The organism is Syntrophorhabdaceae bacterium (assembly GCA_028713955.1).
GTDB lineage: Bacteria > Desulfobacterota > Syntrophorhabdia > Syntrophorhabdales > Syntrophorhabdaceae > UBA5609.
Genome location: JAQTNJ010000004.1, coordinates 1 through 41,297, shown reverse-complemented (window position 1 = coordinate 41,297; position 41,297 = coordinate 1). Strand labels below are relative to the sequence as shown.

General features: G+C 47.1%; 30 protein-coding genes, 1 other RNA gene and 2 pseudogenes. 9 read left to right on the top strand and 24 right to left on the bottom strand.

The window, feature by feature from the left end:
• Positions 1–335 precede the first annotated feature (335 nt).
• From ssrA to PHU49_00855, 15 genes are all read right to left on the bottom strand, one after another.
• Positions 336–687: a transfer-messenger RNA gene (gene ssrA / locus PHU49_00925) on the bottom strand.
• Positions 688–694: 7 nt separating this feature from the next.
• Positions 695–1,141, bottom strand: a complete 447-nt coding sequence (smpB, locus tag PHU49_00920; GenBank protein MDD5242552.1) for an SsrA-binding protein SmpB — start codon at positions 1,139–1,141, stop codon at positions 695–697.
• A 224-nt stretch (positions 1,142–1,365) separates the two neighbouring features.
• Entirely contained in the window at positions 1,366–3,495 is a 2,130-nt protein-coding gene (locus PHU49_00915; protein ID MDD5242551.1) for an ATP-binding protein, read from the bottom strand.
• A 127-nt stretch (positions 3,496–3,622) separates the two neighbouring features.
• Positions 3,623–4,333 (bottom strand): peptidoglycan editing factor PgeF, encoded by a 711-nt coding sequence (gene pgeF / locus PHU49_00910; protein ID MDD5242550.1) that lies wholly within the window; start codon positions 4,331–4,333, stop codon positions 3,623–3,625.
• A gap of 111 nt (positions 4,334–4,444) precedes the next feature.
• A complete protein-coding gene (locus PHU49_00905; protein MDD5242549.1) occupies positions 4,445–5,509 on the bottom strand; it encodes an RluA family pseudouridine synthase in 1,065 nt (354 codons plus the stop codon).
• Positions 5,502–6,896 carry an L-seryl-tRNA(Sec) selenium transferase gene (gene selA / locus PHU49_00900; protein MDD5242548.1) on the bottom strand — a complete coding sequence of 465 codons (1,395 nt, stop codon included), beginning with the start codon at positions 6,894–6,896 and terminating at the stop codon, positions 5,502–5,504. The genes PHU49_00905 and selA overlap by 8 nt, the downstream gene beginning before the upstream one ends.
• Positions 6,897–7,000: 104 nt before the next feature.
• Positions 7,001–8,164: an MFS transporter gene (locus tag PHU49_00895; GenBank protein ID MDD5242547.1), complete on the bottom strand. Its 1,164-nt coding sequence runs from the start codon at positions 8,162–8,164 to the stop codon at positions 7,001–7,003.
• An 80-nt stretch (positions 8,165–8,244) separates the two neighbouring features.
• Complete coding sequence (locus PHU49_00890; GenBank protein MDD5242546.1) at positions 8,245–8,886, bottom strand: IS4 family transposase; 642 nt, start codon at positions 8,884–8,886, stop codon at positions 8,245–8,247.
• A 26-nt stretch (positions 8,887–8,912) separates the two neighbouring features.
• Positions 8,913–9,386 carry a DUF4372 domain-containing protein gene (locus tag PHU49_00885; GenBank protein MDD5242545.1) on the bottom strand — a complete coding sequence of 158 codons (474 nt, stop codon included), beginning with the start codon at positions 9,384–9,386 and terminating at the stop codon, positions 8,913–8,915.
• Positions 9,387–9,652: 266 nt separating this feature from the next.
• A complete protein-coding gene (locus tag PHU49_00880) occupies positions 9,653–10,939 on the bottom strand; it encodes a hypothetical protein (GenBank protein MDD5242544.1) in 1,287 nt (428 codons plus the stop codon).
• A gap of 232 nt (positions 10,940–11,171) precedes the next feature.
• Positions 11,172–12,617, bottom strand: coding sequence for a UbiD family decarboxylase (locus PHU49_00875; GenBank protein MDD5242543.1), 1,446 nt, complete (start codon positions 12,615–12,617; stop codon positions 11,172–11,174).
• Positions 12,618–12,795: 178 nt separating this feature from the next.
• Positions 12,796–14,673 (bottom strand): TRAP transporter fused permease subunit, encoded by a 1,878-nt coding sequence (locus PHU49_00870; GenBank protein ID MDD5242542.1) that lies wholly within the window; start codon positions 14,671–14,673, stop codon positions 12,796–12,798.
• 37 nt (positions 14,674–14,710) lie between these two features.
• Positions 14,711–15,751 carry a TAXI family TRAP transporter solute-binding subunit gene (locus tag PHU49_00865; GenBank protein ID MDD5242541.1) on the bottom strand — a complete coding sequence of 347 codons (1,041 nt, stop codon included), beginning with the start codon at positions 15,749–15,751 and terminating at the stop codon, positions 14,711–14,713.
• Positions 15,752–15,887: 136 nt separating this feature from the next.
• Complete coding sequence (locus tag PHU49_00860) at positions 15,888–16,883, bottom strand: amidohydrolase family protein (protein MDD5242540.1); 996 nt, start codon at positions 16,881–16,883, stop codon at positions 15,888–15,890.
• Positions 16,884–16,952: 69 nt separating this feature from the next.
• A complete protein-coding gene (locus PHU49_00855) occupies positions 16,953–17,966 on the bottom strand; it encodes a class II aldolase/adducin family protein (GenBank protein MDD5242539.1) in 1,014 nt (337 codons plus the stop codon).
• 282 nt (positions 17,967–18,248) lie between these two features.
• Between PHU49_00855 and PHU49_00850 the strand changes: the two genes are divergently transcribed.
• Positions 18,249–20,168 (top strand): sigma 54-interacting transcriptional regulator, encoded by a 1,920-nt coding sequence (locus tag PHU49_00850; GenBank protein ID MDD5242538.1) that lies wholly within the window; start codon positions 18,249–18,251, stop codon positions 20,166–20,168.
• Positions 20,169–20,220: 52 nt separating this feature from the next.
• On the opposite strand, the pseudogene PHU49_00845 reads toward PHU49_00850, so the two are convergent.
• Together PHU49_00845 and PHU49_00840 are read right to left on the bottom strand one after the other, a co-directional pair.
• Positions 20,221–20,373, bottom strand: a pseudogene (locus PHU49_00845) (transposase).
• Between the two features lie 182 nt (positions 20,374–20,555).
• Positions 20,556–21,563 (bottom strand): IS1182 family transposase, encoded by a 1,008-nt coding sequence (locus PHU49_00840; GenBank protein ID MDD5242537.1) that lies wholly within the window; start codon positions 21,561–21,563, stop codon positions 20,556–20,558.
• Positions 21,564–22,031: 468 nt separating this feature from the next.
• Between PHU49_00840 and PHU49_00835 the strand changes: the two genes are divergently transcribed.
• On the top strand, positions 22,032–24,182 hold the full coding sequence (locus tag PHU49_00835; GenBank protein ID MDD5242536.1) for an acetate--CoA ligase family protein: 2,151 nt from the start codon (positions 22,032–22,034) through the stop codon (positions 24,180–24,182).
• Between the two features lie 100 nt (positions 24,183–24,282).
• Here the strand turns inward: PHU49_00835 and PHU49_00830 are convergent.
• Positions 24,283–24,838, bottom strand: a pseudogene (locus tag PHU49_00830) (integrase core domain-containing protein).
• 269 nt (positions 24,839–25,107) lie between these two features.
• Here PHU49_00830 and PHU49_00825 point away from each other — a divergent pair.
• Positions 25,108–25,299 carry a hypothetical protein gene (locus PHU49_00825; GenBank protein ID MDD5242535.1) on the top strand — a complete coding sequence of 64 codons (192 nt, stop codon included), beginning with the start codon at positions 25,108–25,110 and terminating at the stop codon, positions 25,297–25,299.
• Positions 25,300–25,305: 6 nt separating this feature from the next.
• Here PHU49_00825 and PHU49_00820 read toward each other — a convergent pair.
• From PHU49_00820 to PHU49_00810, 3 genes are all read right to left on the bottom strand, one after another.
• Positions 25,306–26,402 (bottom strand): IS3 family transposase gene (locus PHU49_00820; protein MDD5242534.1). Its coding sequence is split into 2 segments (ribosomal slippage): positions 25,306–26,144 and positions 26,144–26,402, totalling 1,098 coding nucleotides; the frame shifts between segments, so codons are not numbered across the junction.
• Positions 26,403–26,464: 62 nt separating this feature from the next.
• Positions 26,465–27,055 (bottom strand): UbiX family flavin prenyltransferase, encoded by a 591-nt coding sequence (locus PHU49_00815; protein ID MDD5242533.1) that lies wholly within the window; start codon positions 27,053–27,055, stop codon positions 26,465–26,467.
• 202 nt (positions 27,056–27,257) lie between these two features.
• Complete coding sequence (locus PHU49_00810; GenBank protein MDD5242532.1) at positions 27,258–29,189, bottom strand: sigma 54-interacting transcriptional regulator; 1,932 nt, start codon at positions 29,187–29,189, stop codon at positions 27,258–27,260.
• Positions 29,190–29,614: 425 nt separating this feature from the next.
• Between PHU49_00810 and PHU49_00805 the strand changes: the two genes are divergently transcribed.
• The 6 genes from PHU49_00805 (at position 29,615) to PHU49_00780 (ending at position 38,092) form a co-directional block, all read left to right on the top strand.
• A complete protein-coding gene (locus PHU49_00805; protein ID MDD5242531.1) occupies positions 29,615–31,132 on the top strand; it encodes a UbiD family decarboxylase in 1,518 nt (505 codons plus the stop codon).
• A gap of 189 nt (positions 31,133–31,321) precedes the next feature.
• Complete coding sequence (locus PHU49_00800; protein ID MDD5242530.1) at positions 31,322–33,466, top strand: acetate--CoA ligase family protein; 2,145 nt, start codon at positions 31,322–31,324, stop codon at positions 33,464–33,466.
• 42 nt (positions 33,467–33,508) lie between these two features.
• Entirely contained in the window at positions 33,509–33,796 is a 288-nt protein-coding gene (locus tag PHU49_00795) for a DUF3795 domain-containing protein (GenBank protein ID MDD5242529.1), read from the top strand.
• Positions 33,797–33,883: 87 nt separating this feature from the next.
• Positions 33,884–34,891, top strand: coding sequence for a TAXI family TRAP transporter solute-binding subunit (locus PHU49_00790; GenBank protein MDD5242528.1), 1,008 nt, complete (start codon positions 33,884–33,886; stop codon positions 34,889–34,891).
• A 19-nt stretch (positions 34,892–34,910) separates the two neighbouring features.
• A complete protein-coding gene (locus PHU49_00785) occupies positions 34,911–36,866 on the top strand; it encodes a TRAP transporter fused permease subunit (GenBank protein MDD5242527.1) in 1,956 nt (651 codons plus the stop codon).
• Positions 36,867–36,874: 8 nt separating this feature from the next.
• Positions 36,875–38,092, top strand: a complete 1,218-nt coding sequence (locus PHU49_00780; GenBank protein MDD5242526.1) for an MFS transporter — start codon at positions 36,875–36,877, stop codon at positions 38,090–38,092.
• A gap of 720 nt (positions 38,093–38,812) precedes the next feature.
• Here the strand turns inward: PHU49_00780 and PHU49_00775 are convergent.
• From PHU49_00775 to PHU49_00765, 3 genes are all read right to left on the bottom strand, one after another.
• Positions 38,813–39,469 (bottom strand): MarC family protein, encoded by a 657-nt coding sequence (locus PHU49_00775; GenBank protein ID MDD5242525.1) that lies wholly within the window; start codon positions 39,467–39,469, stop codon positions 38,813–38,815.
• A gap of 44 nt (positions 39,470–39,513) precedes the next feature.
• Positions 39,514–39,690 carry a hypothetical protein gene (locus PHU49_00770; GenBank protein MDD5242524.1) on the bottom strand — a complete coding sequence of 59 codons (177 nt, stop codon included), beginning with the start codon at positions 39,688–39,690 and terminating at the stop codon, positions 39,514–39,516.
• A 173-nt stretch (positions 39,691–39,863) separates the two neighbouring features.
• On the bottom strand, positions 39,864–41,297 hold a 1,434-nt coding region (locus tag PHU49_00765), incomplete at its 5' end, for an FAD-binding protein (protein ID MDD5242523.1).

The following is a 41,297-nucleotide window of genomic DNA, read 5'->3' as shown; positions in this document are numbered from 1 at the left end:
TTTCACCAGTACAATCCTCTGAAAAACCGTTCTTCGCAAGGTAATCCGCTATATACCGGGCGGCCTCCCTTTCTGTCTTGGACCTGTCAAGAAAGGACTTGTATTCCTCGCAGAATCGGAAGATCTCATGAATATCTTCTTTGGATTTTTGTCTCCAGCCGGATTGTTTTTGCATGTAGACCTATAAGGTTATCAGAATTGCGGGGGTGAGTCAACCGGTGGTGACAACTCAAGGCCCCCATGGGCTCCTAACTCGGCAATAGGCGCGGCGTCGCGGTATCTTGAAAAACTATTTGAATGCCCTCAACCTGTCAACGGAAAGGACCAAGAAGTTATGGTGGAGGCGGCGGGAATCGAACCCGCGTCCAAAGAAGAAGGCAATCAGAGAGACTACATGCTTAGTCAGTGTATTTATCTCGGATGACGAAGCACCCTCTGACAGGTTTTCCATCATCCCAGCCTGCAAGTTTTCGCCTACCTGTACAGGCGTTCAGGGAGACTATCCTGCTTGTATGACACCATTCCGGACTTAAAGCAGAAAGAAAGTCCGGATGATGTAGCCGCGCTAAGCGGCTAGTGCGTACTCGTGAGAGTCTGCAGTTATGTTTAGTTCCGCTTGGGTACGGGTAAGCAGTAACCCGGCATGCCTCTTTGACCCTTACATCCCTGTCGAAACCTGTCGCCCCCATATATTTCACTTCAACCTTCCCTCGCGTTCCGTTAACCTTTTTTCATCTTTTTTCCTGATACTTTCCCTCTTATCGTAGAGGGTCTTGCCTTTTGCAAGCGCGATCTCCATCTTTGCCATGTTGCGTTTATTGAAGTACAGTGACAGCGGCACCAGTGTGAAACCCCTTTCCTTCACCTTTCCTACAAGCCTGTCTATCTCCCTGCCGTGCATGAGAAGTTTCCGTGTCCGTTTCGGGTCATGGTTATAGATGTTCCCGCAGGAGTACGGGCTTATATGGGCATTGACAAGAAAGACCTCACCATCCTTGACTCGTGCATAGCTATCCTTCAGGTTTGCTTTGCCCTCACGGAGCGCCTTGACCTCAGTCCCTGTCAGCACGATACCGGCCTCAAACTTTTCCTCGATGTGGTAATCGTGGTATGCCTTCTTGTTCGCACAAATCACTTTCATGTCAACAGTATAACACAGAAATGCCTTAATTTAAAGGGCACACTTAAGGCACCGACAATACCCAATCACCAATAACCAAACATCAATCACCAATTAATACCCAATAACCAATGACCGAATACCCAAACGGGAAACAATACCGGGAAGTTCTTGTTTGGTTATTGAATTTTGGATATTGGTGATTAATTGGAGCTTGGTTATTGGTGATTGGGTATTTATATGAACTACGTTTCTATGATCGGAAGTTCTATGACGAATCTCGTCCCCCTGGGGGTATTGTCTTCTACCCGGATCTTCCCGTGGTGCTCAAGTATGATCGAATGGACTATCGCCAGGCCAAGACCCTGACCTTCCTTGTCCTTGGTAAAATAGGGGTCAAAGATCTTCTCTTTGTCCTCGTCGGGAACCCCCTTCCCGGTATCGGTGATCTCTATAATACCCGCGCTTTTCTCCTCGGAGTATCTCGTTTGAATGCTGATTGTGCCCTGACTGTTATCGATCGCCTTCACCGAATTGGTGATGAGATTGATGAGCGCCCTCTTGATCCCGTCCCTGTCTACCCTTAAAGGAGGTATCCCTTCGTTCTCATACTGAAAAGTAACATTCTGGTAGAGGTGTCTATAAAGACCGATGGTCTCCTCCACGATAGTATTCAGATCCTCCAACGTCTTTGTCTGTGAGGTGTGGGTCAGTTTGGTAAGCTCGTTCACGATCCCTTTGATATCATCCACGGACCGTATAATAACCGATGTCGTTTCATCGAGGACCTCTTTTTCTTCACCCGTGAACTGCGCCAGCAACTTTCTTCTGATCCTCTCGGCAGAAAGGATGATCGGCGTCAATGGATTTTTGATCTCATGGGTCAGTTTCCTCGCGATCTCCCTCCAGGTGGCAAGCTTTTCCGCCCGCACAATATGGGTGATATCATCAAAGGCGATGATGAATCCTTCGGCCTTCCTCGCTTCATCTTTCAAAACCGTTAACGAAGCCCTGATGTAGGTTACATCCTTCCTGAGGTTGAGCCGCACCTCTTTTGTGATGCTCCCGCTGTCTGCCCTCCTGACCTCTTTCAGAAAGGACTTCATGAGATCTCTGAAATCATCACCGAGGATATCCTTGAGCGGTGTTCCAACCCATTGATCCCTCTCGATGCCCAGTATCGCCCTTGCCGCCCTGTTAAGAAGAAGGATATTCCCCCGTGTGTCCGTAGAGATAATGCCCGTTGCAACATTGTCGAGGATGACCTCTATGTACCTTCGCTTCTCCTCTATCTCATCTTTCGTTATCTGGAGCTCTCTGGCCATGCTGTTAAAGGCCCTCACAAGGGTGCCTATCTCGTCCTTGCCCCGCTCTTCGAGGTTTATGTCAAACTTGCCTTTCGCGATGATCGATGCGCCCTCCTTCATGCGTTCAATGGGGATAGTGATCTCGGCAGCCATCTTTATCCCTACCCACATGGAAAAAAAGATCGTTATCATGGTGATCAGAAACAGCGGGATGATAAAGCTGTACTTGAGGACCTTTTTGTAGGCCCGCGATTCTTTAAATTCCTTGTAGGTTGTGGCAATCTCCTTGATCCGTTGCGTTCCGTGGACCTTGATGGTGTCGCCGACGAACAAAAGCGCGCGCATATTTCCGGAATCATCGAGGACCTTTGTGCCGGTAATGACCAGCTCCCCCTCCTCGATGGGGATGATCTCCCGTATGATATTGCCATGGATCGCCGCCTTGATCTTCTTCGACAGCCGTTCGTCAAAGTCCTCTTTGAGGTTGTCCCTGACCCTGATGATACCTCCTGATACCTTGTGGACAGACAGGTAATCGAGAAAGTACGTCCTGGCGCTCCTGTTGATATATGTGCTCAATGCCGTTTCATCGTTTAGCAGTTTCTTTTTTCTTATCTCCCCTGCCAGTGATGCGCCGATCTTTTCATACCGGTTAAAAATATCTTCATAATGGAATTGTGTGAGGTTAAGGGCATTTTCTATAGTATCTTCTATCTTTTGGCTGAACCATTTATCCATACTGATATAGAAAAAACCGGTGGCAAGGATAAAAAGTGTGAAGGACGGCACGATAGAGATAAAGAGCAGCGTTGAGGTAAGCTTCTGCTTGAGCCCGGATCCCCAGATGCCCCGCTTTTTCTCGATATAGGCCTTGATCACCGTCCTCGTAATCAGGAAGAGGAAGAGGAGGATCAGCAAAAGATTGATGTTCAGAAAAATGATGACAAGTTTGTTCTCCCCGACGGGGAGGAATTTTGTAAAGAAAGGGAGTTGTGTCTCGAGATAGACAAGAAAACCGAGGGTGAGAAATATGAGTAATGTGATAAAAAGTTCTTTTCTGTATTTCATATCAAACCCAGCTCGCAGCTTTCAGCTGACAGCTTACAGCAAGTAAATCAGTGAGCACTATGGAATACTATGGAGTATGCAGTAAAGACCTCCAGTGCCTACTGTATTTTGCTATGGTTATTATACCTTATCCCCTGAGAGAAACAAAGTTTATCTGCCTGCTGCTCCGTTCGCCACGCCTGTATGAGGCAAAGAGCCCATTGCTGCAATACGTGCAAAGGTTGACATCATATATCTTTATTACGCCTTCCTGGCGCAAAAGTTCCCTGTTTGCCTCCCTCATATCAAGGTAGGTAGTACCGCCGGCCTTACGAAAAACTCTGTCCGGGAACCCCTCTTTATTGAATATGTTATATACATCTTCTTTAACCTCGTAACAGCATGAACCGACAGCGGGACCCATAAGGACAACGAGACTTTCTCTTGCTGCGCCGAGTTCTACCATTTTTTGTACTGCCTTCAGGGTTATCTTCCTGGCAGTGCCACGCCAGCCTGCGTGGACTATGCCGGCCATCGGCAACCCAGGAGCAGCAATAATGACGGGGAGACAATCGGCAGTCTTGATAATCCCCGCAACATTTTTTTCAATGATGATGATGCCGTCGCCGTTAACGGCTTTCTCTCCGTCCCGGATTACGTGAATCGTATCGCCGTGTTCCTGATTCATTATAACAAAACGCTGTAATGCAAAGGCATCGAGAAATGTCTTTCCGTCTTTCCCATAAGGTTCAAGCGATGGAGATGCCCTGGTGAAAAAACCGTGTAAAATACCTGTCGTCTCAAGCTCCGGGATGCAGTAATATGACCAGTCGCCTTTATACGCAAGCTCAAAGTTCATGTTGATCCTTTATTGCCGGCTATCAGCAATAAAAATGCAGGTTAAGGTTAAGCATAAAAAACAGGTTAAGATTTTTTACCCTTTTTCTTAACCTTAGCCTTAACCTGATCTTCACTCCCTACTGCCTACTGTTCTTATAAATTCCACCATATCCTCCGGCACCGGCGCTTCAATCGAGACAGGTTCCTTCCTGACGGGGTGTACAAATTCAATTGTGCAGGCATGGAGGAGGGGCCTTCCTGCTAACCTTTTTGCCCTTTTTCCATACAATGCATCGCCGACTATGGGGTGCCCTGAGTACGCGAGGTGTACCCTTATCTGGTGCGTCCTGCCTGTCTTCGGGTATGCCTCGACATAGGCAAACCCGTCCAGCTTTTCCAGTACCTTGAATCCTGTAAGAGATGATCGTCCTTTCTCTTTAAGAACAGCCATCTTTTTCCGCTCCACGGGGTGCCTGCCGATGTTTCCTTCGACGTTCCATTCGTTTTCTTTGGGAATACCCTCAACGATTGCCCTGTAGACCTTCCTGACGCTCCGTTCCTTGAAAAGGCTTGAAAGCATCTCCTGAGTCTTTCTATCTTTCGCAATGATGATGACCCCTGTGGTACCCTTATCGAGCCTGTGGACGATACCGGGACGCATTGCCGAACCTGCCGGTTCGGCGTTCGGTGTTCGGCGTTCGGTGTTCGGCGTGGTCTTGCCTTGCTCGTCCCTCGTCCCTCGTCCCTCTGCCTTCGCTCCACATTCCCCGTCCCTCGTCCCTCTGCCCTCTGCCCTCTGCTCTCCGCTCTCCGCTCTCAGCTCTCCGCTCTCAGCTCTCCGCCCAAGATACGCCAGCACGGCATTCACCAGTGTCCCTTCTTTATGCCCCAGGGAAGGATGGACGACCATGTCGGAAGGCTTGTTAATGGCGAGCATGTACTCATCTTCATAAAGGATATCCAGGGGAATTGCCTGGGCCACAAGTGTCAGAGGTTCTTCCTGGGGTATCTCGCCCTCGATCTCCATAAGACGTTTGACCTTCAGTGAGGGTTTCGGGGATTTCCCGGCAATACGGATATGACCCCCCTCGATCATGTCTTTCACCTTCGTTCTTGTCAGAGAAAGTCTTTCGGAGAGAAGGACATCGAGGCGCGCGCCGTCTTCTTCGCACGTGATGTGGAATGTATTACTCATCCCTGAGGACAGTCTCGATCCCGGAGACGAGGAAAGGTTCGTCGTCTTTGAGGATGGTTCTCATATCAAGGATAAGGCGGTCTCTTTCGATCCTCCCGATAACAGGAACATTGAGGCTGCGCAGTTTGTCTTCGAAGTGCTCGACACTCATTGTCCCCGGTTGAAGCGAGACGGCAAAAGAGGGGATCACTACATCAGGGAGACTTCCGCCGCCGACTTCGGACTGTACGGCAATAACAGACACAGACAGGTCGTCGCACCTTCTCCTGATCACCGCAGCGACCCTCTGCGTCCTCCGTTTGAGTAGTCTGCTGTCCTGGAAGATCATCGAAAGGGTGGGTATTTCCTGTCGCGCAGTCTCCATGTCGAGATAGAGGAGCAACGTGCTTTCCAGCCCTGCGAGGGTGAACCTATCGGGTCTCAAGGCCCTTGTCATGGGATTCTTTCTCATCATATCGATGCACTGCTTCTCCCCGAGGATGATCCCTGCCTGGGGAGCCCCGAGAAGTTTGTCGCCGCTGAAAGAGAGGACATCAAGTCCCTTGAGAAGCTCCTGCTTTACCAACGGCTCATCGAGTCCATCCCCGTCGCCGATGGGGTAGAAAAGCCCGCTCCCCGCATCATAGTACGTGGGGATATTATGCCTTCTGCCAAGGGCCGTGAGTTCTTCCACGCTTACCTCGTGCGTAAAGCCCCTGATCCGGAAATTGCTTGTATGGACCTTCATGAGAAGGCCCGTATCCTCAGTGATGGCACGTTCATAATCTTCAATGTATGTCCTGTTGGTTGTACCTACCTCTCTCAGGATGGCTCCACTCTTTTTCATCACATCAGGGATCCTGAATGAGCCGCCTATTTCAACGAGTTCACCCCTTGAGATGATAACCTCTTTCCCATCCGCAAGTGTATTCAGTGTAAGGAACACAGCGCCGGCATTGTTATTCACGACAAGGGTGCTTTCAGCGCCGGTAAGCCGTCTCAGGACAAAGGTGCAGTGTTCGTGGCGGTCTCCCCGCGCACCCTTCTTCAGGTCATATTCGAGGTTTGTATAGTACGATGCCGCATTCACAATGGCATCGATGGCCTTTTGGGCAAGCAGGGACCTGCCGAGGTTTGTGTGGATGATAACGCCTGTTCCGTTGATGACCCGCTTCAGCCGGGGAGCGGTAATGAGCGCTACCCTCTTCTGCGCGGCGCCGACGATATCACTGACCGGTGGTACAGAAGCTGCCTTTCCTTCCTTGATATTGAGCCTTAGCTCATCAAGGCATTCCCTCAGCGCCTCTTTGGCTATGTCTTCAGAATATTCCCGGACAAGCCTTTTCCAGTCCTTATGTTTCAGGACGTCATCGACCTTCGGAATCTTTCTCAAAAGCTCGTTCGTCATAGCTCATCACCCCTTAACGTATTTGTATCATACCATACGTGCTTTATCAACTGCACTGGAGAATCGTAGATGCGTGGAAGGGTATATGCGTATATGGATGGAAGCTATTCAAGATCTTTCATATGAAAGACCAGCAGGCTGGATAGGGCCACAAATATTCCAAGGATGGTAATGCCCAGCCCGAAGCTGTGCAGGTCTCCTGCGAGACCGAGAAGGTAGGGGATCAGTCCCCCTCCGGAGACCATGCTCAAGGCCAGGATAACGCCTGTAGCCAGGCTTCGCATTTCACGGCTGAAGGTTTTTGCTATCGCTACAAGGAAAACGGGGAAAAAAGCCGTTACGCAAAATGCCTGGAGAAAAAGGACGATCCCTATGAATCCGGCAGAGGCCATCCCCATAAGAACAGTCAGGATACCTGTAATGAGCAGAACAAGGAACATGACTATTCGCAGGTTGAACCTGTCGATCAGAAAACCGCAGGAGATGGCCACACCAATGGCTCCCAGCCTTGATATGCCTAATATCGTATTTGCATAACCGAACCCTAATCCGAGCTCCTTTGCGAGGTATAACGGAGTGATAGAGTAAATGCCCAGGTTCGCTCCCGCGCCAAAAATGCAAAGTATTGCCATAAGCCAGAGGGACCGCATTTTAACAAGATCCCTGAATACTGTCTTCGGGGGATTATTAAGCTTTACCTCGCTGCACATAAATGAGAAAACAAGAGCGGAGGCCAGGAAAATGAATCCAAACACTATAAAGATACCGCGCCATGAAAAGAACCGGAGAAGAAAAAGGACAATAAAAGGGACAGCGAATATGGCTATCGATGCACCGGTATCATGAATAGCGATCACCTTGCCCCAGTTGTTCTCTGAATAATACTCGGTCATCAGCGGAATGACCGAAGGGATATAAAAACCAACGAAAAGACCGATGAAAAAAGCGGAAACATAGAGCAGCCAAAATGTACGAACGAAAGGAATCGCGAAAGAGATCAGACCCAAAAGCAACAGCGAAAAGATAATAGACTTTTTGTAGCCGAAGGTCCCTGAAAAGAACCCTGCGATAATGACCGCAATACTATACCCAATAGACAGAAATAAAAAGATGCCGCTTGCCTGGGCGTGGTTCACAATAAACTCATCCTCCACGATCGGCAAGATCGGCGAGAAGACCATCCGGATATTAAAGTTGATAAACCACAAAAACCAGAGGCACAGGAGAAACAAAAGGGCCTTACCACGCAAGTCAGTGTATTTTGTCATTCCTTCAATCTAACCCAACATCTCTTGCGATTACCACATAACTCCGAATATTTTTTCATTATTTTTACATTACTGTCCGGTTAAAATAAAGCTCCCTGCAGCGTCTCATTTCTCACGGCTGGGAGATGTTCAGGATGCACAGTCAAAATGTCAATAAGACTCTTCCGGTCAAAAAGCATTTCACGGATCATTCTGCTCAGTTGCAGCAGAGAGTACCCATATTTCGTCTGGTATTTGATGTAGGTGAGAAGCAGATAGTAGCACATGGCCACCCATATTTGCGTCAGAACGGCATTCTTACTTGTGCCAAGGAATGATTTGATCTTCAGGTTCTGCTTGATCCATTTGAAGAACAGTTCGATCTGCCACCGGGATTTGTATATCTGCGCTATTGTTGTTGCGGCAAGCCTGAAGTTGTTCGTTAAAAACGTGAGGGTCTTCTGTCTCTCCTCATCATAGAATCTGATGAGCCTCAAATCCCGGGGATATTTGTGTCTGGTAAGCGGTCCTTCCAGGGATATTCGCTCATCGCTTATGACCCTTTTGTCTTTTACCGGATGCTGTCCGGCAACAGCATAATCAATATTCGACTTTGCCCTGGTGACAAACCATATCCTCTTCATGTTCAACGAATACAGCCATGTGTAATCGATATACGCCTTATCGACGGAGACGATGCTGTCCGGCAACAAAAGGAACGGGGTCTCCCGTGCCGCTGTCACCTCATGCCGCTTACCGTCGGTAACGGTCAGAAAGGACGGAAGGGCCCCGAGTGGTCATAGAGGCAATGCATCTTTACCGCACCCTTGGTTTTCCTGAACCTTGCCCAGGGAAATACCGACAGACACAGATCGATGACGGTTGCGTCGATCGTATAGAGGGGATTCCTGAACCGGAATCTGTGTTTCGGGGTGAGGTCCCGGGATCGTATAAGAAGATGATAAAACATGTCCTCGAATATCCGGTAATCCCTTTTCGCGTTGGCATCGGAGAGTGTGCTTCTGTGTATCCCGCTTAAGCCCAGATGATAGAGGCGGTCTGACTTACCGGCAAGTCCCGTCTCGATGTCCCGCAGGCTGTCCTTATGTGTAATCTGGGAATAAAGAACAGTGATATACTGCTGCCATGCCGTAAAGGTCTTCACGTAACGGTTACCTCTATAGCGCTCTGTGGTCCTTTCAAATTGATATCTCGGACAAAGCTTTAACAACTCTGCAAATATTGTATACTCTGTTCATGGTCTGTTCCTCCTTGAAGGATTTGGGTTTCGTTGCCTTTATATCCGACAAGTACAAAGAACAGGCCATACTTTTATAAAGTTTTACCGGACACTACTGAGGTGGTATATTATATTTTTGGATGCTGACACAAAATACTTGACGTTACCGTTTTAGCATCATTGATTAGATACAACGGAAAAAGGCTCTTTTTAAAAACATATGTAGAGGTTCCATCACGATGTGATGGAACCTCTCGACTTTCAGTCATTCAGAAGAAATACCACGCTGCTACACGGCCGACATCAAGAGAGCCACTCGCTCCGCCGCTGCCTGCAGCCTGAGCCCTAGCATAAGCTGTGTTAATATGCGTATATTCTACACCAAACCTGATTGCCTGATTGACATCATACATCAGGTTTACAACGTAGTGCTGAACCGATCTTGGATAATTTGAGTTCATATACGTTGCGTCGTTCCTGATTGTACTGCTTAAGTTCCACTGGCTAGTACCGTATACAGCACTCGCATAAATACTGTCTGTAAAGTAGTAGGTCAACTCTGCCCATCCTGCTGAATTTGTCGCATTCGCTGCATCAAAGTCTGTTGCAGTGATTGAAGCTCGTCTTACGTATGCATCCCAGACATCTGAAGGATACCTTTCTGTACTTGACCCTTGTCCGATTACTATTGTGCCGGTAAAGGCGAGTGAACCAGCCTTGTTGCCTTTTTTCTCGGGAATAACCGGTATAAAGCCTTTAAATGCAAGCCCCCATGTGTTTGCATCATCATCATACCATTGTGTGCCTGCTACACCTGAACGCCTTGCAATCTTGTCTCTACCTATGAATCCGCCAAAAGCCAATGTCAATGGCCTAGGACCGATCTTGCCGTAGGTATCGGTTTTATAGACTAATTCACTTTCAACAAACGGCAGATCGTTTAATCTCTGTGTATTTGAAGCCGCAGGGATACCGGTGGGCGCCCTGGAGCCGCCTGCTAAGTTCGATTTATACTGAGAAACTATACCGTAGGATAACGACCAGTTTTTTGTAAACTTCGTTGTAAACATAATCTGTGGAACCCTGTTGGTTTTTGCCATTGCGAGCTCAGATATTCCAAGCACGTTATACGTGGTCATCCCTTTCCATTTCGTTGAAGCCTGACCGATGAGAAGGGATGTCTTTGCCCAATCAAATTTCAACCAGGCATGCCTCAACCTGAAGCCTTCATATGCACCAGACTGTCTGAAATCGCCCTCAATGAAGGCCGATGTCTTTGCTCCCCATGCGTTAGGGCCTTTAATGGCGAAATTAAGCCTTGTTTCACCGGATGCCATAAAGGAGTTGCCATACTCATCAACTACGTTCTTGTTGCCGGTGATGCTTTCCGGTGATGCATAAAGGTAATCACCGTTGACCCCTTGGCTTGCCCAGCCGCCATCAAACTTTACGAAACCACCAATGCTTATATCCCATCTACTTGCCACAGTACCTGCATAGCTAAAAACAGGCGGTGCAAGGAACAATATAAGCATAACAATTAATAATTTTCTCATTCCTACCTCCTTTTTAATATGTAGTTAAAGAATACATACTTATAAACGATTATTTCACCTCCTTTCACCTCCTGTTTTGGTTCAATAATCCACCGCATTAGGTTTAAAAACTCCCGGAATTTAAACCAATTATAAATCTATCTTATCTTCACAGCATATTTCTCATGTTCCTGAAGTGCTGCTGGCACAGCTAGTCGGTAAGCCTAGCCTCTTCTTACTCTGCCCTTCTTTGTCAAATCTGTTTCCACCTTCCGCCGAAGAGATCTTTGTACTTGTTCAAGACCTCTGTTCTTGTCTCGGCAGTTGCCATATCCACTTTTGGAAATTCATCTCTCCATTCCCATGGTCTCACCGCATATATAATAGCTCTTGATGTCGTCAGGTTCTCGGACGGTTTCCTAATCGTTGGGTCTGTTTCTGTGCTCCACGTAACTTTTATGAGATCCGTTTCATGAGGCCTTGACCTTGTACAGATTGCCCACATCACATCTTCCATGTCATAGATGTCTATATCATCATCAACGATAATCGTGTATCTTCCCTGCATAGCTCCAGCCCTTGTACCGGTAGCAACAAGGCCTGCCTGGGTAGCATGACCAGCATATCGCTGCTCTATGGCTACAATTATCAGATGCCTGGAACCGCCAACCTGAGGAACCCACACCCCTTTAACACCGGGTACATTGGCACTTAACATCTCGCTGTATAGAAGTGCGGAGCGCAACACAGACCTAAGAAATGCCTGGTCAGCCCATATTGCCTTTGCAGGCGGGCAACCGGTGAGGATTGGATTGTTTCTGTAATAGAGCACCTCCGGCTTAAGAAACGGCCGGTCTACCACACCACCCGCATAATAACCAGGCCACTCGCCGAAAGGTCCTTCGGGCATCGTCTGCCCCGGATAAAGAAAACCCTCGACAGCGACTTCGGCGCCAGCAGGAATAGGAAGTCCCGTTACCTTGCCTTTCACTACCGGCACCGGCTTGTTTCTTATGGCACCAATGTAATTAAGCTCAGAGATTTTTTCCGGGATCTCCTGTGAAGAAATGACAAAGGTTGTGGGGTCTGAGCCATATACCATAACGATAGGACAGGGTTCTCCCTTCTCGAAGTATTTTTCATAATGGAGTCTGCCGTGATGGCCCGGCGAGATAAATATACTCACCGTATTCTTGTTAAGAAGCTGTGACCGATACGTGCCCAGGTTCACAAGGCCCGTTTCGCGGTCTCTGGTAATAATATTGTCCGCTGTACCTATGTAAGGGCCTCCATCAAAATCATGCCATTTCGGAACCGGGAAGATACTCAGGTCAATTTCATCGCCGGTTTTCACATTTTCTAGGATGGGTGCATCCTTCACTTCGACCGGATCGAACTGAACTGATTTCTCATTCCACTCTGCAACTTTTTTTGTCAGCACTTCAATAGTTTGTTTGATCGAATAATCTAAAGGTAATCCGAGGGCTAGATTGAATGTCCTGATATTTTGCATCATGTTTGCCGCCATCCTGAAGCCGGGCTTGTAACCCTTGACGTTATCAAAAATAACGGCCTGTGCCTCATTGCGAGATGTTATCTGGCTCACAGGTCCAAAATCGTCCGTATCAGCACCATTGATAACGACAAGCTCGTTTATCTTGTTAACTTCTTTCATCCACTCACGCAAATCCTCAAACATTTTTTACCTCCTTGGTTTTTTAGTGAAATCCGTTGAAATGGTCATGCTCATGGCCGCAGCTTATATCGAGATATTTCATTTCTTCATCTCCCGACATTTGTCTCTTTGCTATATATAAAAATCCATTGGTTGTAACCTATTAAAGTCTCTTCCATGGTTCTATTATGGCGCCCTTTCCCTATGCCTTTACAGCCTCGATCCGACGCCTTTTTTCCACTACCCCTTGCCAGATGAAAATAATGCAGGCACCTGATAGTCCCACAATAAGGGCCAAATGGTTTTGCCAAAAGAGGTAGACAAGTAAGGTAGCAACGGAGATCCCTGAGATGACCATTTCTATTAGGCTAAGCCTCTGTAGTAAGAAGTTGTTTAATAACGCAACAGCAAGAATGTAGGTAATCACGACAACCGTAAAGGCCAAAGTCACGCTCCCTAAAGTGGTGCCCGGCACAAGCAATAGTTCCGGCCTATAGACGAAGATAAAGGGAATGCTAAGACCCACTATCCCAATCTTGACCCCCTGCCAGCCAGCACCCCAGAAATCTGCCTCTGCAACCTTGGCCGCAACGATAGTTGCCAGTGCAACCGGCGGAGTGATGGCAGAGAAAACCGCATAGTAGAGCATGAACATATGGGAAGCCTCTTTTTCGACACCTAAGTTTTCAAGAATGGGAACAGCTACGATGACGAGGATGATGTAGACAGCCATACCCGGCATGCCACAGCCCAAGATTATACCCACAATGGCAGCCCAGACAAGCGAGATGAAGAGATTGCCGAATGAAAGAGCTTCGATGATGTCGGGCAGCCTCATGGCGAGTTGTGTTACCTGAAGGGCGGAGGCGAGCATTCCGATACAGGCACAGGCAACGCCAATCCGAGCTGCCATCATGGCGCCATCCTTACAGGCACTGATGAATTTCTTCACTGTGGGTCTTGTCTTCTTTTGGATAAAGCTGACTAAGATTAAAACTATTGAGGTCCATAACACCGCATATATGGCGCTGATACCCGATATTAGAAATATTGTGAGCAAACAGATGGGCAAGAGGAAGGTTGGAGAGTATATCGCAAGGTTATGCCAATTTACCCCTTCGGACGATGGTTTCAGGCGTAGTTTCTTCCCGGTCACTTGAGCACTGAAAAGGAGTAGAAGGTAATAAAGGACGGCCGGTATAATAGCGATGTAACAGATGTGTGCGTACGCGATACCCATGACGCCTGCCATGATAAAGGCAGTTGCACCCATGACAGGTGGCATGACGGTACCCCCTGTGGCTGCGCACGCCTCGAACCCCGCAGCCTCTTCCGGTGACCTCCCATCGGCCTTCATGGAGGGTATGGTAAACGTGCCCGTGACAGCGACATTGGCCGCCGGGGTTCCGGTGATCATACCAAGCAAACCGCTGCTTACTACACAATTCAGGGCGGAGCCCCCGACAAACCGTCGCGCCACAATCTTTCCCACCTCGTTAAAAAAGATATGGGCGCCTGTTATGATGAGAAAGGAACCGAAGATGATAAAGGGAAATATCTCCTTGGCGGAGACATCAAGGAGTACATCGAAGATACCCCGGAAACCTATTACTAAATAACTAATAATCTTCGAGGAACTTAGTTCCGGTCCCTGAAGCGATCCCGGCATGTATGGGGCAACAAACATGTACACAATGCCAACTAGGCTGAGAATTGGCAGAACCCAGCCGAAGGACATCCAAGTTGTCGAGAGCACGGCTGCAATGAGAAGCCAACCCACCACCTCATCAAGGGGTATAGGGTGGCCTGCCCTGATTTCGAGATCCTCATAATTAATCCAGACATAGATGATACAGATTGCTGCGACGATGAGTGTCGGGAGTTGAAGTATGTTAGGCTTCTTTTTCCCTTTAGGTAGGGCAAGGCAGACGAGAATGAGGACCAGCCCGAGATGGATGATCTGGTGCTGCGTGGGTCCGAACATGGTGAACGCAATATAGGCAAAGTGGTATAAAACAGCCATTACCGCTATGGCTATAATAATGATATCTCGTTTCGTATATAGTTCTGCTGTCTTCATTTCTTCGTCACCTCCTCTACCAAAGAGTTGTTTTCCGTCACGGTGCACCTATCTTCACTTTCATCTCTTTGAAGAATCTGAGCGCTCCCGGATGGACCTCCGCTTCCGAATCAACCGGAAGATTGGACAACTCATCCCTGGTCGGGCTTGTTCCTGCCGGGAGGTACTGCTTAAACTTGTCAACATTCTGATACATAAGTTTTACAAATTCGTATATAGTATCTGCATCTGCCTCCACGCCAGTAAAATAGGTGCGAGCAAGCATCTGGTGTACAGTAATCTCGGTCGTTTGGTTCGGCGTGTAGGTCAGAGGTTTTATCGTAACCGCCCGAAAGGGCCAGCCTGCTGCATGGACCTTGGGGAAGAGATCCGCGGGCATGCCAAAGACATAGATTTTATCCTGTTTGGTCCAAAGGGAGGTAAATCCCGGGGCAACTCTCTTCGAGAAGGAAACAACAATGATGGCATCGACCCTCCTGTCCTGTAGGGCCTCCGCTGCCTTCGAGAAACCGAGCCATTTGATGTTGATTTTTCCGGTCATGTCCGCTGCCTTAAGAAACTCCCGGAGGCGCACTGACGCAGAGGAACCCATGTCCGGTCCACCCAGAGTTTTCCCTTCAAGGTCGTATATACTCTTGATCGATGGGTTCATTGTGGCAAAAAACATTTCTCCTGTCCCAAAGGAGCAGACTGCCCTCAAGTTCTTGTATTTCTTCGTGAACCAGGGTTTCATCCCCAAAACTGCAGCATAGTAGCCCGCATCACCTACGTTCATGATAGTCCTTCGTTTCTTCTCTAAGGAGAGTTTGTCGTAAGTCACTATGTTATCGGTACCCCCAATGCCCTCAACGGTCATAATTTTAAGCCAGGGATGGTTTAGCTTGTTGACAATCTTCTCTACAGCGCTGCCGAGGATGTAGTCGCTTGATCCGAACTTCGCAGACATCAGAGTTAACGTCACCTTTTTCTCAGGAGATGCAACCGCCGATGTTTGAACACCACAGATCATGACACATACTAGTGCTACAGCTAATGCTGCAGCAAAAACTGTTACCTCTTTGTTCCTTTCTCTCTTCATGAAAAACCTCCTTAGTATTTGGCTATTGCCCGCTCGAGACTCCGCCTTTTTTTAAAGCACTGCCAATGCATCCATCGGGCCTTCGCCCTTACTGCCGCCTGTCCCCACAATGAGCGGGGGGATAACCTGCCATCTTTCATATTGGCAAACGAAAAATTCTTCGTGCGTTCCCCTCGAAGATCAGCTTCTTCTCCGCTTCGGTGATATCGAGCCGCTCTATGCACTCAATCTGTTCCCGCACGAGCCTGAAGCCGAGTTGACTGTCAAAAGGCGTGTCAGTACCAAAGAGCACGTGCTCCGGTCCGAAAAAGGCAAGACCACACGCAGTTCCTGCCAAGCTCCCGTTGATCGCCGTATCGGCATAGAACATCTTCAGGTAGTCCACCGGCGACCTCAGGAGTCCCTTCTTGATATTCCCCGGATAGCGCATCTCAAGCATATCATATGCGTCCCTGATACGTTCCTCAAAGTAAGGGGCCATGCCTCCGAGATGGTGGGTCATGAACTTGATCCCGGGAAACTTGTCAAGCACCCCGCTAAAGGCAAGCCTCGTCATTGCTGCCGTTGTTTCAAAAGGCCAGCCGAATATCGACCAGATACCATACTTCGAGTCTTTCTCGCCAGGATAGTCTGCCTGTGTTGAACCGCGTACGGGGTGGATCAGAAGGGGTAGATCGTATGCTGCCATCTTCTCGTACATCGGGAAGAATTCGGGTGAGTCGAGGGGCTTCCCGTTAATGGACGAGAATATCTGTACCCCTCTGAACTTGAGGTTGTTGATTGCCCGGTCGATCTCTTTAAGCGTCGCTTCCATGTCATTGAGCGGCAGGGTTGCCACCGCAGCAACAAAGCGATCCGGATATTTATATATCAGCTCAGCCATCTCGTCGTTGGCACGGCGTGCAAGGTCCACTGCCTCGGCAGGACCGGCCACATCCTCGATGGGCGGAGTAACGAGGCTCAGCACCTGAACGCAGTCATATTTATCGAGCAACCTGAACCTGACCTCATAGTCAAAGGTCCCCACATTGGCCTCAAGCTGTTTTTTGACCCAGGTCTTGACGTTGGGAGAACTATAGAGTGCTTCTTTGAACTTGACTGGCAGGATATGTGCGTAACTGTCTATCTTCACTTCTCTACCCCCTTTATTTCATTGGTTGTCCTTCAAGGGATAACCATAATTCTTATACAATAGCGATTCTTACTTATCCCAGAAGATGCCGGCTTTGCGTCCTTTATCTATGTAGTACTTCCATGTCTTCTTTGTGCTGAAGGGCTGGAACGTGTTTTCTGCCGCTCTCTTGATCTCTTCCTCGGCCATGGGTATCGGTGTCCCCATAATATAGGAATCAACGAGAAGCTTCGCATTCTCTTCCATATAAAAGGCTGAGGTCACAACTGCTTCTATCGTAGCCTCACCCAGCACTGCGCCGTGTCCTCTCAGGACTATGGCCCTTTCCTTGCCGAGGGATTTTACCATCTTGTTCGCAGCTTCCGTGGTCCCGATCTTTTCTGAGTCAGGATAGACAGGAACCTTCGTGCCAAAAATGGTCCCGTGCCCACATACCGGAATAAGGTCTTTCCCGATGATACTGGGGATGATGATATAGTGCGGGTGGATGTGAATCACCGCGTTCACATCCTCGCGAGCGCGGTAAACTGCCGCGTGGATAGCCGTTTCGTCCGGGACTTCCGATTTCTCGTTGAGCTGTTTGCCATCAAGCGTAACCTCACACAGGTCAGATGGCTTCACCTCTCCCCTTGCCTGGTTATAACTATGGATAAAAAAGGTTTTTCCTCCCGGAATACGCGCACTGATATGACCCGAAAAAGCCACGAGACCTTCCATGTTGAGGATACGGACGGCGCGTGCAATCTTGTCTTTCACGAGTTCCGTCTCACTTTTCAGGTCAGGATTTACCTTGATTACGCCAGCCTCGTTTTTACCTCCCGGCCTGTATGTCAGCCAGACTCTGTCGCCTTTCCTCATATCCTTAAAGCTAATCAATTTGTCCCCCTGGAAGACCTCAGTCCGTTTAGCCCTCATTTTAGAAACAATAGTCTGCCCGCTGTCTGTTTTTATGGTAACAGCCTTACCACCACCCTCTACCTTTGTAATCTCCCCTGTGGCAACCTTAACATCAGCCATTGCAGGGGTTACTCCTGATGCCAGCACCAGAATAAGCAGCACACTTAAAATAATCCTGTGTCTCATACTGCAATTCCTCATTACGATTACCTCCCCCTTTTTTTATTTATATAAGAAGATTATTTGCAATAACCATACCAAGACTCAAATAATCTTACAATAAGAGGTGGCTAATAATATGAAATATAAAGAAATCCTACCCAATCTCAAGTTATAAAAATCAATTAGCGGGCAACCACTAGGTAAGACGATTAAGTTTCTTTTTGGGAACATATGTTACCTAAAAGAAACTTGCACTGCTATTCCCGATATGTTAAAAATGGTTAACAATAATTTTTTGGAGAACTCATGACTTTAAAAATCTGTTTTGTCTCCCCATATACAGAATTGACACGAATACTTGAAGGAATTTTTTCTGGACTACCTGACCCTCCAAGGATTACGGAGGGGGCGTATGGAGTTGCTGAAGGCATAGTCCGGATGTCCCTGCAGGATGGCTATGAGGTGTTTGTCACCACGGAAAAAAATGCGCGCTTTCTCCGAACCAGATTTAGTCTACCTTTTGTCGACATCCCGTTCACGGCATTTGACGCTGTCTATGCACTACACCAAGCTAAGAAACGTTACGGTTATCCGATTGCACTTTTCGAGTTTCATTCTAATAATCCTTACGTCACCGCATTCCAGGACATAATTGGGTGTGAGATTAGAGAATTTATTATCAATGATCAGACTGACGCTGCAAACAAGCTACTCAAGGCGAAGCGGGAAGGATGTAAGGTAGCCGTCACCGGCGGACTCACTGCAGAGACAGCCCGTAAGGTTGGTGTTCCCTGTGTTCCCCTTTTTCCTCGAATTGAAGCAATCAAACAGGCCCATGAACAGGCCAAACAGATCCTTGAGGAACGTCGCGAAAAACAGTCCGAGGCAGTTAGATTTCATTATATTACACAGTATTCAGAGGCTGGCGTTATTATGGTTGATACTGACCACCGGGTTACCGTATTCAATTCTTCTGCGGAGAAAATTTTCGGTTTTCCTGCAAAGCGTGCGCTTGGCAAACCGTTGCAAGATCTGGTTCCCTCTGGTCCTCTTGCCCGTCCAACATATGGAGACCGCGATCGCGTAGAAGAGCTCCAGGTAATCGGTAAAAACCACGTGCTGATTAGCAGAATACCAATAATTGACCGCGAGGAGTTTGTCGGGACTGTTTTCACTGTACGTCCTGTAGACAAAGAACGAAGCAGGGAATTAAAGGTAGGTCAACCACAGGCCAGTGGACTTATGGCCAAGTCTACTTTCGCAGATATCATTTCATCAAACAATTCTATAATGATTGAAGTAATTGAGAAAGCCCGCCGCATTGCCGCAACGGATGAGACCGTGCTTATCACGGGGGAAACGGGTACAGGAAAAGAGCTTTTCGCGCAAGGCATCCACAACGCAAGTTCCAGGAAAGATAACGCATTTGTCGCAGTCAACTGCGCAGCTATACCACCCTCTCTTATCGAAAGCGAACTCTTCGGCTACGCAGAAGGCGCCTTTACGGGTGCCAGGCGGGGTGGACGTCAGGGTATGTTCGAGCTCGCCAAGGGCGGAACCATATTTCTCGATGAAATAGGTGAATTGCCGAAGGACGCTCAAAGTCATTTACTCAGGGTAATTCAGGAAAAGGAAATTATGCGGGTTGGCGATAACAAAGTAATAAGGGTCGACACGCGGGTAATCGGCGCTACCAACCAGTTACTAGAGGAGGCAACAGAAAGGGGTCTGTTCAGAAGCGACCTGTATTATCGGCTCAATGTACTTCAATTGGAACTTCCGCCCCTAAAAGAACATAGCGAGGATATACCGTTTCTTATTCACGCCTTTCTTAATCAATTTGGCAACGATCCTATACGGACAGCCCAGATTGAAGATGCTCTTCAGGAATACCAGGAAATCTTCTTACATCATTCTTGGCGTGGAAACATACGTGAACTCCAAAATATAGTAAGGCGATTGCTAGCAATAGTAGAAACAAAGGACAAGACCTCCCTATCCAATCAGGTGGGCAACGTCATCAATGAAGGATTGAAGCAAGCTAACACCTCGTCTTCTGAGCTATGCCCACCACAGGACATGAATATCAAAAATTTGATCTCCCATCTTGAAGAATATTTTATCAAACAACAGTCTGAGGCCTTCAAAGGCAATAAGACCATGCTTGCAAAAAAATTGGGAATCTGTCGAACCACCCTGTGGCGGAAACAAAACAATCGACGATAGAAGTACCACACATCATTGGAAGATCTATGTAGCATGTTTTGTGAGTTGTAGTTCATGTCGCTGTGTGAGCTGTCTTCCACCTGTATAATTTCAGAAGGTTATGAGAGGCACAGACAAGCTGCCATTCCACCCTGACGTTTTCCAGCCCCTGAAGGAGAAAGCGGTGGAACCCCCGCTCCTCTTTTATCTGCCCGAAGACAGGTTCTGCCGTTTCCATTTCCGGTACAGGGAATCGGCGATCCGGTACTTTTTGAGTCCTTCTTTCAGCGTTGCATGACGTTCCATGTACTTTACTTCTGTTCCGAGGTTAAGGACCTTCTCGGTGGCTTCTCTTTTTCTTCCATGCCTGTATCTCCTTTATGATAACGACTCACTAAAAAAAACAGGTCATATCCTGACGGGAGGAATAAGCGCCTCTATGGTGTGCCGTTGCAAAAAGGAGATATTGTCTTCGCTGAAGTACCCCGCGTCGGCAGAGAGCCACTTCGGGAGACGTCCCAGATTGTGCTGCATCAGACCGGTCATGGGCTCTATCTGTTTCCTGTCATTGGTCTGTCCGGTCGCATCGGCGGCGATGATTATCTGCGATGCGGTATCCACCGCACACTGGGCGTTGTATCCCTGAACGAACTCCTTCGTGGCGGAGTCCTTCATTATTCTGCTTTCCGGATCGGTGAAGTTGATCTGGTCTTTGGGATCGGGGTCTTTGCCCTTTTCTTTCCGGACACGCTTCTCAAGGGCGGCCTTCGCCTCTTTGATCTTCTTAAGCCTTGTTTCCCTGAAGGCGAACTCTTCGGGGATCTCATCGCCTTTTTTGCCCTTGCCGTAGAGCGCGTCCTCCAGGGCATCGGCCTTATCGGCTTTCGCAAGAAGCCTTTCTATCTCCCGTTCCAGTTCCTTCTCGCGCTGCATCATGCGGCCGTAGCTCATGGCCTTGTGCTTCGATGCATTGGCCTTCATCTTTGTCCCGTCAAGACTGATGTGTCCCGCCTTTACCAGCCCGGCTTCCCGGCAGAGCAGCAGTATCTGAAGGAAAAAATCTTTCAAGGCAGGAAGGTGGGTATTCCGGAACGAAGAGATCGTGTCGTGATCCGGGTGATGTCCTGCGGCGAGGATCCGGAAGGCAATATCTTCATGTGTTCTTTTTTCTATCTTACGCGAAGAAGGGATGCCGATACAGTACGCATAGAAAAGAAGTGAAACCATCATGGCAGGGTGATAGGGAGGCTGACCCCGTTCATCACTTCCGTACGCATCCTTGATCTTTGACAGATCGAGGACCTTCACCACATCGGCGACAAAATAGACAAGGTGGTTTGCGGGAAGCCACTCCCGGAGAGATGGAGGCGGGAGGAATGTCTGGTCAAGATCATACGGCTTATAGGATTTACCCATTGGTACGCACCGGCAGGTTGATGTTCCTTATTATAATGCGAATTGAGGAGTATTGGAAAGAGGAATATTCCGACAGGCTCCTAGAGATAGAAAAATTTAAATGAAAAAAAAGTTTATTTTAGGGGACAATTGTTACCATATGGGAACATACAGCTTTTTTTACACTTATATCTATCTCAAAGATAACTGTTGATTATTATTGCTATTAACTTGCTTTTTTACATATATCATCCCAAGCGGCATGATTCTTGCTGTTAAACAATACATGAACCAGCAATGATTGACATGAAAAGAGATGCAAGGGGGTAATTAATGCATGAGAATTGTTAGTTATAACATAATTCTTCTATTAAAATTCACAAATGCTCTGTACAAATCCCCAAACATCAAGAACTTGATTAAGAAACAGTTTGATGTAAATTTAGATACATTCTCAGCAGGACAAATCATTATGACAAGGGGGAGTCTGTGAAACCGATTGAATATCCTGATCTAGAAGTATTATTTCGCCCAAAGTCGATCGCGATTGTAGGAGCCACTGAAGACCCAGGCAGGGTGGCTGGGCTTCCACTCAAATATGCGCTCGATCATGGATATCAGGGGCGGCTCTATCCAGTTAACCGTAGCAGGGATACGGTCCGCGGTCTGAAGTGCTACCCGACTGTTAAAGATATTCCCGATCCCGTAGACGTAGCCATGGTCGTTGTGCCTTCACACACCGTACCAGAAATTATAGAGGAATGTGCGGCAAAAGAGATAAAGGCAGTAGTAATAGGTGTATCTGGCTTCGCGGAACTTGACGAGAAAGGTCGTAAGCTTCAGGAACGGATAGTTGATACTGCAAAAAGAAGCGGCATGAGAATTTGCGGCCCAAATACAAACGGCATACTTAATGTACACGAGCACATATCTCTTGGTTACTCCTTCGCCCAAGAGGTGGTCATACCAGGCAGGCTCGGCTATGTGACACAATCAGGCGCATTGCTCTCCGCTTCAGTGCCTCGGTTTTCTCAGCGGGGCGTAGGAATGAGTTTTTTTGCTGGCGCAGGAAACCAAGCGGATCTTGAGGTGATGGACTATGTACGTTACTTACTCGATGACCCAAATACCGATGTTATCGCTACATATGTCGAGGGATTTAATGACCCTCGCAAATTCCCCGATGTAGCCGATATTGCCCTAGAACGGCAAAAACCTCTCGTAATGCTCAAGGTTGGCCGATCAGAGCTCGCGGCAAAAGCCGCACAGAGCCATACGGGCTCTCTTGCCAGTTCAGATATAGTGATTGACGCAATCTGCAAGCAGAAAGGTGTCACGAGAGTGGATGACTTCAATGAATTAATCGCTGTTTCATCGGTTTTTCTCAAATGCAAACCTCCAAAAGGTAACAGGGTTGGCGTCATCACAAGTTCCGGTGGTGCAATCGGGATGATTGCAGATCAGGCACAAGGCAGCGGGTTAGTCTTTGCAGACGTTAGCCAAAAAACAAAAGAACAGGCCTCACAACTTTTACCTTGGTATGGCGAATTCAAGAGCCCCTTTGACATTGCTGCAGCTGGGTCTAAAGCGACACAGGACTTCAATCTTGCTAAAGCGTCCGTTCAATTTGTACTTGAGGATGATAATACGGATATCCTTCTTGCAGTCATTACCCCTATGGATCGTAGAGGCACACACAATTATCTGCAAGCGATCGTAGAGGCATCAACGATTTCCACAAAACCAATTATCCTCTTTAACCCCATGGCAGATTTTAGAGAGGGGGAGGCGGAGATTATCAAACAGGGATCAATACCGGTCCTCAGTGATAGTGCAGAATGCGTAAAGGCGATCGACGCTTTGATAAAGTTCGGACAGGCGTTAAATTTCCGAGATACCAAGCAACAAGCTGTGCGTTCTTCGCGGGCTCAATCAATTTCAGAAGGATTGAGGAAGTCAAATAAGAAAATTTTAAGCGAACATGAGGCCAAAGAGTTGCTGGCGCAATACGAAATCCCCGTTACAAAAGAAAAGTTGGCAGTCTCTGAGGATGAGGCGGTACGAGTCGCAGCGCTTATTGGTTATCCAGTTGTACTCAAGGTAGACTCCCGAGATATTCCCCACAAGACAGAGGTAGGCGGTGTTAGACTCAACATTGCAGACGAGCCAAGTCTCCGACAAAGCTACAGCGACATTTTGTCCTCTGTCAGCAATCATGCACCAAACGCTAGCATTTCGGGAGTACTTGTGCAAGAAATGGTTTCTGAGGGACGCGAAGTGATTGTCGGAATTTCGAAAGATCCTCAGTTCGGCCCGATTATCATGTTTGGTCTGGGTGGTGTCTTCGTCGAAGTATTGAAGGATGTGGCAATCAGGAGAGTCCCATTATCTCGATTTGACGCAGAGGAGATGGTCAGGGAAATCAAGGGTAACGCATTACTAGGTGCTTTCAGGGGAAGTCCCGAGGCTGATATCGACGCCATTGTTGATGTCCTCCTGAAGATGTCACAACTTGCCGTAGATTTAGGTGATTATATAACGGAAATCGAAATCAACCCATTGATAGTGTTTGAAAAAGGAAATGGAGTAAAGGCAGTTGATGCTCTTGCAGTATTAAACGAAAACATGCGAGGCGTATAATAAGGAATATCATGGCAAATGCTTTTAATACCAATTATACTTTTGATTACTTTAAAGGAGGTCTGTATTAGTCAACACGTTTTCTGACATCCCTCATCTTTCATGCCGTCTTCTGATACCTGATCATCTTCTCCCTCGTCATGGGCAATGTATCCAGAAAGGTCTGCATGGGAGTCTTCTCGAAGCAGTACCTGCCGGAGTAGGTGCGGTTTTCGTTGTGCTCCCTCAGCCACTCATCGAGATTTTCCTGGAGCTCTTCAACACTGGTAGAACTCATTGAGCACCGTTCTTTGGAACCTCTCGCATATACCGTTGGTCTGGGGCGATTTTGTTTCGGTCTTTGTATACTCGATCCCCTCCATGGTCAGATAGAGTTCATATTTATGGTATTTTCTGTTGCCGCAGTATTCAGATCCCCTGTCGGTAAGCAAACGGAGGAGAGGAATATGGTGCTCTTCAAAAAAGGGAAGCGCCCGGTCGCTTAAAAGATCAGCGGCGGCGAGAGCGTTCTTTCTGTCATAAAGCTTGGCCATGCTTACCTTACTGTAGGTATCAATGAAGGCCTGCTGATAGATCCTTCCCACTCCCTTCAGGTTTCCGATATAGAAGGTATCCTGGGTGCCGAGATAGCCCGGATGCCCTGTTTCCATCTCTCCGTTGTCAACACCTTTTTGTTTTGTCCACTTTTCAGAGGTTTCATGATGCGGTCCTGTTGCCGTCGAAGATCTCAAAAACTATGGGCAACCCTTCTCTCGTTGCCACAATACCGATGGTGACCTGGGGACAGTCGGGACGGCTGTCCCTGCTGTATCCCCTCTCTTTGCCTAGGGATTGCCCTTTGCGTTCCCTTCAAAGTAGGTAGAGGTGATATCGTAGAAGAGAAAATCGAAGGTAAGAAGAAGAGTTTGCCGTATCGCTTCTGGAGATGTCTGCACAGATCGTCTTTGTGGGGCCGAAGGGCATCGAGGGCGCGATAAAGCCGGTCGTCATTTATCTTATCGCCGGGGATGCCGAGAAGAAGAGCCGGTCAAGTCTTTTCAGACAGCATCCGGCATTTTTTAAGTGGTTCACTGCTTCCATTCATACCGCATCCCTGATCCTTGGCAATGTACAATAGTACACCTCAGTACACCTCGTCAGGCGTTCTGTCGTTAAGCCCCTGGTGGGGCCGCCGGGTATTATACCGATCGAAGAATTTTTCAAGCTCCTTTTTCGCATGGGTAATCGATTCATATGCCTTTAAATATACCTCTTCATATTTTACTGTTTTCCATAGCCTCTCTATGAATATGTTGTCCCTCCAGCGATTGCGCCCGTCCATGCTGATACGGATGTTGTTGTGTATGAGAATATCGGTAAATGCGTCAGAGGTGAACTGGCTTCCCTGGTCGGTATTGAATATATCGGGTTTGCCATATTTCATCAATGCTTCCTCCAGCACTTCCATACAAAATGAGGTATCCAGCGTATTTGACACCCTCCACGACAACACCTTCCTGCTTGCCCAGTCCATTATAGCGACGAGGTAGCAAAATCCCTTTTCCATGGGAACATAGGTTATATCCGAGCACCAAACCTGATTGGCCTCCGTTATGTCAAGCCCACGAAGGAGATAGGGATAGACCGTATGACCAGGCTGGGGTTTTGAAAGACGGGGCTTCTTGTAGATGGCCTCGATGCCCATCTTTCTCATAAAGGTACGGACATGTATCCTGCCTATTGTGTAGCCCCTCCTTTTCGGAATGCTTTTTATTCCCCTGGAACCGAGATAAGGCTCTTCCAGGTGGATCTCGTCGATACAACGCATGATCTCCCTGTCGCTGTCGCTTACCGGGACAGGGATGTAGCAGATGCCTGACCGGGAGAGGTTCAGTATTGTGCACTGTCTTGTAATAGGCAACGTATGCTCCTTGTCGATCATTTCTTTGCGCTCGGCCCGTCTATGCGCCCGAGTGCGACTGATAAAAAATCGTTCTCCATGGCAAGCTGCCCTATTTTGGCGTGGAGTTCCTTGATATCAGGTTCTTTCTGAGATGATTTCCCTTTGTCGAATACTTCAGGGGCCTTTTCCAAAAGGACCTTCTTCCATTCGGCGATCTGGTTCGGGTGTACCTGGAAACGCTCTGATAACTTCACCAACGTCTGCTCTCCCTTGATTGCTTCCAATGCTACCTTTGCCTTGAATACTGCTCCATGGTTCCTTCGTGGTCTTTTTGTCATTTGGCTACTCCTTTCTGTTGGTTATTATAGAGCAGCATTACCACTTATGTCACCGTCTGAATTTATTGTACCAGCTCTACCTTCAATTCCTCATTTTCCGTCCCCCATCTGGTGAAAAGTTTAGCATCTATTGAAAAGAGATCAAGCGCCTTGCCAATAGTCTGATCAACGATGTCCATGATTGTTTCCGGCAGGTGGTAGAAGGCGGGGATCGGAGGCATTATAATACCTCCGATCCTTGTCACCTTTAACATGAGTTCAAGGTGACCTTCGTGGAGGGGGGTCTCTCTCACAAGCAACACGAGCCTTCTTCTTTCTTTGAGGGTTACATCTGCAGCCCTTACAACAAGGTTGCTGTTGTAGGAATTTGCTATCGCAGAGAGTGTTTTTATAGAACAGGGGGCTACTACCATACCGTCTATCGGGAAAGACCCGCTTGCTATAGAGGCACCGACATCTTCAAAATCGTATACATACGATGCCATAGACTCAAGATCGGACCGTGTATATTTTGTCTCTATCGATAGATTATTTATACCGGACTTTGTGATGACCAGGTGGGTCTCTACCTCCAATTTAGAGAGCACCTCCAACATCCTCACGCCATATTGAATACCTGAAGCCCCTGATATAGCCACAATGATCTTTTTCATGAAACTCCTCCTCTTCATTGCAAATCGTATGTTAATCTGTTAACCACGTAACAAGTTCATGGTTAATGAAATTAAAGAAATATTTTGCAAGAACAATGCCATAATTTTCTTAATGTTTTGTACAGGATGCTTGTTTTGAACGAACGATACAATAATGTGTGGCGTGATTATAGTTATCGGAAATGTTTCTGCTAACGTGGTATTACTGTTTTAATCCAAGCTTGTTCAGTTTACGCCACAGGGTTGTTCTACCTACACCTAATTGCCTGGCCAGCTCAGATTTATTATAATTCACCTGTTCATAAAGACGGGCTATTAAAGCAGACTCTGTATTTTCTAAGACGTCTTTGAGACCGATGGAAGAGGGTTGCTGCATCTCTGTATTCTTTTCAGGATATATCTTCAGTATTTCACTAAGCATATCCCTTACAATCCCTTCAATAGAGCCATCCGTTTTTGTTTCGCAAAGTACAGATATTCTTTTAACAAGATTCTGGAGTTCCCTGATGTTGCCAGGCCATGAATAATCTGTCAAAACCTGCTGGTACTTATTCAAGATTAACTTTATAATCATTCGGGTTTCTGTATTTGTGCAGGATTGATGTAAGAAAGAGTCTGACAGCGGTAATATATCTTCAGGACGCTCACGCAAAGGAGGGATCCTCAACTGCAGAACATTCAAGCGATAATAAAGGTCAGACCGGAATCGCCCATTTCTTACAGCATCTTCAAGCTGCTGGTTTGTAGCGGCAATGACTCTCACGTCTACGGGGATAACCTTGATATCTCCGACGCGCCTGACCTGTTTTTCCTGAAGTACACGAAGCAGCCTTAACTGAGCATCCTGTGGAAGTTCGCCAATTTCATCAAGAAATATGGTCCCCCCATGGGCGAGTTCAAAGAGCCCTTTTTTGCCCCCTTGTTTTGCCCCCGTAAAAGAACCCTCGGCATACCCAAAGAGCTCGCTTTCTAAAAGTGTTGGTGGAATAGCGGCGCAATTGACCCCAACAAAAGGGTGGCCCCTGAAGGGGCTCTCATTATGGATGCTTTGAGCAAATATTTCTTTTCCAGTACCTGTTTCGCCTGTGATAAGGATAGTTTCTTTTGAATTGGCAAAACGTTTTGCATGATTAATAATCCCACGTATCGTGTCGCTTATTGTAATGATATCATCAAAGGTCATTGTTGCCGCGAAGTCATTGTTATGGGTGGTTCTACGAACCTTTTCCTCAAGGGATTCTATTCTTTTTACCTCCTGCAGGGTGAATATAGCCTCAGTGAGTTCCTTGTGATCGTAAATGGGAACAGCATTTATGATGATATTTTTTTGAGAGAAGGTCTTTACCTGATCAAGTTGTGCCACGCCATTCTCGATAACCGGGGGGAGTATGTTTTCCGGTAATACGTCATACAAAGTGTTGCCGATTGCCTTCTGTGCCGGTATGCCTAATATGTGTTCTGCGGCGGGGTTGAAAACAGTTATCTTATTCTCTTTGTCAATCACAATAATACCATCGAAAGAATACTCAACAACACATCTGAAAACCACCGCTTTGTGTCTTTCGGTATGACGGGCCAGCACTACCTGCTGCGCTTGGTCGTACGAATATAAAACAGCCTCTTTTTTGGGGATTAATAACACCCTTTCACAACCCACCTGCTGCGCCATAGCGTGAACCAGCCCTCCGCCCACAATAACCTTGAACCCTTCCTTTTTTGCTTGTATCAATTTATCGCGGGCGTCGTCTTCATTTTGGAATACAAACTCCTGAATATCGCAATTGATGATCTCCTCGAAAGTCGGTAAAAGGGGGTTATGATAGAGAAACTGGAAAAGGGCAATCGGGTGACCATGTTGGGTACTTGCCTCTTTCAGTGCACATATGGTATCGAAGGCTGTGAAGGGGATAACGACAATGGGCATACTGAGTCTGGTTCTAAGGTACCGGGCATTGTTTTCTGTGGTAACAAAGACTTCAATACCCTGTTCCAAGGAAGTGTACGATACTATTTCGGCAGCAGCATTGGCTGCTTCGATGACAAGCGGTGGCTTCGGGGTCTCAATAAAGCATTGGCGAATCAAGGAGGTAAGGGCGGGATATGGCGAGATGTAACAAATTTCAGCGTTTTGCATTCTCGGTCACCTCCTCGACCCCAGGTTTAAGGTTACTATTTGGAAGGTGTTTAATGTTGTTCCATATATGGAATATAGAGTTCCATTATTGAAACAACACTATGTTTATATCATAATCCGTAGCACAAATAAAAATTTTTGTAAATAAAAGAATTCGTGTCTGTCCATCTGAACCATAGAGTACTGTTGAGGGCGGCAGGGTACGTGAGTGTTCGATAATATCTGAAACAGGATGGACAGAGCTTCAAACCATAGTCATAACATGCGGGTATTTTTGTATGTTGAAGGACGTCCACGGGGCGAGGTCATTAGATGAATTGGAAGGAGTTGATAGGGAACAACTCTATACCGCTAATGGAGTTTGGCATGCGTCTTGCTTTCTATGGGACTAAAATGTCAGTAATTAAAAAATTTAGGAGGTTTTTATGGGTGAAAAGAAACATTTAGCGGACATGCGGTCAACAATTGAGTACCTGCAAAAAGAAGGGGAGCTGCTGGTGGCCAAGGAGCCTACCGATCCGATACTGGAAATGGCCGGTATCCAGGTAGCGTTAGAAGAGGGGCCAGCAATTTTTTACGAGAAAGTTAAAGGTTACCCTCATATGCGGGCCGTAGGGAATATTTTTGCAAGAAGAGACCGGATTGCAAAGCTTTTTGGTGTGGATGACTGGAAACAGTTCAAATGGAAATGCCTCGAAGCCCTGAGGAAACCATTACCCCCGAAACTGGTGGACAAAGCACCGTGCCAGGATGTGGTTATGACCGGTAAAGACATCGATATACTCAGCTTCCTGCCTGTTTTGAAGCACACAGCAAGAGATGGCGCCAGGGTAATGGGTAGCGGCAATGTTCTGATATGTGACCAATGGGCACGTGGAGGCAAAGAATTCTCATATAAAAGGATGCATTTCAGAGGCAAGGATTGGGGTTCGATCACATCCAGTCCAGCAACACACACAGAAGCAATCGTGTTCATGGATCACCGTGGAAAAGATATACCGATGACCATCAATATCTGCAATCCTCCGGCAGCCATGATGATAGCCGCAGCCGGTGGTGTTCACAGTGTAGTTCCACTTGGAACGGATGAACTTGCAATTGCAGGGGCGATGCAGGGCTTCCCGGTGGATATCGTCAAAGCCAAAACAGTTGATGCCTATGCTGTCGCCAACGCAGAGATCGTCATTGAGGGTTACTGGACAAAAGAGACAATCTGGGAAACAGAGGAAGCGGAAAAAGACGGCAGGCAGGACGTTGTGCCATTCTTCCCGGAGTGGACCGGATATCTCGGCAAAACATGGAAGAGCCGGAAGTTCCAGATTACTGCCATCACTCATCGGAAAGACCCCATATTCTACAACCAGCTTGCGGCTTCTTATGACGGCGAATTCAATGCCTTTGATCTGAGGGAAGCAATGTTCTATGAGTTGGCCGACAGGCTTGTTCCCGGTATGGTTATTGACACGCACTGCCCCTTTGCACTGAGATTCTGGGGTGGTGTAATATACCAGGTCAAGAAGAGGAGACCGAGGGATGAGGGTTACCAGCGCAATATCCTTATTAATACCCTTGGTGCCTGTCCCGGTATACGTCTTGTTATTGCCGTTGATGAAGATGTTGATATTTACTCCATGGATGATGTCATGTGGGCAATTATGAGCCGTGCGGAGCCTGCTGTTGATTTCCTGAGAGGTGCAACCGGTTCAAGAGGTGTTGCAGCCCAACCGGGTGAAGAGGCAACGCGACTTGATATTGGAGGTTTTGGAGGAGGTTTGGGCATAGACGCCACAGTCCATTTCATGGAAAAATGGCGTTACGAAAGGGCACATTATCCTTCCGATATGGTAGATCTAAAAAAGTGGTTTTCAGACAAAGAGATAAAGGCATCCTTGGCACAGCAAGGTGACTATGCGAGGTCTATGGCAAGATTTGGTTGGGGTTAAGAGTTATTGCATAGCATACATCGTTAGAGGAATGCGGTATTATTCAATAACTGCATTCCTCTAACGGAAATGATAAACATGTTCATATGCGAATTCTGCAGGAGGCTATCTTGAAGACATAATTGTTTGGCAAAAATTTTGATTATAAAATATTAAAACGTAAAGAGGGGTATGAGGAGGCGTGCAACCATGGCAAAACAAATTGAATATCCTAATTTGGAACCGCTTTTCAGGCCAAAATCAATAGCCGTAATAGGAGCTACCGAGGATCCCCGTAGAGTTGCAGGTTTGCCGCTGAAATTTGCCATTGAGCACAATTACAAAGGGAAGCTTTTCCCTGTAAATAATAACCGTGAATCTGTCCTTGGGCTCAAGTGTTACCCTAGTATCCTCGATATTCCTGAGGAGGTCGATGCTGCTATGATAGTGGTACCGGCTGCTGTAGTCCCTGATGTGATCGAACAGTGCGCACAAAAAGGTGTTAAAGCGGCTGTAATCGGTGTTTCAGGATTCGCAGAACTTGACGAAGAGGGCAAAAAGAGACACGATCGGATAATAGAGACGACAAAGAAGAGCGGGATGAGGATTTGTGGACCCAATACAAACGGATTGCTGAATGTGCACGAAGGAATCTCCCTGGGTTACTCCTACGCCCAAGAAGTTGTTATCCCGGGGAGATTAGGCTACGTCACGCAGTCGGGCGCTTTGCTCAGCGCTACTGTCCCGCGTTTTGCTAAAAAAGGGATTGGCATGAGCTATTTTGTTGGGGCAGGAAACCAGGCAGACCTAGAAGTTTTCGATTACGTACGATATTTAATCGATGATCCCAATACGGATGTCATCGCTGTCTATGTTGAAGGTTTCAAGAACCCGCAAAAATTCATTGATGTTGCCGGCCTTGCCATAGAGAAGAGAAAACCAATAGTGATGTTAAAAGTGGGGCGCTCTGAACTGGCAGTGAGTGCCGCAAAAAGCCACACGGGGTCATTGGCAGGTTCAGACCCGATCGTTGACGCAATTTGCAAACAAAAAGGTGTTGCCAGAGTGGATGATTTTGATGAATTGATTGCAGTGTCATCGGTTTTTCTCAAATGCAAACTACCGAAAGGCAATAGGGTTGGGATAATATCGAGTTCGGGCGGGGCAATTGGTCTGGTGGCTGATCGTGCCATGGGATCAAGGATCAGCTTCACTGATGTATCTGCAAAAACAAAACAACAGGCATTAGCTGTTTTACCGTGGTATGGAGAGTTTAAAAGTCCCTTTGACATTGCAGCGGCAGGATCGAAAGCAACGCAGGATGTAGAGCTTGCCAGAAAAGCAGTGGATTTTATTCTGTTCGATGAAAATGTTGATATATTACTTGCCATAATAACGCCAATGGAAAGACGGGGAACTCAAAATTACATACAGGCAATAGTTGATGCATCAAAATCGAGCAGCAAACCGGTAATCCTTTTCGCCCCTATGGGAGGCTTACGCGAGGAGGAGGAAAAAATCTTCTATGAAGGCAATGTGCCTATGTTGACCGACAGCGCCGAATGCGTGATAGCATTAGATGCTATGCTTGAATTTGCAGAGGCAGTTAGACGACAAAAAGACGCTGAGGAATTGCCTGATATTAATAGCCATGTTGACAAAGAAAAGATAAAAAAGGAACTTTTCGACAAAAAGAACAAAACCCTCTCCGAACATGAGAGTAAACAGCTGCTGTCATACTACGGTATACCAGTCGTCGAAGAAGCAATAGCGGTCTCCCCTGATGAAGCCATTAAAATAGCGGAAAAAATAGGATACCCGGTTGTTTTAAAGATAGATTCCCCGGATATTGCACATAAAACCGAAGCAGATGCTGTTCGTCTTGGCATTACAAACAGGGATGAACTGGTACATGCATTTCATGAAGTGGAGAATAATGCAAGAAAATACGCTCCACATGCATCGATAAAAGGTGTGTCGATCCAGAAAATGATCAAGGATGCGAGGGAGGTTATTGTCGGGTTGTCCTATGACCCTCAATTCGGTTCTGTTGTTATGTTTGGTCTTGGAGGGGTGTTTGTTGAGGTTCTCAAGGACGTTTCACTACGAGTTGTACCATTGACAAGGGCTGATGCAGAAGAAATGGTCAAAGAGATTAAGGGGCACAGATTGCTTGAATCTTTTAGGAGCAAATCCGCAGCAGATATTGAGGGTATTATTGATGTGCTGTTAAAACTTTCCCTGTTGGCTGCAGATTTAGGCGATGTTATTTCCGAAATAGATATTAATCCGCTGATGGTAATGGATAAGGGAGAAGGTGTTATTTCTGCTGATGCCCTGGTTGTTTTGAAATAAGTGCTGTAGGAAAATAGGTTATCAGTAGAAACAGGGGAAAAAATGAGCACCGCGGCCTGTGGAATAAATTGTGATGTATGTAAGCTCAAAACATCTTGTGGAGGATGCGTCTCAGGTGTTGATCCAAAGGCTCAGGAAAGATCATTAGAACTTAAAGAAATGCTTGGCGCTCTTTGTCCTGCACTTGACTGTGCCATAAAGAGGGGCCAGGATTACTGTCTGAGATGTGACGACTTTCCTTCATGCAAAAGACTCTATAAATGGGAAATCCCTTACAGCAGGGTTCTTCTTGATCTTCTCAAAGATTTCAAGGAAAAAAGTGGACTATAGGGACTATAGGGAAAATACTTAGAGAAAAAAATATGTAAGAAACATAAAGTGTATGCACAACAAAAACAAAAAAGGGGGTATTGGATTATGTTACGTAAAACAAAGATTTTGTTAATCATTGTCTGTGTAATGGCTGCAGTAACGCTATCGCTCTATGCAGATGCAGCAGAAAAGATTACCCGGTTGCTCATCGGATCAACTTCAACGACTTCCAGTTTTTATTCATACAATGTAGGAGCTGCAAAGGCAATCAATAGGCTTGCCCCTGGAATCAATGCCACCGTTGTCGCTACACAAGCGTCCGTCGATAACATCGAAAGAATTCGCAAGGGGCAGCTCGACATGGGACTTACCGGTGACAACGCGGTGTATGAGGCATATAATGGTTTAAAAAGATGGCAAGGGAAGCCTAACCCTGAATTCCGCTGGATATGGGGATATATAATGCAACCCGTTACCATCATAGTCCGCAAGGACAGTGGCATTAAATCAATATATGACCTTAACGGAAAATTATTTCATGCAGGTAATACAGGGTCTTCCACTGAACAGATGGTAACAGGTGCTTTTGAAGTTCTTGGGATTAAACCGCAATATTACAAAGGCGCGTGGAGTGATTCAGGCATGGCAATCATGGATAACCGCATTGTCGGACTTGCCAAAAATGCTTCCTCTGTGGATACTCCTGATGCATTGATCCTGGAAATACAGACAAAGATACCCATAACGGTCCTTGCCTTTTCAGAAGATAATATGAAAAAGATAAAAGCAAAGTATCCCTACTATCTTGATTTGCACCTTCAACCAAATATCTACAAAGGTCAGACCTCAGAGGTGTATTGTATCGGACAAGCAACGGGGACTATCACAACGAAAGATGTGATGTCTAATGAAGTTGCGTATAAAGTGATTAAGGCAATAGTGGAAGGCATCGAGGACCAAGCGGCGGCTTTTCCAGCCGTAAAGGGGAAAAACCTTTGTGAGATGACCCTACAAACGGCCCCTATTCCGCTTCATGCAGGAAGCGTAAAATATCTCAAGGAGAAAGGGTACAAGGTTCCGGCTAAATTAATTCCACCGGAATACAAAGATTAAATAAAGTAGGATCAGACATATGGAAAAATCTAACCAGATTGATTACCTCAAAGACCAAAGTGTGGAGCATGAAAGGGTTCCAAGGAGACTGACCGGAATACCAGCGAAAATTGTTACATTCACTGCAATTGCCTTTTCATTCTTTCACCTGTATACCAGTGGTTTTGGTTTATTGCCGAACATACAGCAGAGGGCTTTTCATCTTGGGTTTGTTGTTGTTCTGGCTGTCCTTCTTTTCCCTACACGTAAAGGGAAAATAGATCAACCGGTTCGAATAATAGACTGGGCAATAATGTCTTTGGGGGTAATTTTAACACTCTACACAGTCCTGAGTTATGACAGGATAAGTATGGGTGTTGACTCGGTAATAACGTGGGACCTGATATGTGGTGCACTGTACATACTGATTATTCTGGAGGTTTCAAGAAGGTCCTTGGGATTGGTTTTTCCGATCATGACGTGTCTTTTTTTGTTATATGCTTATTTCGGGTCGTATGTCCCAGGTCAATGGGGACATAGAGGGTTCGGCGTTGCGCACCTGCTTGAGGAATTATACATGACAACAACGGGCATCTGGGGTGTTGTTGTCCATATCTCTGCTACAATAATCGCAATTTTTGTTGTCTTCGGGGCCTTTCTTATGTCAACGGGTGCAGGAGATACGGTAGTTAATCTTGCTCTCAGAACAACAGGAAGAATGCAGGGGGGACCCGCAAAGGTTGCGATAGTTGCGAGCGGTCTGTTTGGGATGGTCAATGGTAACGGGCCTGCAAATGTTGCAGCTACAGGTGTTTTTACTATACCGCTGATGAAACGGCTCGGATATAGAAAAGAATTTGCCGGTGCTGTCGAGGCCACCGCATCCTCTGGTGGACAGCTCATGCCGCCTATTATGGGTGCGAGCGCCTTTATCATGTCAGAGTTGGTTGGGATACCATATATCAAGATTGCCATAATCGGCATTATCCCGGCACTGTTATATTTTCTGGGTGTCTGGATGGGTGTTCATTTTGAGACCAAAAGAACCGGCGACATTAAAACATTTGATGAGAATCTGCCAAGTTATCGGCAGATACTGGCTTTCTCAAAAAGCCTGCCGCTTTTCATACCCATCATTATCCTTGTTTATCTCCTGATAGAAGGATATACGCCCTCGATAGCAGCATTCTGGTCAACAATCGCAACCACAACCCTCTATGCAGCTTTTCACATTCGTTCCGCAGCAGACATCAAAAAGGTATGGAGCATATGTGTTGAGGCCATGGGAGCTGCCGGAAAGGGCATTGTGGCTATTGGTGCTGTTTCTGCCGCTGCACAGATTGTCGTTGCCATTATTGATATAACCGGGTTTGGCGTAAAGCTATCTGAAATGGTAATGCGACTGGGACAACATACACTTTTGAGCGCTCTATTTTTTACTATGATTGTTACAATAATACTTGGTATGGGTTTGCCTACAGTAGCTGCGTATGTCATAGCCGCTGCGGTAACAGCTCCAATCCTCGTTGGTCTTGGTATCCCACCTTTATCCGCTCATATGTTTGTATTTTATTATACAGTTTACTCGGCGCTTACTCCGCCGGTCTGTACTTCTGTATACGTTGGGGCAGGTATTGCTGGGGCTAACTGGCTTAAAACAGCTTCTATCGCCATGCGTCTTGGTATAGGAGGCTTGGTTGTCCCTTTTGCCTTTATTTATGGCCCGGGTCTTCTCTTGGGCGGGAAATTGCATGAGATTGTTCTTAATGTTGCTACCGCAACAATCGGGATCATCTGCCTGGCGGCCGCCGGAATCGGATATTTTTATTCAAAAATGAATGTAATACAAAGGATAATACTATTTTGTGCGGGGCTGTCTCTTGTCGACCCAAATATCTATACCGATGTTGCCGGATCTCTCGTAGCCTTAGGTATATACCTCTATCAGAGATTCAGAGCAAGAAAGAGCGAACGATTCGGCTACCAGAGTCCCTGAAAAATGGGATGAACGAGCAATACAAATGGATTATTGTTCTCTTGCTCTGGCTTGGGCATGTTGCGTTTCATTTAAGTTATACCGGCATAGGGGCCTTAGCCCCATTTATTAAGTCTAATTTCAGCCTGACATCTACCCAGGTAGGGTTTCTGGCCAGTACGGTTTCTATTGGTTCAATCCTGACTCAGATTCCCACGGGTTTCCTTTCTGATGTGATAGGTTTGAAAACTATCTTTTTCGTGGGCGTGTTCTCAATCGGTCTTTCGGTTTTAGCGGCTTCTTTGTCAAATAGTTATTTTATCTTGATTATCACCCTTTTGTGTCTGGGTCTTGGTGGTGGTTTTACCCAATCACCTTCGAGTAAAGCAGTTATGTACTGGTTCCCCCTGAAAGGAAGGGCAACAGCTATGGGCGTAAAGCAAACCGGAGTGAACGCGGGAGGGATGCTGGCGTGTTTTCTCCTGCCACCGATTGCAACATATTACTCTTGGCGCTGTGCATATGTTGTATCGGGCCTTTTATGTCTGATCATCGCCGGATTCATATTCTTCTTATACAGAGAACATCCATCTTTTCATCCCGTAAAAATAGCGGATTCAAAATCTATTTTCAGAAATACCTTCAAGATATTCTCTTCTAAAGACATGATTCTCATTACGCTTATAGGAATCTTCTTCATGGTAAGCCAGCATTCCTTTATCACCCATGCAATCCTATACTTTACAAAGAAACTGAACTATACTGTTGGTTTCGCAGGAGTTATCGCTGCCCTGAGTCTTGGTTCGGGGGCAATGGCGCGAATTGGATGGGGAATATTCAGTGACTACCTGATGAAAGGGAGAAGAAAATCAATACTCATCTTCCTGAGTATCATGGGCATCGCGTCAACTGGAGCGATAGGTCTCCTTGACCCCTCATATCCAATCTGGCTTGTACTGCTCTCAATCATCTTGTTTGGCTTCTCTTGCATAGGATGGAATGCGGTATGGCTAACAACCATCGGGGAGCTTTCCGGAAAAGAACTGGTGGGAATGGCAACGGGTATATGTGTAACCGCTTCGTATACGGGTATGATGCTGGGCCCCTTGGTCTTTGGTTATATCGTTGATTCGACAGGGTCCTATACATCTGCATGGATGTTCCTGGTTATGTGCTCGGGGATTGTCCTTCTTATGAGTATATTGCTTGGTAAACAGGATGTGGAAGGAAACCCGCTGAATCCATAATGATTACACACTGGATGCCCGAGAGGGGCAGTATTTACCGTGAAGGTTATAATGTTTATAGATTATAACAATATTTCTTCTAGGAGTGATAGTGTTTCCATGTGGTCCTTGCCTACAAAATACATATAGCCCAGCCATAATCCCGCCGGTTCGTCTTGTAGTTCTGAAAGGGCTTGAAGGCTCTCTTAGCCGCCATGAACCGTCATGTGATTCGCGACTTCGGGACCTGACCCTTATGTTTTCTTATGCTCGTACTTACTGAGGACAGGGTGTCCAACCGCAGGCGCAATTCTTTTTATCAATATTAACAGTAGGAAAACAGGCACTGCAAACGTTTTCGCCGCACTCTTTCGGGAATTGTTCTTTACATTTCCTGTCCCACTCACACTGCAGATCATGAGAATACTTCTGGTCATGACAGTGCCACGGGGTGCACCCTTCTAAAAATTTGTAACACGTAGGCACACTAAGATGTCCGACATACTTCATATCCGGCTTGGTACAGCAATCAACCCAATCGGGACAGTCGGCATGGACCATTAAAGAAGGGCAAAAAGCCATTATACTTAAAGCAATAAACATCATAGCCGATCGAAGCATCTTTCGTTCACCCCTTTTTTATCAAAAATAGCCCTCGCAGTAATAATTGCCGCCCTTTCCTGATTTGTCATTCTTTCCATTCCTGCGGTGACCGATATCGTATATGTGCGAAATAGCTTTTCACTTCGCCAGGATACCGTACTGCCCGATGGCCTCAACAAGTCCGTGGAATATGAGCCCCATACCCATAGTGGAGACAAAAAACCCTACGATACGCGTCGCAGCATCTATCCCCAGCGGACCAATCCGGCCGAGAATCTTCTTTGCGTAGACCAGGAACAGGTATGTAACGAACATTGTCGCCACAATTGCTGCAAAGATGGCAAGCAAAGAGGCAACACCGGACCCTGACAGTTTGACCATTGTTGACATGCCGATGACCGTGGCCAGACCACCGGGGCCAAACATGAGGGGCATGGCAAGAGGAACGAAGGCTATATCTCCACCCTGTTTTGAGTTGACACCGCCCTCATCAGATCCTGCTCCGCCCGATGATGGAAGGAAAAGACTGAATCCGATGCGCATGAGTATGATGCCCCCGACGATGCGGACCATGCTGAGCGGCACCCCGAATATCTTCAACACAAGCCTGCCGAAGACTAAAAAGAAAAGCATCATGACGACCGCATAGAGACAGGACCGGAGGGCAACACGACGGTGTGCCTGCTGGTCTTGACCATTCAATAGTTTGAGATAGACGGGCAGAGCCTCCAGAGGATTGGTGACTGCCAGGAGTGTCGTGAAGGTCCCGATAAACAGTGTCAGTTCCAGACCCATTGTGTTTCTCCTATACAGATGGTAATCAATCGACCATGATCATTTCATGGTTTTGACGGTATCGTTGACGCTCCGCCTTCACTTCCGGTCTGGCCGGTCGGTTGGATGGAGTCGTCAAGGGTCAGTACATAGATGCCAATTGCCGCAAGCATCAGGGCAATGACCAGCCACGTCCGCCAGTCCTTGTGCAGCCTCTTCTTGTTTCGGGTTTCATTCTTCATATCTATATACCACCTCTCTCAAAATGGTCCGGTCGATCCTGCCTTTCAACTGCGATATGAATAACACAAGAAAAGTAAACTATCAATACGGAACAATAATCTTAATGGTTAATCCGAGACCGGACGAGCGCCTTTAAGGCAGGCAGCTAAGCAGCATTCGGGCCGATAATCATTTATCCGACGTCCCTGAAACTCAACGTGAATGAATTGTTCTCTGTATCATATTTCAGGCAGGAGTTTTTCTTCCAGTTCGCATTGTCCTCACCGGGAAAATCGCTCCGCAGAAAGCTGCCCCTGCTCTCTTTCCTTCCGAGGCTTGCCGCCAGGATCGCCTGCACGGTAAAGGCGGCACTATCCAGGTCGAGCTTCAGCCTTCTTTCCCGGGTGGTCTGCGGCAATATTTCCCCCAGCCTTCCCCGCATCACGGCAATCTTTTCAAGTCCCTCTTTCAGACCGGCTTCAGACCTCACGACGCCGGCATGGCTCCAGGCGATCTCCCTTATCTCCTTACGGAGGGCACGCAGATCACCTCTGCCGGCGGGTATATCGCTCCGCGCAGTGTCCGACTCCTTCATGGGAGGCACGTCATTCCCCACAGCATATTTTGCCGCGTTCCTGCCGGCGATAGTCCCGAAGACCACACATTCCATTAACGCATTGCCTCCGCGCCTGTTGGCGCCATGAAGTCCGGATACAACTTCACCGCAGGCAAAAAGGCCCGGCAGATCCGTTTCCCCTTTTTCGTCTGTCCTCACGCCTCCCATGAAAAAGTGGGCAGCCGGAGAAACAGCGACAGGCTTCGCTGAGAAATCATGCTTCATCTTAGCGAGAAGGCTTAAGGGATGCTCCTTCCACAGATGAGGCGGAACTTTTCTGAAGTCCATCCAGACGGGTCCCGACTGCAGTTCACGGAAAAGGACAGCGGAAAATTCATCCCTTTTTTTCAAGACAGCATCATTTATATTTCCGAGGTTATATTTCCCGACGACGTTCTCTCCCGCACCGTTAGTCAGCTCTGTTTCACTGTTGTATGGCGGAAAGACGATCGTGGAAGGCAGGTGAGGGTCGGAAAAGACAAGCGGATAATACTGGACAAACTCCATGTCCCACAGGGCAAGCCCTGCCTGTGCGGCAAGCAGGTATCCCTGCCCCATGATATCCTTCTGGTTGTCATTTTTCAGATAGATTGCCCCTGCGCCGCCTGTAGCAAGGATTACTGCGTCAGCGGAGATCCTTGTCTCTTTCCCTGTTTTATCAAAACCTCTTATGCCGCTTGCATGGGCTTTGTCCTTTACGATCTCCGTCACATAAAACCCTGTTACGCTCTGAACGTTGTCAAGGGCTTCCACAGCCTCCCGAATCCTTTTAACAAGGGTCACACCGGGGATGACCTCCGGATCGGGCGATTTTATGGAATACGTACTTACCCCTTCCACAAGATGAAGTCCGATGGAGCGGAGAAAGGAAATGGCGTTTCGTGCTTCTGCCGCGGTAATCTCTACCATAGGCCCCCTGTTAATCCCTCTCCCTATATCAATTGTGTCGGCAATATATTCCTTCTCGCCGTATGAACCGGTAGGGCCCGCAATGACACCGTTCGCCATGGC

Bases quoted from the DNA above. Each gene is read 5' to 3' on its own strand.
- smpB (MDD5242552.1), bottom strand. From the start codon at position 1,141: ATGAAAGTGATTTGTGCGAACAAGAAGGCATACCACGATTACCACATC.
- PHU49_00915 (MDD5242551.1), bottom strand. From the start codon at position 3,495: ATGAAATACAGAAAAGAACTTTTTATCACATTACTCATATTTCTCACC.
- pgeF (MDD5242550.1), bottom strand. From the start codon at position 4,333: ATGAACTTTGAGCTTGCGTATAAAGGCGACTGGTCATATTACTGCATC.
- PHU49_00905 (MDD5242549.1), bottom strand. From the start codon at position 5,509: ATGAGTAATACATTCCACATCACGTGCGAAGAAGACGGCGCGCGCCTC.
- selA (MDD5242548.1), bottom strand. From the start codon at position 6,896: ATGACGAACGAGCTTTTGAGAAAGATTCCGAAGGTCGATGACGTCCTG.
- PHU49_00895 (MDD5242547.1), bottom strand. From the start codon at position 8,164: ATGACAAAATACACTGACTTGCGTGGTAAGGCCCTTTTGTTTCTCCTG.
- PHU49_00880 (MDD5242544.1), bottom strand. From the start codon at position 10,939: ATGAGAAAATTATTAATTGTTATGCTTATATTGTTCCTTGCACCGCCT.
- PHU49_00875 (MDD5242543.1), bottom strand. From the start codon at position 12,617: ATGTTTGAGGATTTGCGTGAGTGGATGAAAGAAGTTAACAAGATAAAC.
- PHU49_00870 (MDD5242542.1), bottom strand. From the start codon at position 14,673: ATGAAGACAGCAGAACTATATACGAAACGAGATATCATTATTATAGCC.
- PHU49_00865 (MDD5242541.1), bottom strand. From the start codon at position 15,751: ATGAAGAGAGAAAGGAACAAAGAGGTAACAGTTTTTGCTGCAGCATTA.
- PHU49_00855 (MDD5242539.1), bottom strand. From the start codon at position 17,966: ATGAGACACAGGATTATTTTAAGTGTGCTGCTTATTCTGGTGCTGGCA.
- PHU49_00850 (MDD5242538.1), top strand. From the start codon at position 18,249: ATGACTTTAAAAATCTGTTTTGTCTCCCCATATACAGAATTGACACGA.
- PHU49_00840 (MDD5242537.1), bottom strand. From the start codon at position 21,563: ATGGGTAAATCCTATAAGCCGTATGATCTTGACCAGACATTCCTCCCG.
- PHU49_00825 (MDD5242535.1), top strand. From the start codon at position 25,108: ATGTCTGCACAGATCGTCTTTGTGGGGCCGAAGGGCATCGAGGGCGCG.
- PHU49_00815 (MDD5242533.1), bottom strand. From the start codon at position 27,055: ATGAAAAAGATCATTGTGGCTATATCAGGGGCTTCAGGTATTCAATAT.
- PHU49_00810 (MDD5242532.1), bottom strand. From the start codon at position 29,189: ATGCAAAACGCTGAAATTTGTTACATCTCGCCATATCCCGCCCTTACC.
- PHU49_00805 (MDD5242531.1), top strand. From the start codon at position 29,615: ATGGGTGAAAAGAAACATTTAGCGGACATGCGGTCAACAATTGAGTAC.
- PHU49_00800 (MDD5242530.1), top strand. From the start codon at position 31,322: ATGGCAAAACAAATTGAATATCCTAATTTGGAACCGCTTTTCAGGCCA.
- PHU49_00795 (MDD5242529.1), top strand. From the start codon at position 33,509: ATGAGCACCGCGGCCTGTGGAATAAATTGTGATGTATGTAAGCTCAAA.
- PHU49_00790 (MDD5242528.1), top strand. From the start codon at position 33,884: ATGTTACGTAAAACAAAGATTTTGTTAATCATTGTCTGTGTAATGGCT.
- PHU49_00785 (MDD5242527.1), top strand. From the start codon at position 34,911: ATGGAAAAATCTAACCAGATTGATTACCTCAAAGACCAAAGTGTGGAG.
- PHU49_00780 (MDD5242526.1), top strand. From the start codon at position 36,875: ATGAACGAGCAATACAAATGGATTATTGTTCTCTTGCTCTGGCTTGGG.
- PHU49_00775 (MDD5242525.1), bottom strand. From the start codon at position 39,469: ATGGGTCTGGAACTGACACTGTTTATCGGGACCTTCACGACACTCCTG.
- PHU49_00770 (MDD5242524.1), bottom strand. From the start codon at position 39,690: ATGAAGAATGAAACCCGAAACAAGAAGAGGCTGCACAAGGACTGGCGG.